At 73.5% G+C, this 56913-nt stretch carries 49 protein-coding genes (2 of these 49 only partly in view); 23 read left to right on the top strand and 26 right to left on the bottom strand.

The annotated features are described in order from the left end of the window. The 4 genes in view from HNR61_RS38265 to HNR61_RS38250 are tightly spaced (at most 1 nt apart) and all read left to right on the top strand, a layout consistent with a single transcriptional unit that may run on beyond the window. Window positions 1-167, top strand: the 3' end of a protein-coding gene (locus tag HNR61_RS38265; protein WP_182848038.1) for an ABC transporter substrate-binding protein. The gene continues 1369 nt to the left of window position 1, outside the view; only the last 167 of its 1536 coding nucleotides appear in the window; its start codon lies beyond the left edge, outside the window; the stop codon is at window positions 165-167. A 1-nt stretch (window position 168) separates the two neighbouring features. Further along, window positions 169-1110, top strand: a complete 942-nt coding sequence (locus HNR61_RS38260; RefSeq protein ID WP_182848037.1) for an ABC transporter permease — start codon at window positions 169-171, stop codon at window positions 1108-1110. Beyond that, window positions 1107-2831 carry a dipeptide/oligopeptide/nickel ABC transporter permease/ATP-binding protein gene (locus HNR61_RS38255; protein ID WP_312898302.1) on the top strand — a complete coding sequence of 575 codons (1725 nt, stop codon included), beginning with the start codon at window positions 1107-1109 and terminating at the stop codon, window positions 2829-2831. The genes HNR61_RS38260 and HNR61_RS38255 overlap by 4 nt, the downstream gene beginning before the upstream one ends. Next, window positions 2828-3697: an ATP-binding cassette domain-containing protein gene (locus HNR61_RS38250; RefSeq protein ID WP_182848036.1), complete on the top strand. Its 870-nt coding sequence runs from the start codon at window positions 2828-2830 to the stop codon at window positions 3695-3697. Before HNR61_RS38255 ends, HNR61_RS38250 begins: the two co-directional genes overlap by 4 nt. On the opposite strand, the gene HNR61_RS38245 is transcribed toward HNR61_RS38250, so the two are convergent. The 3 genes from HNR61_RS38245 to HNR61_RS38235 form a co-directional block, all read right to left on the bottom strand. Further along, a complete protein-coding gene (locus HNR61_RS38245) occupies window positions 3664-5280 on the bottom strand; it encodes a family 20 glycosylhydrolase (protein WP_182848035.1) in 1617 nt (538 codons plus the stop codon). The two genes, HNR61_RS38250 and HNR61_RS38245, sit on opposite strands and share 34 nt — an antisense overlap. Before the next feature lie 91 nt (window positions 5281-5371). Beyond that, the gene (locus HNR61_RS38240; RefSeq protein ID WP_182848034.1) at window positions 5372-6226 is read right to left on the bottom strand and encodes a maleylpyruvate isomerase N-terminal domain-containing protein; all 855 of its coding nucleotides are present in this window, start codon (window positions 6224-6226) and stop codon (window positions 5372-5374) included. A gap of 176 nt (window positions 6227-6402) precedes the next feature. After that, window positions 6403-7359: an NAD-dependent epimerase/dehydratase family protein gene (locus tag HNR61_RS38235; protein ID WP_182848033.1), complete on the bottom strand. Its 957-nt coding sequence runs from the start codon at window positions 7357-7359 to the stop codon at window positions 6403-6405. A gap of 44 nt (window positions 7360-7403) precedes the next feature. Here HNR61_RS38235 and HNR61_RS38230 point away from each other — a divergent pair, with 44 nt between their 5' ends. The 4 genes from HNR61_RS38230 (at window position 7404) to HNR61_RS38215 (ending at window position 11785) form a co-directional block, all read left to right on the top strand. Further along, the gene (locus tag HNR61_RS38230) at window positions 7404-8006 is read left to right on the top strand and encodes a TetR/AcrR family transcriptional regulator (protein WP_182848032.1); all 603 of its coding nucleotides are present in this window, start codon (window positions 7404-7406) and stop codon (window positions 8004-8006) included. Window positions 8007-8440: 434 nt separating this feature from the next. Further along, window positions 8441-9889 carry an argininosuccinate synthase gene (argG, locus tag HNR61_RS38225; RefSeq protein WP_182848031.1) on the top strand — a complete coding sequence of 483 codons (1449 nt, stop codon included), beginning with the start codon at window positions 8441-8443 and terminating at the stop codon, window positions 9887-9889. A 104-nt stretch (window positions 9890-9993) separates the two neighbouring features. Further along, window positions 9994-10551 carry a helix-turn-helix domain-containing protein gene (locus HNR61_RS38220; protein ID WP_182848030.1) on the top strand — a complete coding sequence of 186 codons (558 nt, stop codon included), beginning with the start codon at window positions 9994-9996 and terminating at the stop codon, window positions 10549-10551. A 73-nt stretch (window positions 10552-10624) separates the two neighbouring features. Then, on the top strand, window positions 10625-11785 hold the full coding sequence (locus HNR61_RS38215; protein ID WP_182848029.1) for a pyridoxal phosphate-dependent aminotransferase: 1161 nt from the start codon (window positions 10625-10627) through the stop codon (window positions 11783-11785). A gap of 2 nt (window positions 11786-11787) precedes the next feature. Here HNR61_RS38215 and HNR61_RS38210 read toward each other — a convergent pair whose 3' ends face one another. Then, window positions 11788-12375: a helix-turn-helix domain-containing protein gene (locus tag HNR61_RS38210; RefSeq protein WP_182848028.1), complete on the bottom strand. Its 588-nt coding sequence runs from the start codon at window positions 12373-12375 to the stop codon at window positions 11788-11790. Window positions 12376-12472: 97 nt separating this feature from the next. Between HNR61_RS38210 and HNR61_RS38205 the strand changes: the two genes are divergently transcribed. Further along, window positions 12473-13087, top strand: a complete 615-nt coding sequence (locus HNR61_RS38205) for a class I SAM-dependent methyltransferase (protein WP_182848027.1) — start codon at window positions 12473-12475, stop codon at window positions 13085-13087. Here HNR61_RS38205 and HNR61_RS38200 read toward each other — a convergent pair. After that, the gene (locus HNR61_RS38200; protein ID WP_220510305.1) at window positions 13074-14681 is read right to left on the bottom strand and encodes an IucA/IucC family protein; all 1608 of its coding nucleotides are present in this window, start codon (window positions 14679-14681) and stop codon (window positions 13074-13076) included. The genes HNR61_RS38205 and HNR61_RS38200 overlap by 14 nt on opposite strands. A 72-nt stretch (window positions 14682-14753) precedes the next feature. Between HNR61_RS38200 and HNR61_RS38195 the strand changes: the two genes are divergently transcribed. Further along, entirely contained in the window at window positions 14754-16349 is a 1596-nt protein-coding gene (locus HNR61_RS38195) for an IucA/IucC family protein (protein ID WP_220510304.1), read from the top strand. Beyond that, window positions 16346-17068 (top strand): phytanoyl-CoA dioxygenase family protein, encoded by a 723-nt coding sequence (locus HNR61_RS38190; protein ID WP_182848024.1) that lies wholly within the window; start codon window positions 16346-16348, stop codon window positions 17066-17068. Before HNR61_RS38195 ends, HNR61_RS38190 begins: the two co-directional genes overlap by 4 nt. 77 nt (window positions 17069-17145) lie before the next feature. Here the strand turns inward: HNR61_RS38190 and HNR61_RS38185 are convergent, their stop codons facing one another. Continuing rightward, a complete protein-coding gene (locus HNR61_RS38185; RefSeq protein WP_182848023.1) occupies window positions 17146-22611 on the bottom strand; it encodes an ATP-binding protein in 5466 nt (1821 codons plus the stop codon). Window positions 22612-23784: 1173 nt separating this feature from the next. Between HNR61_RS38185 and HNR61_RS38180 the strand changes: the two genes are divergently transcribed. The 3 genes from HNR61_RS38180 to HNR61_RS38170 all read left to right on the top strand — a co-directional run bounded on the left by HNR61_RS38180 (window position 23785) and on the right by HNR61_RS38170 (window position 26345). Next, on the top strand, window positions 23785-24024 hold the full coding sequence (locus tag HNR61_RS38180; protein WP_182848022.1) for a hypothetical protein: 240 nt from the start codon (window positions 23785-23787) through the stop codon (window positions 24022-24024). A 975-nt stretch (window positions 24025-24999) separates the two neighbouring features. Then, window positions 25000-25629, top strand: coding sequence for a winged helix-turn-helix domain-containing protein (locus HNR61_RS38175; RefSeq protein ID WP_220510302.1), 630 nt, complete (start codon window positions 25000-25002; stop codon window positions 25627-25629). Next, window positions 25626-26345 carry an SRPBCC family protein gene (locus HNR61_RS38170; RefSeq protein WP_182848021.1) on the top strand — a complete coding sequence of 240 codons (720 nt, stop codon included), beginning with the start codon at window positions 25626-25628 and terminating at the stop codon, window positions 26343-26345. Before HNR61_RS38175 ends, HNR61_RS38170 begins: the two co-directional genes overlap by 4 nt. Window positions 26346-26453: 108 nt before the next feature. Here the strand turns inward: HNR61_RS38170 and HNR61_RS38165 are convergent, their stop codons facing one another. The 3 genes from HNR61_RS38165 to HNR61_RS38155 all read right to left on the bottom strand — a co-directional run bounded on the left by HNR61_RS38165 (window position 26454) and on the right by HNR61_RS38155 (window position 29610). Beyond that, window positions 26454-27584 carry a sensor histidine kinase gene (locus HNR61_RS38165; RefSeq protein ID WP_182848020.1) on the bottom strand — a complete coding sequence of 377 codons (1131 nt, stop codon included), beginning with the start codon at window positions 27582-27584 and terminating at the stop codon, window positions 26454-26456. Next, the gene (locus tag HNR61_RS38160) at window positions 27577-28272 is read right to left on the bottom strand and encodes a response regulator transcription factor (RefSeq protein ID WP_182848019.1); all 696 of its coding nucleotides are present in this window, start codon (window positions 28270-28272) and stop codon (window positions 27577-27579) included. Before HNR61_RS38160 ends, HNR61_RS38165 begins: the two co-directional genes overlap by 8 nt. Before the next feature lie 1044 nt (window positions 28273-29316). Beyond that, window positions 29317-29610 (bottom strand): hypothetical protein, encoded by a 294-nt coding sequence (locus HNR61_RS38155; RefSeq protein ID WP_182848018.1) that lies wholly within the window; start codon window positions 29608-29610, stop codon window positions 29317-29319. 223 nt (window positions 29611-29833) lie between these two features. Here HNR61_RS38155 and HNR61_RS38150 point away from each other — a divergent pair, with 223 nt between their 5' ends. Further along, complete coding sequence (locus tag HNR61_RS38150; RefSeq protein WP_246444717.1) at window positions 29834-30448, top strand: winged helix-turn-helix transcriptional regulator; 615 nt, start codon at window positions 29834-29836, stop codon at window positions 30446-30448. Between the two features lie 267 nt (window positions 30449-30715). Here HNR61_RS38150 and HNR61_RS38145 read toward each other — a convergent pair whose 3' ends face one another. Beyond that, entirely contained in the window at window positions 30716-31123 is a 408-nt protein-coding gene (locus HNR61_RS38145) for a DUF4440 domain-containing protein (RefSeq protein WP_182848016.1), read from the bottom strand. A 49-nt stretch (window positions 31124-31172) separates the two neighbouring features. Between HNR61_RS38145 and HNR61_RS38140 the strand changes: the two genes are divergently transcribed. Continuing rightward, window positions 31173-31766 (top strand): TetR/AcrR family transcriptional regulator, encoded by a 594-nt coding sequence (locus HNR61_RS38140; RefSeq protein WP_182848015.1) that lies wholly within the window; start codon window positions 31173-31175, stop codon window positions 31764-31766. A 224-nt stretch (window positions 31767-31990) separates the two neighbouring features. On the opposite strand, the gene HNR61_RS38135 is transcribed toward HNR61_RS38140, so the two are convergent. The 3 genes from HNR61_RS38135 to HNR61_RS38125 form a co-directional block, all read right to left on the bottom strand. Further along, window positions 31991-32425, bottom strand: coding sequence for a hypothetical protein (locus HNR61_RS38135; RefSeq protein WP_182848014.1), 435 nt, complete (start codon window positions 32423-32425; stop codon window positions 31991-31993). Between the two features lie 313 nt (window positions 32426-32738). Further along, on the bottom strand, window positions 32739-34370 hold the full coding sequence (locus tag HNR61_RS38130) for an amidohydrolase (protein ID WP_182848013.1): 1632 nt from the start codon (window positions 34368-34370) through the stop codon (window positions 32739-32741). A gap of 30 nt (window positions 34371-34400) precedes the next feature. Next, window positions 34401-35045: a TetR family transcriptional regulator C-terminal domain-containing protein gene (locus HNR61_RS38125; protein WP_220510301.1), complete on the bottom strand. Its 645-nt coding sequence runs from the start codon at window positions 35043-35045 to the stop codon at window positions 34401-34403. A gap of 52 nt (window positions 35046-35097) precedes the next feature. On the opposite strand from HNR61_RS38125, the gene HNR61_RS38120 reads away from it, so the two are divergent. Together HNR61_RS38120 and speB are read left to right on the top strand one after the other, a co-directional pair. Next, a complete protein-coding gene (locus HNR61_RS38120) occupies window positions 35098-36555 on the top strand; it encodes a purine-cytosine permease family protein (RefSeq protein ID WP_182848012.1) in 1458 nt (485 codons plus the stop codon). Window positions 36556-36587: 32 nt separating this feature from the next. Then, window positions 36588-37613, top strand: coding sequence for an agmatinase (speB, locus tag HNR61_RS38115; protein WP_182848011.1), 1026 nt, complete (start codon window positions 36588-36590; stop codon window positions 37611-37613). 65 nt (window positions 37614-37678) lie between these two features. Here the strand turns inward: speB and HNR61_RS38110 are convergent, their stop codons facing one another. The 9 genes from HNR61_RS38110 to HNR61_RS38070 all read right to left on the bottom strand — a co-directional run bounded on the left by HNR61_RS38110 (window position 37679) and on the right by HNR61_RS38070 (window position 47834). Beyond that, entirely contained in the window at window positions 37679-38929 is a 1251-nt protein-coding gene (locus tag HNR61_RS38110; RefSeq protein ID WP_246444750.1) for an MFS transporter, read from the bottom strand. A 300-nt stretch (window positions 38930-39229) separates the two neighbouring features. Next, window positions 39230-39655, bottom strand: coding sequence for a hypothetical protein (locus HNR61_RS38105; RefSeq protein WP_182848009.1), 426 nt, complete (start codon window positions 39653-39655; stop codon window positions 39230-39232). A gap of 185 nt (window positions 39656-39840) precedes the next feature. Continuing rightward, complete coding sequence (locus HNR61_RS38100; RefSeq protein ID WP_182848008.1) at window positions 39841-40881, bottom strand: 2-hydroxyacid dehydrogenase; 1041 nt, start codon at window positions 40879-40881, stop codon at window positions 39841-39843. Window positions 40882-40904: 23 nt separating this feature from the next. After that, window positions 40905-41564 (bottom strand): histidine phosphatase family protein, encoded by a 660-nt coding sequence (locus HNR61_RS38095; RefSeq protein ID WP_182848007.1) that lies wholly within the window; start codon window positions 41562-41564, stop codon window positions 40905-40907. Next, on the bottom strand, window positions 41561-43012 hold the full coding sequence (locus HNR61_RS38090) for an FGGY family carbohydrate kinase (protein WP_312898301.1): 1452 nt from the start codon (window positions 43010-43012) through the stop codon (window positions 41561-41563). Before HNR61_RS38090 ends, HNR61_RS38095 begins: the two co-directional genes overlap by 4 nt. A gap of 38 nt (window positions 43013-43050) precedes the next feature. Beyond that, complete coding sequence (locus HNR61_RS38085; protein WP_182848005.1) at window positions 43051-44571, bottom strand: FGGY-family carbohydrate kinase; 1521 nt, start codon at window positions 44569-44571, stop codon at window positions 43051-43053. A gap of 18 nt (window positions 44572-44589) precedes the next feature. Further along, a complete protein-coding gene (locus HNR61_RS38080; protein ID WP_182848004.1) occupies window positions 44590-45831 on the bottom strand; it encodes a sugar ABC transporter permease in 1242 nt (413 codons plus the stop codon). Continuing rightward, window positions 45824-46690 (bottom strand): ATP-binding cassette domain-containing protein, encoded by an 867-nt coding sequence (locus HNR61_RS38075; RefSeq protein ID WP_182848003.1) that lies wholly within the window; start codon window positions 46688-46690, stop codon window positions 45824-45826. The genes HNR61_RS38080 and HNR61_RS38075 overlap by 8 nt, the downstream gene beginning before the upstream one ends. Window positions 46691-46760: 70 nt before the next feature. Then, a complete protein-coding gene (locus HNR61_RS38070; RefSeq protein ID WP_182848002.1) occupies window positions 46761-47834 on the bottom strand; it encodes a substrate-binding domain-containing protein in 1074 nt (357 codons plus the stop codon). Window positions 47835-48181: 347 nt separating this feature from the next. Here HNR61_RS38070 and HNR61_RS38065 point away from each other — a divergent pair, with 347 nt between their 5' ends. The 3 genes from HNR61_RS38065 to HNR61_RS38055 all read left to right on the top strand — a co-directional run bounded on the left by HNR61_RS38065 (window position 48182) and on the right by HNR61_RS38055 (window position 51515). Then, complete coding sequence (locus tag HNR61_RS38065; protein ID WP_312898300.1) at window positions 48182-49030, top strand: DeoR/GlpR family DNA-binding transcription regulator; 849 nt, start codon at window positions 48182-48184, stop codon at window positions 49028-49030. A gap of 156 nt (window positions 49031-49186) precedes the next feature. After that, on the top strand, window positions 49187-50335 hold the full coding sequence (locus HNR61_RS38060) for a glycerophosphodiester phosphodiesterase (RefSeq protein WP_182848000.1): 1149 nt from the start codon (window positions 49187-49189) through the stop codon (window positions 50333-50335). A 31-nt stretch (window positions 50336-50366) separates the two neighbouring features. Next, entirely contained in the window at window positions 50367-51515 is a 1149-nt protein-coding gene (locus tag HNR61_RS38055; RefSeq protein ID WP_182847999.1) for a hypothetical protein, read from the top strand. Window positions 51516-51560: 45 nt separating this feature from the next. On the opposite strand, the gene HNR61_RS38050 is transcribed toward HNR61_RS38055, so the two are convergent. Both HNR61_RS38050 and HNR61_RS38045 read right to left on the bottom strand, forming a co-directional pair. Further along, a complete protein-coding gene (locus HNR61_RS38050; protein ID WP_182847998.1) occupies window positions 51561-52076 on the bottom strand; it encodes an SgcJ/EcaC family oxidoreductase in 516 nt (171 codons plus the stop codon). A 141-nt stretch (window positions 52077-52217) separates the two neighbouring features. Further along, window positions 52218-52787 carry a TetR/AcrR family transcriptional regulator gene (locus tag HNR61_RS38045; RefSeq protein WP_182847997.1) on the bottom strand — a complete coding sequence of 190 codons (570 nt, stop codon included), beginning with the start codon at window positions 52785-52787 and terminating at the stop codon, window positions 52218-52220. Window positions 52788-52853: 66 nt separating this feature from the next. Here HNR61_RS38045 and HNR61_RS38040 point away from each other — a divergent pair, with 66 nt between their 5' ends. Beyond that, the gene (locus tag HNR61_RS38040; RefSeq protein ID WP_182847996.1) at window positions 52854-53351 is read left to right on the top strand and encodes an FBP domain-containing protein; all 498 of its coding nucleotides are present in this window, start codon (window positions 52854-52856) and stop codon (window positions 53349-53351) included. A 14-nt stretch (window positions 53352-53365) separates the two neighbouring features. Here HNR61_RS38040 and HNR61_RS38035 read toward each other — a convergent pair whose 3' ends face one another. Then, on the bottom strand, window positions 53366-54085 hold the full coding sequence (locus HNR61_RS38035) for a DJ-1/PfpI family protein (RefSeq protein WP_182847995.1): 720 nt from the start codon (window positions 54083-54085) through the stop codon (window positions 53366-53368). Between the two features lie 118 nt (window positions 54086-54203). After that, a complete protein-coding gene (locus tag HNR61_RS38030) occupies window positions 54204-54650 on the bottom strand; it encodes a MarR family winged helix-turn-helix transcriptional regulator (RefSeq protein ID WP_182847994.1) in 447 nt (148 codons plus the stop codon). Window positions 54651-55019: 369 nt separating this feature from the next. On the opposite strand from HNR61_RS38030, the gene HNR61_RS38025 reads away from it, so the two are divergent. After that, window positions 55020-56913 carry the 5' portion of an alpha-amylase family glycosyl hydrolase gene (locus HNR61_RS38025; RefSeq protein WP_182847993.1) on the top strand. 227 nt of this gene lie beyond the right edge of the window, so only the first 1894 of its 2121 coding nucleotides appear in the window; it begins with the start codon at window positions 55020-55022; the stop codon falls past the right edge of the window.

Here is a 56913-nt window from a genome sequence, read left to right as displayed (position 1 = left end):
AGGCGAGGGAGGACCTGCGGAAGCTCAACCGGCACCTGGTGGAGCAGGCGTGGTTCGTGCCCTTCTACCGCATGGGCTACCTGCACGTCAGCGACGGCACCGTCCGCGTCACCCCGCAGTCCGGGATGGCCGTCCCGTCCATCTACAACTACGCCCCCGCCAAGTGACATGGTGAGCTTCGTCGTACGCAGGGTCGCGGCGGGGGCGGTGCTCCTGTTCGTGGTCTCCGCGCTGTCCTACCTCCTGCTGTCGGTGCCCGACACGGACGTGGGCCGCCAGATCCTCGGCTCCGGCGCGCCCGCCGAGACCGTCGCCGCCAAGAACCGCGAACTCGGCCTGGACCGCCCGGCGCCCGTCCAGTACGCCGACTGGCTCGCGCACGCCGTGCGCGGCGACTTCGGCACCTCCTGGTTCACCGGCGAGAACGTGGTGCGGGCCATCGCCACCCGGCTGCCGGTCACCGTCAGCCTCATGGTCGGTGTCACCCTCGTCACCGCCGTGCTGTCGCTGGTGCTCGGGGTGTGGGCGGGGGTCCGGCGCGGCGCGGCCGACCGCCTGGTGCAGGTGCTCGGCGTGCTCGGGTACGCCCTGCCCGGCTTCCTGGTCACGCTGGTCATCGTCGTGGTGTTCGCGGTGCGGCTCGGCTGGTTCCCGGCCATCGGCTACATCGGGTTGACCGAGTCGGTGCCCGGCTGGCTGTCCACGATCACGCTGCCGGTGGCGTCGCTGTCGGTCGCCGCCATCGCGGGCGTGTCCCAGCAGGTGCGCGGCGCGGTGATCGACGTGCTGCGGCAGGACTACGTGCGCACGCTGCGCGCCCGCGGGCTGCCGCCGTCGCGGATCCTGTTCCGGCACGTGCTGCGCAACGCCTCCGCCCCCGCGCTGACGGTGCTGGGCATGCAGTTCGTCGGGCTGCTGGGCGGCGCGGTCATCGTGGAGCAGATCTTCGGGCTGCCGGGGATCGGCGCGATGACCGTCACCTACACCACGCGCGGCGACATCCCGGTGATCATGGCGTTGGTGATGGTCGCCGTCGTCGGGGTCGTCGCCGTCAACCTCGCGGTGGACCTGCTGGTCGGCTGGCTCAACCCGAAGGCGAGGACGGCGTGAGCGCGCGGAGGGTCGCCCGCCGGGTGCTGCGCAACCCGCTCGGGCTGGTCCCGGCGGTGGTGCTCGCCCTGATCGTGCTGGCGGTGCTGTGCGCGCCGCTGCTCAGCCCGCAGGGCCCGGCCGTGGCCAGCCTGCGCGACTCGTTCGGCGGCCCGACCGGCGGGCATCCGCTGGGCTTCGACTCGGCGGGCCGGGACGTGCTGGCGCGGCTGCTGCACGGCGGCCGCAACACCCTGGGCGGAGCGCTGCTGGCGCTGGCGGTCGCGCTGGTGGTCGGCGTCCCGTCCGGGCTGGTGGCCGGGTACCGGGGCGGCCGGTTCGACGCCGCCGCGTCCTGGACCGCCAACCTGGTCATGGCGCTGCCCGCGATGGTGGTGCTGCTCGCCTCCCGCGCGATCCTCGGGCCCACCGTGTGGGTGCTGATGGTCGTGCTGGGCGTGCTGATCGCACCGAGCTTCTTCCGGCTGGTGCGCGGCACCGTCGCCGGGGTCCGGAACGAGCTGTACGTGGACGCCGCGCGGGTGTCGGGACTGCGGGACGCGCGGATCGTGGCCCGGCACGTGCTGGTGGTGGTGCGCGCCCCCGTCATCGTGCAGACCGCGCTGGTCGCCGGGATCGCGATCGGGTTGCAGGCGGGCCTGGAGTTCCTGGGGATCGGCAGCGGCGACACGCCCACCTGGGGCGCGATGCTGAACGAGGCGTTCGCCAACCTCCAGCGCGCCCCGGCGATGATGGTGTGGCCGGGACTGGCGCTCGGCCTGACCAGCGCCTCGCTGGTGCTGCTGGCCGCCGCGCTGCGCGACGCGCTGGAGGACCGGGGCGCCGACCCGGTCCGCCGCAGGCGCCCGGCCGCCGCGCCCGCCGCGTCCACCGCACCCGCCGGGGACGGCGACGACCGGGCGGGGCTGCTGTCGGTGCGCGACCTCGCCGTCTCCTACCTCCTGCCCGACGGCACCGTCCGGGAGGTCGTGCACGGCGTCGATCTCGACGTGCGCGAAGGGGAGATCGTCGGGCTGGTCGGCGAGTCCGGGTCGGGCAAGACCCAGACGGCGTTCTCGATCCTCGGCATCCTGCCCGAGGGCGGGCATGTCAGCCGGGGCAGCGTCACGGTCGACGGCCGGGAGGTCGTCGGGCTGCCCGAACGCGAGCACCGCGCGCTGCGCGGGACCGTGGTCGCCTACGTTCCGCAGGAGCCGATGAGCAACCTGGACCCCTCGTTCACCATCGGCGCGCAGCTCACCGAGCCGATGCGGTACAAGCTGGGGATCTCCCGGGCGGAGGCCCGGCGGCGCGCGCTGGACCTGCTGCGCCAGGTGGAGATCGCCGACCCCGAACGCGTGCTGGCCTCCTACCCGCACCAGATCTCCGGCGGCATGGCGCAGCGCGTGCTGATCGCGGGCGCGATGTCGTGCGGCCCCCGGCTGCTGGTCGCCGACGAGCCGACGACCGCGCTGGACGTCATGGTGCAGGCCGAGGTGCTGGGGCTGCTGCGGCGGCTGCAACGCGAACGCGGCCTCGGCGTCCTGCTGGTCACCCACAACCTCGGCGTCGTCGCCGACGTGTGCGACCGGGTCGCCGTGATGCACGAGGGCCGCGTCGTCGAGACCGGCACCGCCGAGCAGGTCCTGCACGACCCCCGCGAGCCCTACACGCGCACGCTGCTGGACGCCGTGCTGGACCGGGCCCCCGCCCGGCCGCCGTTGAAGGGAAGGACCCCGTGACCACCGACGACGTGACCGACGGCAACCTCCTGGAGGTCGCCGACCTGCGGGTGTCGTTCCCCGGGCGGGGATGGCGCGCCCCGGCGGCCGACGTGCTGAACGGCGTGTCGCTGGCGGTGCGGCCCGGCGAGACGCTGGGCCTGGTCGGCGGCTCGGGGTCGGGCAAGACCACCCTCGGCCGGGCGATCCTCGGCCTGGTCCCGGTGCGCTCGGGCACGGTCACGTTCGCGGGCGAGCGGATCGAACGCGCCACCGCCCGCCGTCGCCGCGAGCTCAGCCGGGACCTCCAGGTGGTGTTCCAGGACCCCTACACCTCGCTGAACCCGTCGCTGACCATCGGCGACACCCTGGCCGAGCCGCTGCTGGCGCAGGGCGTGCCCGCCGCCGAGGCGCGCCGCCGGGTCGGCGGGCTGCTGGACCGGGTGCGGCTGCCGCCGGACGCCGCCGAACGGCTGCCCCGCGAGTTCTCCGGCGGCCAGCGCCAGCGCGTGGCGATCGCCCGCGCGCTCGCGCTGGACCCGAAGCTGATCGTGTGCGACGAGCCGGTGTCGGCGCTGGACCTGACGACCCAGCGGACGGTGCTGGACCTGTTCCTGGAGATCCAGGAACGCACCGGGGTCTCCTACCTGTTCGTCTCGCACGACCTGGCGGTGATCCGCTTCGTCAGCCACCGGGTGGCGGTCCTGCGGCGCGGCGCGATCGTGGAGACCGGGGACACCGCCGAGGTGACCGAGCGTCCCGCGCATTCCTACACGCGCAGCCTGATGCTGGCCGCCCCGGTGGCCGACGTCGCCCGGCAGCGGGACCGCCGGGAGGCGTTCGAGCGGTCCGCCTACCGGGAGAACAGCTCGGCGGAGCGGAAGTAGCCGCCCCAGCCCAGGCGCTCCCACCAGCCGCGGTGCCCGGCCACCCGGCCCCGGTAGTCGTCCCACGCGGTGCCGCCGGGGGTCCACGCCTTCTCGGCGACCCCCGGCAACCGGGGCAGCAGCAGGAACGCCAGGTCCTCGAACCCGGTGACCGTCTCGCACCAGACCGCGGCCTCCACCCCGGCGAGCCGCGCCTCCCCCGGGATCTCGACCAGGGTGTCGGGGGTCCAGCCGAACAGGCCGCGGCAGGTCCGCGGCTGGTAATCGCCGAAGCCGACGCGCGTGCGCCGGGCGTTCTGGTCGGCGTCCAGCGACTCCTCGGCGTGACGGCGGTCCAGGTACAGGAAGCTGCTGGCCGAGGCGAGCACCGGGACGCCCGCGGCGACGGCGGCCGGGACGTCGTGCGCCGACCGCGCGAAGGTCTCGGCGACGGTCTCCAGCAGCCCGTGGTACTCGGGCGGGGTGGTCTCGCGGGCGGCGTCGAGGTCGAACTCGTCGCCGGAGCCGATCCACGCCTGCACGACGTCGTCCGGCGTCAGCGCGCCGGAGCGGGCGGTCTCCTGCCAGCCGACGACCTTCCTGCCGGTGCCGCGGACGATCTCCAGGGCGCGGGCGACGAACGCCGCGTACAGCTCGTCGGGCATCCCGAACGCCTCGTCGCCGCCCAGGTGCAGGTACCGTCCGGGGGTGAGCTCGGCGAGCCGGGCGAGCGCGTCCGCCGCGAACCGGGCGGCCTTCTCCGAGCGCGGGTCGAGGTAGGCCAGCAGCTCGTGCGCCGGCTCCGCCTCGCCCTGCAACTCCGGGTAGGCGCGGACGGCCGCGAGCACGTGACCGGGCATGTCGAGTTCGGGCACGACGGTGACGAACCGGTCGGCCGCGTAGGCGACGATCTCCCGGAAGTCCTCCTCGGTGTAGTACGGGCGCACCCCGTCCTCGGCCAGCGGCCCGCCGGGCCAGCGCGCCGGGTCGGTCAGGCGGGGCCATCCGGGAAGCTCCAGCCGCCACGCCTGGCTGTCGCTCAGGTGCAGGTGCAGCACGTTGAACTTGTAGAGCGCCAGCAGGTCGACGACCCGCTTGACCTCGGCGACGGTGAAGAACCGGCGCACCACGTCCAGCGACAGGCCGCGCCAGGCGAGCGCGGGACCGTCGGCGACCCGCATCGCGGGCGCGGCCGGTCCGCCGTCTCCCGGCCGCAGCGCCTGGGCGAAGGTGGTGGCCCCCCGGAAGAGCCCTTCGGCGGCGCGGGCGGTCACCGTGGCCCCGTCCCCGGTCACGACCAGCTCGTAGCGCTCCCGGACACCGGCCTCGCCCGGTTCCCCGTCCAGCGGATCGACGCCCCGGACGTCCGCGATCCCGCTCACCGGGACCCGGTCGGCCAGCACCAGCCGCAGGTCGGCGTCCCCGCCGGTCAGGACGGGCTCCACGTCGTGCAGCCGCGCCAGCAGTTCGACGACGGTCTCCCCCAGCCCGCGCGGCGCGTCGCCGGAGACCGCGACGCGTGGCCGCGTCCCGAGCCGGAGCCCGTCTCCGTCGAACGTCTCCACGCTCTGCGGGAGCGGGACCAGGGGCGTCGATTCCTTCACGGTGCCTCCGAACGGCGGGGCCATACTTCACCGGATCCACTTTTCTTACCACATGGTAAGTAACGGGGTGCGATGCGCGGGGCCCCGCCGTTCAGGACGGCAGGCGCACGATGCGGAGGAAGCCGGGCAGCTTCCACGGGCGCGGGCCCCGTATGACGACCTTCCCGGTCAGGACGGCGCGGGCCTTGCTCACGCGGCCGAACAGCATCAGGTTGAGGACGGTCGGGTCGAAGGACAGGCGGACGTCCGGCTCGCCGCCGGGACGTTCGACCGTGGCGAACCCGTCGGTCAGCGCCATGGTGACGGGCGTGGTGTGCTCCGAGCGGAACTCGACGGCCACCCGGCCCCTGGGCGGCGGGCCGTGGCCGTCGAGCAGCCTCCCGTAGCCGTAGTCGGTCACGCCGACCAGGAACTGCTCGAAGAACGGCGCGGCCTCGCGGGGCGGGACCCGCCAAGGGAGGCGGGCGGCGTTCGCGATGTCGCGGCCGTGCACCTGGAACTCGTTGAGCAGGTGCGCCAGCACCCCCGCGAGCGGCACCCGGGATCCGCCTAGCCAGGACACCGGCGCCGTGGGGTCGGCGCCCTCGGTGACGCGCAGGATGTGGTCCACGTCGTGCCGTGTCGCGCGGGCCAGCTCGCGGGGGGCCCGGTCGGGGAGGCGTTCGAGAAGGACCTCGTTGAACTCGTCCACGGTGTCGACGACGGTCCGCTCCAGCAGGTCGTCGAAGCCGGTGAACGGACCGGGGGCGTGGCCGGGGTCGACCAGGCCGGAGCACGTCCGCGCCAGGGTCGCGACATGGGCGGCGGTGTCGGTCACCGACCAGTCGGCCGTGGCCCGGCGGCGCGTCGCGGCGGCCTGGACCGCCAGGGCGGTGAACCGCGCCGAGCGTGTCCGCAGGTACTCACGTGTCTCCGCCCAGTTGTCGGCGGTGATGTGCACGACCATCGGCTCTTCCCCGGAATCTCGGTCACCCTGCCGTGGGCGAGCCGCGTTCCAGGACGCGTTCGCCATGAACGGAAGATAACGGCAGCACGCCTCGGCGAAGAGGCGGCCGTCCCGATCGGGCAATCTCGAAGAAGCGCCGCCCGCCGCCCGGGGCGGCGGGCGGCGGGCCGTCCGGCTCAGCGCGCGGTGCCGAGGGTCTTCAGACCGTCGGCGAAGGTGACCGCCGGGACGTAACCGAGCTCGGTCCGGGCCCGGGTGATGTCGTAGCGGCGCGGCAGCGCCAGGAACTCCACCTCGAACCGGGTGACCGGGGGGCGGCCGGGCAGCGGCAGCGTCCGCCACAGCCGCTCCCCCGCGCCCGCCGCCGCGTAGGCCAGGCGGCCGGGGAGCGAACGGGTGGGGAGCGCGGTGTCGAAGGCGCCGAGGATGCCGCCGAGCAGGTCCCGGACCGGCATGGGCTCGCCGTTGGTGATGAAGTAGGTCCCGCCGGGGGCGCCCTCGGTGAGGGCCGCGACGGTCGCGGCGGCGACGTTGTCGACGTGGACGTGCTCCACGACCGCCCGGCCCTTGTCGACCAGCGGCAGCCTCCCGGCCCGGGCGCGGGCGACGAACCCGGCGACGTGCGCCGATCCCGGGCCCCAGATGAAGGCCGGGCGCAGCGTGATGGTCTCGATCCCGCCCGCGTGGGCGCGCACGGCGCGTTCGGCCAGCAGCTTGGCCGCGCCGTAGCGGGAGCTCGGCCGGTCCGCCGCCGGGTGGCCCTCGTCGATGTCCAGCAGCGGCCGCCCCTCCTGGAGCACCGACTCGCTGCTCATGTGGACGAAACGCCGCACCCCGTGCCGCTTCGCGGCCTCGATCAGGTCGCGGGTGCCCCCGACGTTGACGCGCGAGAGCCCGTCCCCGCGTTCCCAGGTGGAGACGACCGCCGCCAGGTGGACGACCACGTCGCAACCGGCCAGGTCCGCCTCCCACGCCGCCACGTCCGCCAGCCCGCCACGGGTCACCTCGACACCCCGCGGAGCGCGGGAGGGGTCCCGCACCAGCGCCCGTACCCGGTGCCCCTCGGCCAGCAGCCCGTCGACGACACGCCCGCCCAGGAACCCGGTGGCCCCGGTGACGAAGACCTTCATCATTCTCCCCCCATTAAGTGGAACGGTCATCATAGTATTGTGGGGCCATGGCCCGACCGCGTTCCGACTCCCGCCAGCGCCTGATCAGGGCCGCCCGGGAGCTGCTGCAACGCCAGGGCTACCAGGCCACCGGCATGAGCGAGATCGTGGCCGCCAGCGGCGCCCCGCGCGGCTCGATCTACTTCCTGTTCCCCGGTGGCAAGGAGGAGCTGGCGGTCGCCGCGATCACCGAGGCCGCCGCCGAGTACACCGGGCTCATCGCCGCCTCCGTCGAGGAGTCGCCCGACGTCGAGACGTTCTGCGGCCTGATGGTCGAGCACCTGGCGGGCGGGCTGGTCGAGACGGGCTACCTGAACGGCTGCCCGGTCAGCACCGTCACCCTGGACTCGGTACCGGCCTCGGCGGCGCTGACCGAGGCGTGCCGGGCGGCCTACCGTTCCTGGCAGGAGGCGGCGGCCGAGGCGCTGGTCCACTACGGAACGCCTCCGGCCCGCGCGCCCCGGCTGGCCACCGTGATGCTGGCGGCCGTGGAGGGCGCGATGATCCTGGCCCGCGCCGAGAGCTCGGCCCGCCCGCTCCAGGACGTCCACGAGGAACTGATCTCCCTGGTCGTCGCCGCCACCCGCCCCGAGGCGGACACCGCCCGCTGATCCGCCCCAGAGCCGCATGCCACGGCGGTGATGCCCCATCGAGCGAACGGCGTGATCGTCACCGGTGACGGCCAGGAAACGTCCAGCGAGGACGACGGCGACGGCGCGGGCAGGCGACACCTTCCAGCCTTGATCTTGCGATCGCCGCAGGTGGCGGCCGACGTTCCCCACGTTCGCCCGCCGAGGCCGGACGACGCCGCTCATCCGGCCGGGGTAACGGCCGTCCGGGCGGGCGCGGCGCCGCTTGGCGATCCGCCCGATCAGCCCGTCTCCGACCTCGTCCCGTCGGCCGGGTGGAGCGGCCCGAACCCCTTTGCCATGGGCCCTGAGCGCATGTCACGCCGCCTGCCGGAGCCGTGTGCCCCCGCATGCGGAACACACCGTCTTCAAGAACGGCGTTGCATGTTCATTCATTAGTGTGCATACTCTTACTCATGTCCAAGGTGCTCTCCTCCCTCCCTGTCGGCGAACGCGTCGGCATTGCCTTCTCCGGCGGTCTCGACACCTCGGTCGCGGTCGCGTGGATGCGCGAGAAGGGCGCCGTGCCGTGCGCCTACACCGCCGACCTCGGCCAGTACGACGAGCCCGACATCGCCTCCGTGCCCGGGCGCGCCACCGAGTACGGCGCCGAGGTCGCCCGCCTGGTCGACTGCCGGGCGGCCCTGGTGGAGGAGGGTCTCGCGGCCCTGGCCTGCGGGGCGTTCCACATCCGGTCCGGCGGCCGGGCCTACTTCAACACCACCCCGCTCGGGCGGGCGGTGACCGGCACCCTGCTGGTGCGGGCGATGCTGGAGGACGACGTCCAGATCTGGGGCGACGGGTCCACCTTCAAGGGCAACGACATCGAGCGGTTCTACCGGTACGGCCTGCTCGCCAACCCCTCGCTGCGCATCTACAAGCCGTGGCTGGACGCCGAGTTCGTCAACGAGCTCGGCGGCCGTACGGAGATGTCGGAGTGGCTGCTGGCCCGCGACCTCCCCTACCGGGCCAGCACCGAGAAGGCCTACTCCACCGACGCGAACATCTGGGGCGCGACCCACGAGGCCAAGTCCCTGGAGCACCTCGACACCGGCATCGAGATCGTCGAGCCGATCATGGGGGTGCGGTTCTGGGACCAGAACGTCGAAATCCCCACCGAGGACGTCACGATCGGCTTCGAGCGGGGCCGGCCGGTGACGATCAACGGCAAGGAGTTCCCCACCGCCGTCGACCTGGTGCTGGAGGCCAACGCCATCGGCGGCCGCCACGGGCTCGGCATGTCCGACCAGATCGAGAACCGGATCATCGAGGCCAAGAGCCGGGGGATCTACGAGGCGCCGGGCATGGCGCTGCTGCACGCGGCCTACGAGCGGCTGGTCAACGCCGTCCACAACGAGGACACCCTCGCCACCTACCACGCCGAGGGGCGGCGGCTCGGCCGGCTCATGTACGAGGGCCGCTGGCTGGACCCGCAGGCGCTGATGCTGCGCGAGTCGCTCCAGCGCTGGGTCGGGGCCGCGATCACCGGCGAGGTGACCCTGCGGCTGCGGCGCGGCGAGGACTACTCCCTCCTGGACACCTCCGGGCCCGCGCTCAGCTACCACCCGGACAAGCTGTCGATGGAGCGGACCGAGGACTCGGCGTTCGGCCCGGTCGACCGGATCGGCCAGCTCACCATGCGCAACCTCGACATCGCCGACTCCCGCGCCAAGCTGGAGCAGTACGTCGGGCTCGGCATGGTCGGCGGGGCCGACGCGTCGCCGGTCGGCGCCGCGCAGGCCGCCGCGACCGGGCTGATCGGCGCGATGCCCGAGGGCGGCGCCGAGGCGATCGCCTCGCGCGGGGTGGCCCCCTCCGAGGAGGAGCTGCTCGACAGCGCCGCGATGGAGACCGGCACGGACTGACCTTCGACCGCGAGAGCGACCCATGGGCCGGCCGCCCGTGGGTCGCTCTCGCGTCGCGCGGGATACTGGCCGGCGACCCACCCGACCGGTATGTGGAGACCACTGTGCTGGCACAACAGGATCTGGCGCGGACCGTCGGCGACAACGTGCGCCGGCTGCGGACCGCCGCCAAGATCTCCCTGGCCGACCTCGCCGAGGCCGCGGGCATGAGCAAGACGACGCTGCACGGCATCGAGCAGGGCGCGGGCAATCCGACGCTGAGCACGCTGTGGGCGCTGGCGACGGCGCTGCGGGCCACGCTCGGGGACCTGCTGGATCCGCCCGCGTCGGCCACGCGGGTCGTGCGGGGCGACGACGAGGTGCCGCGCGTGGAGGGGGACGCGGTCACCGCGCGCCTGCTGCACCGGGTCAGGCTGCGCGGCACGGTCGAGGTCTACGACATCGAGGTGGCCGAGCGCCGCCAGCGCTCGGACCCCCATCTGCCCGGCGTCATGGAATGCCTCGTGGTCACCGAGGGCGGCGTCACGGCCGGTCCCGCCGAGGAGCCGGTCGAGCTGGGCGAGGGCGACTCGCTGCTGATGCGGGCGGAGTTCCCGCACGTGTACGAGGGGGGCGGCCGCCGGAACCGCGCCGTCCTGCTCATGCTGCACCCGGAGTCCTGACGCCTTGTCCCGGCATCGACGTACCACTATGGTGTGACGCACGTTCCAGTAAAGCGAACACCTTGGAGGGCGGATGCCGGTCTCACGGTTGCGGGACATCCCGGGGATCGGCGTCGACGTCGTCGGCGAGGCGGCCGACGCCCTGGCCGATCCGGACGTGCTGCGCCTGGAGAACCTGGACACCGACCTGTCTCCCCCGGCCGTCGCCCTGGAGGCGACGCGGGCCGCCGTCGGCGACGACGCGGCCAACAGCTACCTGCCCTTCCACGGGCACCGTCCGCTGCGGGAGGCGGCGGCGGAGCACGTCGGCCGCGTCGCCGGGCGGCTCTACGACCCGGAGACCGAGTGCGTCGGCGTCGCCGGAGGGCTCAACGGCGTCCTCAACACCCTCCTCGCCACCGTCGAGCCGGGGCAGGAGGTCGTGTTGTGCGACCCCGTCTACGCGGGCCTGGTCAACCGCGTGCGGCTGGCGGGAGGCGTTCCCCGCTTCGTGCCCGCCCGCCCCACCGCGGAGGGCTGGACCGTCGACCCCGAACGCCTGGCCGCCGCCGTCGGGCCCGCCACCGCCGCCGTGCTGGTGATGGGCCCGGCCATGCCGACCGGGCTGGTGCTGGACGACGGCCACTGGGCGGCGCTGGCCGAGGCGTGCGACCGCCACGACGCCTGGCTGATCTACGACGCCGCCATGGAACGCCTCCGCTTCGACGGCCGCTCCCCCGCCCACCCGGCGCGGCACGACGCGCTGGCCGGGCGCGTCATCACCGTCGGGTCGGCGTCCAAGGAGCTGCGGATGATCGGCTGGCGGGTCGGCTGGGTCGTCGGCCCCGCCCCGATCCTGGCCGACGTCCGCCTGGTCGGCCTCACCAACGTCGTCTGCCAGGTCGGCCTGGCCCAGGACGCGGTGGCGGCGGCGCTGCGGGCCCCGGACGCCGACCGCGACGTCGCCACCGCGACCGCCGAGTGGCAGCGGCGCTGCGAGACGGTCCTGCGGCAGCTGCGGGACTACCCGGTCGTCCGCCCGCACGGCGGCTGGTCGCTGCTGGTGGACGCCGCCGCGCTCGGGCTCACCCCCGCCGCGCTGTCGGAACGGCTGCTGCGGCGCGGCAAGGTGGCCGCCACCCCCATGGACGGCTGGGGCCCGTCCGGGGAACGCTACCTGCGGCTGGTGTTCGCCAACGAGGGCACCGACCGGCTGGCCGACCTCGCCGGGCGTTTCCGCCTCGCGGTCGGGTGACGTCAGCGTGCGGGCCGGTAGCGGGCCCGCACGTGGAAGCGCTCGCCCTGCGGGCCGAGGATGCTCAGGTACTCGACCGGCTCCGGACCCGCGCTGCCGAACCAGTGGGGCAGATGGGTGTCGAACTCGACCACCTCGCCTGCCTTCAGAACGAGGTCCTGGTCGCCGAGGATCAGCCGCAGCCGCCCGTTGAGGACGTACAGCCAGTGGTAGCCCTCGTGTGAGCGCAGGTCCGGCTCGGCGGGCGCCTCCCGCGCGGGCAGGATGTGCTTGAACGCCTGCAACCCGCCCGGCTTGCGGGTCAGCGGGATCACGGTCATGCCCCACCGTTCGATCGGCCGCGGGTAGACGCGGGGGTCGCCGCTGGGCGGGGCGTTGACCAGCTCGTCGAGCGGCACCTGGTACGCCTTCGCCAGCGGCAGCAGCAGCTCCAGGTTGGGCCTGCGCAGGCCGGACTCCAGCCGCGACAGGGTGCTGACCGAGATCCCGGTGCCCTCCGACAGCTCGGACAGGGTCATCTCGCTGCGCCGGCGCAGCTCGCGCAGGCGCGGGCCGACCGCGTCGAGCACGGCGTCGAACTCCTCCGTCATCCGTCAATTGCAGGTTCGGCAAAGAACTTTGTCAAACTGGCACGCGGTGGGCGATCGTGGCCGTCGGCAACGCCTTTCCCCTGCGAGGAGGACGATGATGACGGACGCGACGTTCTGGGACGAGCGCTACGGCAGCCGCGAACAGCTGTTCAGCGGCCTGCCCAACGGGGTCCTCGTCGCCGAGGTGGCCGACCTGCCGCCGGGGCAGGCGCTCGACGTGGGGTGCGGCGAGGGCGGCGACGCGTTCTGGCTGGCCGGGCGCGGCTGGCGGGTCACCGCGATCGACATCTCCCGCGTGGCGCTCGAACGCGCCGTCGCCAAGGCCGGGAGCGACTTCCCCAACGTGGCGTGGGCCCGCGCCGACCTGACCGCGACTCCCCCGCCCGCCGGGTCGTTCGACCTGGTGTCGATCCAGTACTTCCCCCTGCCGCGCCGGGCCGGGCACGCCGCGCCGCGCGCCCTGCTGTCCGCCGTCGCGCCCGGCGGCACCCTCCTGGTCGTCGCCCACGACCGCACCGAGATACCGGACGGCGAGCACGGCTTCCACGCCGACGACTACTACGAGCCCGCCGACTACGCCGCGCTGCTCGACGACACCTGGACCGTTTTGGTCGACGAGACCCGTCCCCGGGCCGTTCCCCCGCCGCCGGGCACCCACCACACCCGCGACGTCGTCCTGCGGGCGCGGCGGGCCCCGGTCACCGCCCGCTGACCGCGGCGGGGAGACTCAGCGGGTTGGGGTGGTCGATGTAGGTGGCGGCCGAGCCGTGGGACCGGGTCCAGCGCAGCAGCATGTTCGTCTTCCCGGGGACGCACGGGCTGGTGAGCAGGTCGTGGAGCTCGCGCGCGGTGCCGTGGTCGTGGCCGTAGGCCAGGAACGCGGCCCGCGCCTCGGCCCACACGTCGGCGGCGAGCGCGGGGTGGCGTTCGACGACGGCGCCCGCGATCTCGTTCAGGTGGTTGACGACCAGGCAGTACTGCAGGCGCCGCCAGCCGGGGGCGGTCTCCACGCCCCGGTCCCCCGCGTGCGGCCCGTCGATCGCGCGCAGGAGCGCGGCGTGGCGGGAGGCCAGCAGCCGGACGCCCTCCTGGTCGCGGAAGAACGCCTGGACGGGCATGCCGCCGCCGTCGACACCGACCAGGACGTTCTGCATGTGGCACTCCAGCACCACCCCGTGCCGGAAGAACGCGTGCAGCGCGGGCGGGACGACGACCTCCAGGTAACGCCGCCACCACCGCAGCGCCGCGTCGGCGTCCAGCCCGTCCAGCGGGTTCCCCGGGAACCCCTCGCTGATCCCGGCCGCCAGCAGCGGCGTCACCCCCGGCCGCGCGTGGGCGCGCACCCCGTCGCGGAGCAGGACGGCCAGCCCCTCGTACACGTCGGTGTCCCCGACGTCGACCGTGCGGTACCCGCGGTCGACCAGGAACGCCGCGCCGGGGAACACCGCGCCCACCTCCGCGAACACCTCCCCCAGCAGCCCGGCGAGCGGGGAGGTCCAGCGCAGGTCGTACCGCCACATGCGCCGGATGTCGTTGGTGATCCGCACGTCGAGGCTGAACTTGAGGAACACGTCGGCCGCCGGGTCGTACACCGTGCGCACCGACGAGGTCGGCCACACCGGCCGGTGCCGGGCCGCGACCCAGCGCAGCACGCCGGCGCCGAACAGGCCGCGCAACCGCTCCTCCAGCAGGCCGAGCTGCCAGGGGTGCGCGACCAGCGGCCGGTATCCGTCGGGCACGGCGGCCGCCGCCCCGTCCAGGCCCGTGACCGTCCCCTCCTCCGCCACGGCGTCGGCGCGGACCGCCAGCAGCCGGAGCGGGAAGCACGTGTGCGCCTCGGGCGTGTACGGCAGCCACTGCTCCGCCGCGGCGCCGCCCCGCCCCTTGGGGGCCGGGTGGTACCGGTGCCCCGCGACGAGCGCCTGCTCCGAGCGCCGGTAGGGCTCCTCCGGCAGCGGCGCCTCCGCCCGCGCCCGCAGCATCGCGCCGAGCGCCGCCCGGCTCTGGGCGATCTCGGCGACGAACCCCTCCGGGGCCGCCCCCGTGTGCAGGGTCAGCTCCCGGCACACCAGGGTGACGAGCTCCCGCCAGTCGAGCGGCCGCCAGCGGTCGCCGACGCGCCGTTCGGGATCCGACATCCACCGTCCCCGGCGCGCGCGCAGCACCGTCCCGGTACGGGGAAGTCCGATCGTCACATGGGTGTCGCCGACCGTCACCCGCCCCTCCACGGCGGAGGCCTCGCGTCCGAGGCAGTTGAGGATGGCTGTGCCGGTGATGGTGTCGGCGTGCTGCTCCAGTGGGTTCACCGCTTCCGGGCTCCTTGACGGCAGGTCGTACGTTGTCGCAATCATGTCCTGTGACCCACCGGGAGCGCGTTGTTGAGGCCCTTTGAGACCGAGTTCGCCGCGGACCTGCGCCCGGACCTGGCCGACGCCTACCGGGCGGCCCTCCCGGGGGCGCGCGCGGGCGTGCTCGCCCGGCTGTGGCGCGGGCTGTGCGTCGATCCGCTGCCCAGGGTCGCCGGCCGCCGCCGGGTCGGGGCGGAGACCGTCCTGACGCTGACCGACGGCCGCCGCCTGGCCGGGCCGTCCGGGGACTGGCGCTTCCCCGAGCCGACCGCGGACCGGCCGGTCACCTTGGACGGCCGCCGTCACGAGCACCCCGCCGAGCTGCTGTCGGCGCTGGCGTGGCCCGAGGCCGAGCGCCTGCGGGCCGAGATCGACCACAGCGTGGCCGGGCTCGCCCTGGCCCGCGCCAACGCCGTCGGCCCCGCGGCGCCGTTCCCCCGTCGAACCCCGGTCGAACACGAACAGAGCGTGGTGGACGGCCATCCCCTCCACCCGTGCTGCCGAAACCGCACCGGCTTCCTCGCCACCGACCATCTGGCCCACGGCCCCGAGCACGGCCCGGTCGTCGGGCTCGACCTGCTCGCGGTGCCGCCGGACGCGTGCCTGGCGCGCGGCTCCTGGCCCGCCGAGCTGCGTGAGGGCGACGCCCTCCTGCTCCCGCTCCACCCCTGGCAGTCACGCCACGTCCTGCCCCGCCTCGGTCTGGCACCCCACCGGCCGGGGGCCCTGCCCGCGCATCCGCTGATGGCCCTGCGGACGTTCGCCCTGGACGGCCGGCCGTGGCAGGTCAAGACCGCGCTGAGCACCCGGCTCACCTCGTCGGTGCGGGACATCTCGGCGGGCTCGACGCGGTCCGGCGTCGCGGTGTCGGACTTCCTGCGGAACGCGGTGGACCGCCTCGACGGCCCGCTGCGGCTGCAGACCACCCGCGCCACCGCCGCCGTGCTGGTCGGCGGCGAGCCGAGCCCCGACCTGGCCGCCGTGATCCGCGACGTCCCGGAGGCGCGCCCGGGCGAGACCGTCCTGCCGGTCGCCGCCCTGACCGCGCGGCCCCGCGACGGCGGATGCCCGCCGCTGTGCGCGCTGGCGGGCGACGACCCGGCCGCGTGGCTGGCGGGTTTCGCCGCGCTGGCGGTTCCCCCGCTGGTCACCCTGCTGGCGTGGGGCGTCGCGCTGGAGGCGCACGAACAGAACCTCCTGCTGGTCCTCGACGGTGACCGTCCCGCGCGCCTGGTCTACCGCGACCTGGCCGACGTCCGCGTCCACCCCGAACGCCTGGACGCCGCCGGGCTCGCCGGACACGACCTCCCCGAACGCCTCCGTACCGACACCCGCGGCCTGCACGCCAAGCTGTTCGGGTCGTTCGTCGCCACGACACTGGCCGGGCTGGTCACGACCCTGGCCGCGCACGCACCGGCCGAACGGCTGTGGAACGCGATCGGATCCCGGATCCGCCACGCCTACGACGCCCTTCCCGGCACGCCCTTCGCGCGCGCCGACCGGCGGGCGCTGCTCACCGCCCCGATCCCCGCCAAGCCCCTCACCCTGATGCGGCTGGACCCGGCGACCCCCGCGCGGGCCCACCGGCCGAACCCCTTCACCCCCAGAGAGGAGTGGGGCGGATGACGAGACATCCGTTCGAGCTCACCGGACCGGATCCCGGCGCCGTGACGGAGGCACTGGCCGAACACGGCATCGCGCTCCTCCCGCGCTACCTCGACGACGCCGGGGAGCTGTCCGCCGCCGCGCACGAGGCCCGCGAGGCGCTCCGTGCGCACCCCGGCCACGCCCAGGCGCTGAGCGGCTATCCCGACGGGAACGGCATCCGGGTGGAACGCGCCCGCGCCGCCGCCGACCACCCCGCCCTGGCCTCCGTGTTCGAACGACCGTGGATGCGGCGGGTGGCCGAGCTGTTCTTCGGTGGCGAGCCGTACGTCTTCAACCACGACCTCATGATCGTCATGGACGTGGTGGGCACCGAGCACCTCGCCCACCGGGTCCACTACGACCGCATGCCGCAGCTGAAGTTCTTCCTCTACCTGACCGACACCACCACCGACAACGGCGCGTTCCACTGCCTGCCCGGCTCCCACCACCACGCCAAGGAGCTCCAGCGCGGCAACCGGCGGCGGCTCGTGCTGCCGGCCTCGGCCGAGACCCGCCTGGAGACCCCGGAGTTCACGACCGGCCAGGTCCCCGTCGAGGGCCCGGCGGGCACCCTGCTGGTCATCGACAGCGACCTCGCCCACCGGGGCTCCCCCATCCGCCGGGGGCACCGGCTGACCACCCGGAGCCGCAGCTACCACCCCGCGTACCTGAGCCGCTGGGCCACCGGGCCCACCTGACGCGCGACGCCGGAACCGCTCGCGGGAGCACCCGGACGGTGCTCCCGCGAGCGGCGGGCCCGGGTCCCGGCCCGGGCTCAGCCCAGCCGCGACGCGATGGCCTCGATGATCCGGGGACGCATCTCGGCGGCGCCGATCACCGCGTCGACCGAGCCGACCTCGACCGCGCGCCGGATGCTGTGCACGCGGTCGAACTCGGCGGCCACCTCGCTGAGCTTCTCCGCGCGCACCGAGGCGCGCACCTCGTCGAGCTCGGCGGTCAGCTCGGCGGTGAGCGCGGCGCGGTCGGCGTCGGTGGCGGCCGTGATCCGGGCCTCCAGGTCGCGCACGCGCGGATCGTCGGCGGTGCGGGCGTTGACCTCGCCGGAGAACACCACCGCCGCGGCGGGCGCGCCGCCCAGCACCGAGGCGAACGACCCCTCCAGCGCCAGCACGGTCATGTTCGGGTTCAGCGCCTTGGAGAACACCACGAAAGCGCCGCCGTGGTACCGCGAGATCACGCAGAACACGATGGGGCCGCGGAAGTTCACGATCGCGCGCCCGATCTCCGCGCCGTACTCCAGCTGCAGCTTGCGCATCGACTCCGGCGAGCCGTCGAAGCCCGACAGGTTCGCCAGCACCACCAGCGGACGGTTCCCGCTCGCCGCGTTGATCGCCCGCGCGACCTTCTTCGACGACTGCGGGAACAGCGTGCCCGCCGTGTAGGCGTCGGGCCCGTCGGTGGGCGGGAAGCCGCGCCGGGGAACCGACCGCGACTCGATGCCGACCAGGCACACCGGGATGCCGCCGAGGTGGACGTCCTGCACCACCGCGGTCTCGGCGTCGGCCATGCCCGCCCAGCGCTCCAGCACCGGGTGGTCCTGGTCGGACAGCGCCCGCATCACGGTGCGGATGTCGAACGGCTTCTTGCGGTCCGGGTTGGCCCCGGCGGAGAAGATCTCGCCGACGGTGGCGAAGTCGCTGCCCTCCACCGCGTGCGGGAAGTCGCGGACGTCGCGGTCGACGGGGTCGGTGGTCTCCGCGCGCCGCGGAGCGTCCTCGCCGGGGGCGACGTAGGTGTGGTCGTAGTGCGCCATCAGCACGTCGCGGGCGGCGGTCAGGTCCGGGGCCCAGTACTGGGCCTGCCCGTTGGGGCCCATGACCCGGTCGTAGCCGCCGATGCCGAAGTTGTCCTCGGCCGACACGCCGCCGGAGAAGTCCAGGGACTGCTTGCCGGTCAGCACCATCGCCGACTCGGGGACCATCACCAGGACGCCCTTGGTGTGCATGAGCATCGTCGCCTCGGCGTTCCAGTACGGCTGCGCGCCGACGTTGATGCCCGCGACCACGATGTTGATCTCACCGCCGGCCTGGGTGAACTCCACGATCCGCTTGAGCGCCGCGGCCACCCAGTCCATGTTCTCGGTGCCCGACTCCATGGAGATCCGGGCCCCGGCCGACAGCGCGTACCACTCCAGCGGCACGCCCATCCGCTCGGCCAGGTCCAGCGCGGCGATCACGCGGCGGCACTCGGGCTCCGACAGCGCGCCCAGCGCCTTGGTCGGGTCGCCGAGCAGCACGACCCGGGTCACGCCCTCCCGGTGGCGCCGGGTGCGGGTGGTGACCACGCCCGCGACGATCGCCGCGGTGTTGCGCCCCCTCGGCCGGTCGACCGGCACCAGCGCGTGGTCCCCGTCGAGGTCGTGCTCGACGAAGTCGCCGAGCAGGCCGGTCAGCTCGTACGGGTACACCGTGTTGCGGGCGGCGGCGCGCAGCACCTTCAGCCGGTAGTCGTCGAGCGGCCGGACCGGCTCGTCGGCGGGCTCGCCGACGGTCAGCGCGGCCCCGCCGGTGGCGTCGAACGACACCCGCGCGGTGACCTTGTGCAGCTCGCCGGTGCGCGGGTCGCGCCGCCGCGCGACGAACAGGATCTCCTCCAGCCCGGCGCCCTGGGCCGTCGGCAGCACGCGGTCGGCGATCGTCTGCAGCTCCGCGCGGGTCATCTCGCTCGGCGGCCACACGTAGACCACGATCCGGTTGGTGTTGAACCGCTTCTTCGACGGCCGCCGCGACTGCGCCCGGCGGATCGAGTCCAGGCAGGCCGCCACGGTGTACTCGGCGGTCGGCAGCGTCACCAGCCGCCCGTCGTGGTCGCGCAGCGCGGTCAGGTCGCGTACCTGGGTGAACGCGACGAGGCGCTCGTCGGACGGGTTCTCCCGCGCGACGCACCGGTACAGGTACACCTCCTCGTCCGACGAGGGCAGCCGGGTGAGGTCGAAGGCGTTCAGCCGCTCCAGCTGCATCCGCTGCGCGATGTAGGGGTGCAGGCCACGGATCAGCCGTTCCTCGGCCATCCCGGCGCTCGACGGCCGGAACGTGAAGTGGTGGTGCATCACCGCGCGGCGGCTGCCGGCGACGGTGGCGGTGATCCGCCGCACCTGGGGCGGCAGCGGGCGCGCGCCGACGACCTCCTGGAGCGCGACCGCCATCCCGTCGGAGTCCTCCGGCTGGTTCTCCCAGGACACGTAGATGTCGGCGTCGACGGGGTGGCCGCCGTCGGCCAGCTCCGCCAGGCCGTCCAGCGCCCCGCCCAGCGCGTCGAAGCCGACGGCGCAGGAGACCAGCCGGGAGCCCTCGCGCTCGGCGACCACGAACCGGCAGCCGGAGTGCTCGACGGCGCGGACGCCGGTGAGGCCCTTGTTGCCGTAGTAGCGGCGGGTCAGCACCTCCAGCATGACCGAGTTGTCGCGGTCACCGCGCAGCAGCCGCTGGCCCAGCAGCCGCACCAGCGGCTCGGTGCTGCGCACCATCTCGGCGATGCGCTCGGCGCGGTCCGGCGAGTCCGGGTGCGCGTCCAGGTGGCGCAGGTGCTCGCGGACCCGGGCGTAGACGCGGGCGCGGTTGCGCCGCAGCAGCGGCTGCGCGAACCAGGTGAACGCCACGCCGCGCGCCAGGTCGGCGACCACGGGGAAGCGGCCCTGCGTGGCGGCCACCAGCCGTTCCAGGGCCAGGCCCGCCGACTCGTACACGAACGCGTCCGGCGGCGGCTCGCGCAGCCACGAGCGCAGCAGCGCCGCGACGACCGCGGAGTCGGCGGCGGCGCGCTGCCGGGCCAGGAAGATCCGGAACACCGCCGCCTCCAGCTCGGGAGAGCGGTCCAGCCCGGTGACGCCGTAGTGCCCGAGGGCCCTGGCGAGCCTGCCCTGGAACGCCTCGGGCAGCCCGGCCCGCTCCACGTCGAGGCTCTGCAGGTAGGTGTGGAAGTACTCGTGGTCGCTGTGCAGGTGGCCCTCGCCGGCGTCCTCGCCGTTCGGCCGGTTGCGGCCGAGCTCGGCCAGGTCGGCGAACGCCTCGATGAGGCCGAGTTCCTCGGCCAGCGGCCGGCGGCCCTCACCGGTGGCCGCCCGGCGCGCGGCGAGGTAGTCGTCGAGCATCCGGCGCTCGTCGTGCGGGTCGACGTCGAAGCCCAGCAGCAGGGAGCGCAGGTCCTCCAGGCCGCGCGCGAGGCGGTCGCGCGCCGGGACGTCCGCGGGCGCGGCGGGCAGGTCCAGCTCGACGGCGGCGACGGGGGCCTCGGCGACCTCGTCGTCGCCGACCGGCTCCAACCGGAGCAGCGGCGCGCCCGTCTCGACCTGGCTGCCGACGGAGACGACGCACTCCTTCACCCGCGCCCGGAACGGCGCCCGCAGCACCGTCTCCATCTTCATGCTCTCCAGCACCAGCACCGGCGCGTTCGCCTCGACCTCGTCGCCGACCTCCAGCGGCGTGGCGATGACCAGCGCGGGCGCGGGCGAGCGGACGACGCCGCCCTCGTCGCGGCTGACGCGGTGGGTGACGCCGTTCACCTCGATCAGGTGGACCGGCCCGTGGGTGTCGGTGAGCAGCCGGTAGCGCACGCCGTTGACGACGATCTGCCCCGAGTGCCGGTCGAAACGGGCGAGCTCGACGTCGGCGGTGCGCGGGTCGCCGCCCGCCTCGATGCCGACGCGGAACCGGTGCGGCCCCACCCGCGCCACGCGCACGCGGTAGCCGACGCCGCGCAGCTTGAGGTCCAGCGGCCGGCCGCTCTCGTGCTGCACCTGCGGGCGCCCGCCGGACGCCGTCGACAGCAGCCGCTGCTGCTCGGCGCGTTCCTGCTCCTCGTAGGCGTCGATGGCCGCGGCCGCCAGCGCGACGGCGGAGTGCCGGTGCGACACGAGCCCGCCCGCGGCGCGGACGCGGTCGATCCAGCCGGTGTCGGCGCTGGCGTCGATCACCTCGGGCCGGTCGAGCAGGTCCAGCACGAAGCTCTTGTTGGTGGTGCCGCCCTCGATGACCACCTTGGTCTGGGTCATCGCCCGGCGCAGCCGTCCCAGCGCCTCGGCGCGGTCGCGGCCGTAGGCGATGATCTTCGCGATCATGGAGTCGAACTCGGCGGGGATGGTGTCGCCCTCGCTGACCCCGGTGTCCACGCGGATGCCGGGCCCGGCCGGCAGCTCCAGCCGCGCGATGCGGCCCGGGGACGGCGCGAAGTCGCGGTCGGGGTCCTCGGCGTTGAGCCGGGCCTCGACGGCGTGGCCGCGCTCGACCGGCCGCTCCCCCTCCAGGCGGCCGCCCGCCGCCACGTGGAGCTGGGCCTTCACCAGGTCGAACCCGGTGGTGGCCTCGGTGATCGGGTGCTCGACCTGAAGCCGGGTGTTGACCTCCAGGAACGCGAACTGCCGGTCACCGGGGTGGTAGAGGAACTCCACGGTCGCCGCGCCCCGGTAGCCGACCGCGATCGCCAGCCGTTCGGCGGAGCCCTTGAGCTCGGCCACCTGCTCGGGATCGAGCACCGGCGAGGCCGACTCCTCGATGATCTTCTGGTTGCGGCGCTGCACCGAGCAGTCGCGCACGCCCAGCGCCCACGCGGTGCCCTGGCCGTCGGCGATCACCTGGACCTCGACGTGCCGGGCCCCGGTGACCAGGCGTTCCAGGAACACCACGCCGCTGCCGAACGCCCGCGCGGCCTCCTGGCTGGTGCGCTCGTAGGCGTCGGCCAGCTCGGACCCGTCCCTGATCACGCGGATGCCCCGGCCGCCGCCGCCCGCGGTCGCCTTGAGCATCAGCGGGTAGCCGATCCGGCCGGCCGCCGCCAGCGCGGCGTCCAGGCTCTCGACCGCGCCCCGGCTCCACGGCGCGACCGGCACCCCGACCTCCTCGGCGATCAGCTTCGCGCCGATCTTGTCGCCGAGCCGGCGCATGGCCTCGGGGCTCGGGCCGACGAAGGCGACCCCGATCCGCTCGCACAGCTCCGCGAACGCCGGGTCCTCGGCGACGAAGCCCCAGCCGACCCACGCGGCGTCGGCCCCGGTCTCCACCAGGGCGCGTTCCAGGACCTTCAGGTCCAGGTAGGGACGCGCGGCGGCGGGCCCGAGGTCGTAGGCGAGGTCGGCCTCGCGCACGAACGTCGCGTCGCGGTCGACGTCGGTGTGCAGCGCGACGGTCTCGATCGGCGTCCCGGTCTCGGAGACCAGATCCCGAACGCCTTGGATGAGGCGCATCGCTGCCTCACCACGGTTGACGATGGCGACACGACGGAACACGCGGCCGAACCCTCCCTGATCTCGCTGCTGGTCGTCTGGATCCCGCCGGAGTCGGCTGACCGCGCTTCCCACCACGAGACCTCCCTCGGCTCCGTCGACAGCGCGGTGCCCCTCACTCGGTCGCGGACAGGAGGAACGTGCTCGAGGGCGGCGGCCGGCACCGGAGACATGTTTGATCAGACCCTATGTACCAGCGGACGCCGGTGGGCAGTGGACGCCCACCAACCTCTGCCGCCCAAATCTGTGCGATGGATCAGTTGACGCTGGCCCGGGGCCCCGCCGTCACATCGGTACGATCATGGATTCCGACGGCCGAATCCGATTCGGTGGGGTCGTCGGGACACGGACACCGCGCCGGGCGGAGATGCCTCGGGAACCTGGAACGCGGGCGCCGTCCGCCGGATACCGGTCCCGGCGATTCGCCCGCCCCGGCCGCAGTCTACGACCGCCGCCAGAACGGTCATGCCCCGCCCGCGCAGGCGCCGACCACCTGCGGATCATCGTCGGTGAGCGGCGACGGCATGCAGGAGACCGGCAGGTTCCGGTGCCCGGCGGCGGATGGACGGGACGGGGCGGGCCGCGAGGGCCGCCCGAACGCGCTCGTCCCCGGAAGCGGCGAGAGCCTCCACCCGCTGTGGCGTCAGCGTCACGGAAGGGAGGACCCCGGCGCGGTTGGCCGGGTCCGCCAGCAGCGATTCGTGCAGGTCCTGCGGCGGCCGGGGATGCCGCAGCGCGGACCGCCGGCTGCGCGTCGGTGCGCAGAACGTGGTGGGCTTTGGGGGCGCATCGGTCCACCAGCAGGTCGGCCGGGACCTCGGTGTCCGGTGTGACCAGATGCCCGGCGACACGGCGCGGCACCGTCACCCGCACCTGGGGGTCGGGGTGAGCGGCCAGCCGCCAACAGGCGGACGTCGGAAGGGCGTTGTTGTGGCCCAGGTGACAGGCGACCTCGGGATCTCCCGACCCCAGCAGCTCCTCGGCCAACGCCTGCGACATGCGCGGACGAATGCGCCGCTCGTCCGGAGGGGGAAGCTGCATGGAGCAGGAGCCTGCGAGAGGAACGCGACGCGGCTCCGGCCGGTGCCGATGACGGCGACGCGGGGATGCCGCCCGTTCCCTGCGGGGCACGCGCTCGGGCGGGTTTCCCTCCATGCCGTCGGGTAAGGGCGGATCATGTCGCACCGCAACGATCCAGAGCCGAACGGCGACGAGAACCTCATCGAGCCGCAGGGCGTGAACGCCGGAGGCGCGATCGACCGTCCCGCGGACCGGGAGCCGGACGACGACCCGACCGCCCCCGCCTCCGGCCCGCCCGACCCCGCCACCGTGGCCACGCGCGACGAGGAGATGGTCGGCGTTCCCGAGCAGAAGCCCGGCTACCCCGGCCAGCAACGCTCCATCGACACCAGCTGACCGCCACGCCCGGACCGGCCCCCGCGCTGGGCGTTGACGACCTCCACCAGGCCGCGCCGCTCACCGGACAGCACGGCGGCGGGGGCTCTGGCGGAGGTTCGCTCGCCAGGCCGGCCCAAAGCCGAGAATGGTCAGGCGCAGGCGGCGGCTCGGCGTCCCGACACCGGGGTCGATCGAGGTCGACCTGACGAAGCCGTGGCCGTTGCGCGCCACCAGCGGCGCGACGCCGGCGGTGTTGAGCAGCCCGCCGCGAGCGCCAGGATCTGCGGCACCGACGCCGGTGCAGCGAACCGCGGCGGTGCCAGGCTCAGCCGACCGTCGACGGCGCCGTCCCGTAGACGATGCCGACTTTGGCCGGCGACATCCGCCACGTCGGTGAACGTGCCGACCCGGTCATGCCACTCCCTGGGCACGCCACCCCCACTCCGTCCGGCCGCGGGCCACGACGATCTCTTTGATGCCCTACAGACGTGCCGGTCGCCCGTCTGGACCCCGCTCCGCGTTGGCCGCAGTGGAGTTACCGGCGCGGTGGCCGTGCGCCAGCGCCGGCCGGTGATGGCCCGCGCCTTCCATTCGATGATCTCTCAGGACGACAGGTCGTCGTGCGGCCGAGGATGAGACCGGCGCGCTCGACCACCCGCTGTCCGTTGACGCTGTGGACCGGCGGCGCTGGTGGTGACCGGTGGCGGTGCGGATGACCGCACCGTGTTCACCGCGGCGCCGGACCGGGACGGCCTCGAACGCGACCGGACCACATGGTGGCCGGCCAGGGTCACGGCAGCCGGACCCGTCGCGGCTCAAACGCCGGCGCCGCATCGCCACGCGCCTCCGACACCCTGGCCGCCCTGCTGATGTGGCCATGAACTTTGGCGGCGGAACCTAGCGCGGATCTTCGTTCCGGTGCTCGCCGACCCCCGTCTCCACCCGCGGCGTGTTCATGCGAACGATTTGACAAATTTATCTGTCAAATGGACGATGGGTTTCGTGGAAAGCGGCATCAACTACCTCGACGAGCCGGACACGGTGGCGGCCGTGCTGGCCCCGTTGCGCAGGAAACTGCTGGCCAAGCTGCGCGAACCCGCCTCCGCGACGCAGCTCGCGGCGGCGCTCGGCCTGCCGAGGCAGAAGGTGAACTACCACCTGCGGGCGCTGGAGTCCGCGGGCCTGATCGAGCTGGTCGAGGAGCGGCGGCGCCGCGGGTGCCTGGAGCGCATCATGCGCGCCCGGCCCGGCGCGGTCGTGGTGGATCCGACGGTGATGAGCCACGACCAGGACTCCTCGGCGGAGCAGCTCAGCCTGATCCAGGACCAGTACGCCGCCGAGCACCTGGTCGACGTCGCCGCGGCGACCGTCCGCGACGTCGCACGGATGCAGGTCAAGGCGGACGAAGCCGGCAAGCGCCTGCTCACCTTCACCGCCGAGACCGATGTGCGGTTCGCCAGCCCGGCGGACGTCCACCGGTTCACCGACGAGCTGACCGAAGCGCTGCGGGAGATCGCGGCCCGGTTCGACACGCGCGACGGTCGCCCGTACCGGGTGGTGGTCGGCGGCCACCCCACCCCCAGACCCACCGGCGAGAAGATCGACCAGGGAGAGAATCCATGAACCATGTCCAGCCCACCGGCACGCCGCGACTGGAGATCCGGGTGGCGGCCACGGTCGACGCCGCCTGGCGGGCACTGCGGGACAAGGACCTGATCAGGCAGTGGCACGGTTGGCAGTCCGGTGAGCTCGAAGCCGAGATCGACTCGATCTACTTCACCGACGTCACCGAGGACACCGGGACGCACACGTTCCTCGCCAACGGCGGCGACCGGTTCGAGGTGCGCGGCGACGGCGAGGGTTTCGTCCGCGTCACGCTCGTCCGCGCACCGCTGAGCGGCGATCCCGAATGGGACGCCTACTACGACGACGTCACCGAGGGCTGGATCTCCTTCCTGCACCAACTGCGCTTCGCGCTCGAGCGCAAGCCCGGCGAGCGGCGGCGCACGCTGTTCCTCGGCGATCGGGACACGTACTCGGGCACCGTGATCGAACGCCTGGGGCTGGCCGCGGCGAGCGAGCCGGGCAGCCGCTACACCGCGACCCTCGCCGGCGAGCCGATCGAGGGCGAGGTGTGGTTCCGCTCGGAGCACCAGCTCGGGGTCACGGTGGACTCCTGGGGAGAAGGCCTGCTGATCATCGCGGGCACCGGCCCCTCCACGACCGCACCGGCGGGCACGTCGATGGCCCTGTTGAGCACCTACCACCAGGACGAGGACGCGTACACCCTGCTCAACGAGCGGTGGTCCCGATGGTGGGGCGACAACACCGGCAGGTGACTCGTCAAGCAGCGCAGGGATGTGCCGACCAGGCGCGCAACCGGGCCCGCCGGGCTCTGCCGGTGGCCGCCAGCCGGTCTTCGATGTCGAGGTCTACGAGCACGGAACCTAGTGGGCCTCGTCCGGGGACGCCGCCCGCGGCGTGGCGGGAAGCCGGGCCGTGACGATGAGGCCGCCGGTGGGGCGGGGGGTGAGGTCGAGGGTCCCGTCGTGGGCCCGGACGATGCTGTGCACGATGGCCAGCCCGAGGCCGACGCCGACGTGCCCGTCGGTGCGGATGCGTGTCGTTCCGCGCTGGAAGGGCTCGATGAGGGTCGGCACCAGTTCCGGCGGGAGCCGATGGCCGGTGTTCTCGACCCGCAGCACGCTCGCGTCGCGCTGGGATTCGGTGTGGACCGTCACGGTGCCTCCCGTGGGGAGGTTGTGGACGATGGCGTTCTGGACGAGGTTGGTCGCCATCCGCAGCAGGAGCGGCGCGGAGCCGACGGCCCTCGTGGGCTCGCCGGTGACATCGAGCGTGATCTGACGCCGTTCGGCGAGGGGAAGCAGCGTTTCGGTGGCTTCTTCGGCGACCAGGGACAGGTCGACGGGCTCGCGGGTGAAGGTTCCGCGGCCACTGCGGCTGAGCAGCAGCAGGGCCTCGGTGAGTTCGATCGCCCGCGTGTTGACGGTGTGGAGGCGCTCGATGAGCTCTCCCTGATCCCGTGCGGGGTCGTTGCGGGCGACGTCGAGGAGTGACTGCGAGATCGCCAGCGGGGTGCGCAGTTCGTGGGAGGCGTTGGCGGCGAAACGTTGCTGCTCGGCGACATGGGATTCGAGTTGTTCGAGCATGGTGTCGAACACGTCGGAGAGTTCGCGGAACTCGTCCCTGGGGCCTTCCAGGCGGATCCGGTGGGACAGCGATCCGTGGGAGGCCAGCCGTGCCGCGTCCGCGATCTGTGTGAGCGGCGCCAGCATCCGGCCGGCGAGGACCCATCCTCCCAGCAGGCCGAACACCAGCAGGAACGCCAGTGCCGCGACCGAGGCGGGGGCGAAGCCGCGCAGGAGGTCGGAGCGGTTGTACCCGATGATGATCACGCTGCCGACCGCCCGGCGGATGGCCCCGGGGTCGTCGGTGGGGAGCCAGCGCAGCACGAACACCCAGAACACGGCGAGCAGGACAGCACCGGCCAGCAGGAGGAACCCGGCGTAGCTGATGGTGAGTTTCAGCCGGACGCTGAGCCCTGGGCGCCTATTCATGAGCGTCGCCAGGGCGGGCGGGGGCGACGCCGGTGTCGATGCGGTAGCCGACGCCGAGCACCGTGGAGATGAGCGCCGGCTCGCCGAGTCGTTTGCGCAGCGCCGAGACGGTGATGCGGACGGCGTTGGTGAAGGGGTCGGCGTTCTCGTCCCAGGCCCGCTCCAGTAGCTCCTCGGCGCTGACGACACCGCCTTCGGCGGCGACCAGGACCTCCAGCACGGCGAACTGCTTGCGGGTGAGCGCGATGTAGCGTCCGTCGCGGAAGACCTCGCGGCGGAAGGGATCCAGCCGCAGCCCCGCGAGCTGGCGGACCGGGGGTCGGGCGTGCGCGCGCCTGCGGTCCAGCGCCCGCAACCGCATGACCAGCTCCCGCAGCTCGAACGGTTTGGTGAGGTAGTCGTCGGCGCCGAGCTCGAAACCCGAGGCCTTGTCGTCGATCCGGTCGGCGGCGGTGAGCATCAGGATCGGGATGCCGCTGCCGGAGGCGACGATCCGGCGGGCGACCTCGTCGCCGGAGGGGCCGGGGATGTCGCGGTCGAGGACCGCGAGGTCGTAGGAGTTGACGCTGAGCAGTTCCAGGGCGGTGTCACCGTCGCCGGCGATGTCGGCGGCGATCGCCTCCAGCCGCAGACCGTCACGCACGGCTTCGGCCAGGAAAGGCTCGTCCTCCACGATCAGTACGCGCATATCTGGAGGTTAGACAGCAGGGTGTATCGCCGACGTATGCAACATGCCTCAACGGCCCGCGAGCCCCTCACCGGCCAGAACGCTGGACAGTCCCGGATGACCGTCGTGGCGGCGGCACCTCTCGAACCGGCGCGCCCCTTGTCGGTCACGAGGTGATCGGGGTGTGTCCGGAACCCGCACACACCCCGATCTGATCCAGCACCCGGCGGCCCGACCGCGGCCACTGTGAAGCCATCTACGACCGCTCGGCGGCACTGCCGGGCGGTGCGATGCTGAACGGCTGGTGCCAGCCTTCTGCGGCGGTCCAGAAATTGGTCTCGATGCGACCGTCCGCGCCGTCACCACCAGAGGCAGGATCTCAACCGGCATCGTGCGCCAAACCCCGCCCTGGACCTACGCAGAAGCCCAGTAGCAACAGCCGTGGCCGCCACGGTCGGCGAGGGCGCCCCGTTGGGACCGGCCGAGGACGACCGCTCCGCGATGGCTCTGTTGCGCTTCGCGGTGATGTCGGGGACGGGGCGGATCGGGCGCGATATGACATCGCTCCCGACGACCGTCAGGAGCCCCTTCCGCATCGACCGGCCCCGCCCCTCGGTGAGGATGGTGCGGGCGCCGCTCGACATCGACACCGACCCACGGGCGACCGGCAGCCTCTGCTGGTGGCAATCGGCGCGTCGGAGTTCGCCGCGGCGCACCGCGCGCAATGTCCACCTTGCACGCCGCCGCGGGCGGCGGCTGTGCGGAGACGCTGTGGTTGATGCTCGTTCGCGTCGGTGATCCCGGCCCGCCCGGGTTCAGGATCACCAGCGATGCGCCGCCCGGTATTGCCCGGAAGCAGGGCCGCGACGCGAGCCCTTCGGCCAAACGGGCGCCCTTCACCGGCCTCAAGGCGGTGGAGCGTGACGGCCGCCCCGTCATCATGCCCCGTGACTCGCGACGGCCGGTCACCACTTCGAGTCGGCGGTGGCGTTGCGGCGGCGTCGTCCGCGCCACCGTCTACAGCACAGTACGAACAGGGTCAGTCCCGAGGTCCGCGCAGGGTCCTCACTCTCCGGCGTTTGCCGACTTGACCTCGACAAGGACCACGTTCACCTCTCCCGCCAGCAACTCCCAGGCATGGTCGAAGGCGTCCTCCTGCCAGACGACCGCGCCGGGGTTCAGATCCACGATCTGGGTCGTCCCGTCCGCCCAGGTCACCTTCTGTCGCCCGGAGCCGAGGTTGACCACGAGCATCGGCGGGTGCGAGTGCATCGCGCTCTCCCAACCGTGAGAGGCGCGCGCGTGCACCACCCGAACGTGTTCGTTCTCGAACAGGATCTGGTGCGCGTCGGGATCCACGACCGTTGCGTGCTGGGGCTTCTGGGTCGAGGTCTGGGTCTGTCTCGAAAGCGAACTACTCACCGCGGGCTCCTGTCCGCCGGGCTTCACCCGGCTGTTTCGCTAAACCATAACCACTGTTAGTTGTTAAAAACAACCTCCATGGGCGACAAGTTAGGATCAGGCGGGATACAGGAGGGAAGTGGTCATGCCGACCAGCCGTAGTTATCGGGATTCGTGCGGGATGGCTCGGGCTCTCGACGTCGTCGGGGAGCGGTGGGCGCTGCTGGTCGTCCGGGAGTTGCTCCTGGTGCCCCAACGCTTCTCCGAGCTGCGGCACGCCCTGCCCAACGCCAGCTCGAACCTGCTCGCCGACCGGCTTCGGGAGCTCGAGCACCACGGGGTGATCCGTCGCCGCAAACTGGCGTCGGCGGGGCCGCACGTCTACGAGCTGACAGAGTGGGGCCGGAAGCTGGAACCGATCGTCCTGGCTCTGAGCGAGTGGGGAATCGACGCCCCGAGCCCTCCGGAGCCCACCTCGCTCAGCGCCACCTCGGTGCTGATCTTCCTGCGGATCGGTCTTCGTCCCGACCCGGCGGCGGCGCCGATCGTCTGCCGCCTCGATCTCGACGGCTCGGTCTGGACGGTCCGCGCCTCCTCCGGAGAGGTTCAGGTGCGGAGCGGCGAACCCGCCACGGCCGACATCTCGCTTCGCACGGACCCCAGGACGCTCGGCGGCCTGCTGGACGACCCGGCGTCGCTCGACTCCGCGCTCGCCGAGGGGAGCGTGGCCCTCGTGGGCGACCCGCTGACCCTCAAACAGCTGCTGTACGGTGCCGCCGATCCGCAACGGTCGTGATCGCCGACCCCTATGGCGAGTGTGAGGTCATGGCGGTGAGAGCGGCGGCTTGACGGGTGTCATGCATGCGGCCCCCTCCCTGTTCGGGACGGGGGCCGTTCGCGTGTGCGGGCGGTCGGGGCGGTGGGTGCCACCGCCCGGCGAACCGCGCCGGTCATCGCGGGGCTCGCCGGGCCCGTTCGAGAGGTCACCGGGCCCGGTCGCGGCAGGCCGGTCAGCGGCGTCTGCGCGCCGGAAGGTCACGGGACTTCACCGGCCGGGCACTTCTCACACGTCGTCCCAGGCCGCGGCGCACATCTTCCAGCCGGTCGCGGTCCGGATGAACTGGGTGGTCTGGCGGCCCGCCCCCTCGAACCACTCGCCGTCGAGGTAGCCGGACTTGCCGTACTCGCTGAACCGGTGCGCGATCGACCCGAAGATCTCGGTGCGTTCGGAGACCTCCCACTCGGAGAACTCGGTGAGCGTCCCGTCGGTGAGCATCTTCTCCCGGGGCGCGATGAACGTGTCGAGATCGTAGATCTCGGTCTTTCCCCCGACGTTCTTGATGATCAGCCCCTCCGGGATGAACACCTCACGGATGACGTCGAGGTTCGGCCGGCTGCCGCCGGTGTTGCCGAACGCACCGAACAGGGTGCGCATCATCCGGTCGAGTTCGGCCTTGACGTCGGCGGACATGGAACCTCCGATTCACATAACAGATGTTGTGTGAACATATCCTGTCCGCATGCCACGCCACAAGGGAGACCATGACGCCCGACGCCGCGACGTGTCCGGGGCGGTGTGGCGGGTGCTGGCCGCGCACGGGTTCGGCGGCCTGACGCTGCGGGCGGTCGCCACCGAGATGGGCGCGACGACCGGCCTGCTCACGCACTACTTTCCGAACAAGAAGGCGCTGGTCGCGCATGCGCTGACGTTGCTGGACGAACGCCGGGCCGCGCGGCCCGGACACGCCGGGCCCGACGGGCTCGCCGCCCTGCGCGCGACACTGCTGGACATCCTGCCGCGCACGCCGCAGGCGGCCGCGGACAACCGGATCTGGGTCAGCTCGTGGGACGCGGCGCTGGCCGACCCGGATCTCGCCGCCGGACACGCGGCCCGCTACGCGCGTGCGCGCGAGCGGATCCGGCACCAGGTGCGGACGGCGCAACGCCTGGGAGAGCTGCCCCCCGCGGATCCGGACGGCGTCGCGGCGACGATCCAGTCCTTCGCGCTCGGCCTCATCGTGCAGGCCCTGTTCAGCCCGGAGGAGTTCCCGCCCGAGCGGCAGACCCGCCTCCTGGACGACTTCCTGGCCACCCTCGCGGTCGAAGGCCGGTGAACCGGCGGATCAGGGAGTCGCCATGACCGCGTGGACGGCGACCGTCGCGGGACCCTGCGGCTCGGATCGGCGGGTCGACGCTCACAACGCCGCCGGTCAGGACGGAGGTGGCGCGTGTCGGTCACGGCGGGCCGGTGGTCGTCGAGCGGTTCCCCTGCGCGCGTCATCGCCGGCGGGGCGGGCGGCGGAGCGTTGGCAGCCCGCATTCGCTTCGGCGACGGGAGTCACGGCATCACGCCCGCCATGTAGGCCCCGACGACCACCAGGAGGCCGAGGAGGCCGAGCGGACCCGCCGTCCAGGAGGCCGCGAGTGCCTGCCCGGCCGTGGCACCGGCGTCCTCCAGGTCCTCCCGCGCCTGCCTGACCGGCAGCATGCTCATGGCCACGGGCGTGTACAGCACGGCGGCGAGCACGATGGCGCAGGAGCCGACCCAGGCCAGGTCCATCTCGTGGCCGAGTTCCACCCCCGTCTTGCAGAGCCCGAGGAAGGCCGCCGCGCAGAGCAGCTGCGCGCCGGCGGCGCGCGCCAGGGCGCCCGGAACACCGCCCGCCCGGCGGGCGATCCAGCCGTGCAGCACGTCATCCACCACCACGGAGGAGACGGTCACTCCCCAGAAGAACAGCGCCACCAGCCCGAGCCAGCCCAGCGTTTCGAACATCGCCCGATCCCACCCCGTCCCCGTCGTACGGACGAGCCGCACCGCGTCCGGTCCCCGCCACGGTGCCGACCCCGCTGACAACGAGACGCACCGGCGGCCGGATCGGTGCCGCCGTTCCTGGCGACCGGCGTTCCGGCAGCGGCTTTCGAAGCGTGGGCGGATGTCACTGTCCGCGATGGTCTCCGCGCTCGCAGTGGCCATTCTTTGATCTTGACGGTAGGATGGGCGGTTCAGGCGGTGACCGTATGGCCGGGAGGCTGGGGAACGGTCACCGCCTGAGCCGTCCTCGCCCGGTCGGCCCAGGGCGCGGTCGTCAGAGGGACGGCGCCCGGTGGGTGGGGCGGGCGTTCACCACGGTGAGGAGGACGGGCAGCTCGGCGAGGTCCTCGTCCGGGACGGTGAGCGGGTTCTCGGCGAAGACCGTCAGGTCGGCCCGGTGGCCCGGGGCGAGGCGTCCCGCGCGGTCCTCCTCGGCGGCGGCCCAGGCCGGGCTGAGGGTGTAGCCCTGGAGGGCCTGGAGCGGGGTCAGCGCCTGCTCCGGTCCGTGCGGCGGCTGCGTCAGGTCGCGGCTCGGGCGGCGGTGCCGGGCCCCCGCCATGACGGCGAGGGGCTGGTAGGGGGCGATGGGCCAGTCCGAGCCGAGGACGACCGTCGCGCCGGCGTCCCACAGGTCGCGGCAGCGGAAGGCGCGGGCGGCGCGCTCCTCGCCGAGGCGGCGCGACCAGTTGTCGGTGTGGTCGGCGCGGGTGAACTCGCAGCAGTGGGTCGGCTGCATGGACGCGGCGACGCCGAGGCGGGCGAAGCGGCGCACGGTGTCGTCCGGGACGGTCTCGATGTGCTCGATGCGGTGCCGGGGCGAGCCCGCCCTCTCCCCCGTTCCGGCCTGCGCCTTCTCGATGGAGTCGAGCGCGTGCCGGACGGCGGCGTCGCCGATGGCGTGGGTGGCGGTGGGCACGCCCTCGCGGTGGAGCTCCGCGACGGCCCGGGTGTAGGCGTCCGGGTCGGGCCAGAAGGCGTGCGCGGACTCGCCGTGGCAGTCGGGCCGTTCGAGCCAGGCGGTGCCGTTGTCGATGGTGCCGTCCATGAACAGTTTCACGCCGGCGACCCGCCACAGGTCGCCGCCCGTCCCCTGGGTCCGGACGAGTCCGGCGATCGCGCCGGCGTCCGCGCCGGGCTGGCACCAGGGGGCGACGCGGACGCGCAGCGCGAGGTCGCCCGCCTCCTCCAGCGCGGCGTAGAGGGAGAGGCTGTCGCCGTTGGCGTCCATGGCGTGGCCCCCGGTCAGGCCCGCGGCGGCCATGCCGCGCAGGACGGCGGCGGCCCGCGCCCGGATCTCGGCGGCGGTGGGACGCGGCATGACGGCCTCGACGAGTTCGCACGCCGCGTCCTCCAGCAGCAGGCCGGTGGGCCGCCCCTCGTCGTCGCACACGATCTGGGACGACTGCGCGAAGTCGCGCGGGCCGTCGATGCCGGCGAGGTCCAGGGCGCGGGGGCTCGCCAGCATGGAGTGCGCGTCGAACAGGTCGATCGCGGCGGGGACGTCGGCGAGGACGGGGCCGAGGGCGGCGGCGGTGACGGGCCGGTCGCCGAAGACGTTCGGGTCGAGGCCCCAGCCGCGCAGCCACGCGCCGGGGGCGAGGGCGCGGGACTCGCGGGCCAGGGCCTCGCGGACGGCGGCGAGGTCGGCGCAGCCGGACAGGTCGACGCCCATCGTCCGCTCGGCGCCGGACAGCGGGTGCGTGTGACCGTCCACGAGGCCCGGGGTGACGACCGCCCCCCGCACGTCGATGACCGCCGTCGCCGGCCCGGCGAGCGCGCGGACCTCCCGGTCGTCGCCGAGGGCGGTGATCCGGCCGCCGCCCGCGGCGAGCGCGGTGTGCGGGAGCGGGCCGCCGGTCAGCGGGTCGAGCAGCCGGGCGGACAGCAGGACGAGATCGGGGTGCAAGGGGAGGGCTCCAAAGGGTGTCGGTGCGGATCAGTGTGGTGCGGCCGGACGCCCGGCCAGGCGTCCGTCCGCGAGTTCGAGGTCGCGTTCGGCGATGGTGACGGCCATGTTCGTGATGACCTCGGGGTGGTCGTCGCGGCCGGTGTTGGCGTGGGAGGCGAGCCCGTCCAGGACGACGAGGATCCGCATGGCGGTCAGCTCGGGGTCGGTGGCCCGGAACTCGCCGGCGGCCGCGCCGTCCCGGATCAGGCCCGCCAGGCGGTCGCGCCACAGCGCCTCCTGGTGGTGGACGCGTTCGCGCAGGGTGGCGCGGTAGCGGCTGAGGTGCCGGGCGTTCAGCCACAGCCGGCTCATCTCGTCGTACCGCTCCCCCGAGGTCAGCGCGAAGAAGCGCGCGAGGTGCCCGGTGGCGTCGCCGTCCGGCCGGACGGCCGGGATCAGCTCCTCCAGCTCCGCGGACGCGGCGGCGCCGAACGCCTCGGCGACCAGGTCCTCGGCGGCCGGGAAGTAGTGGCTGATCAGCCCGGGCCGGACGGCCAGCTCGTCGGCGACCCGCCGCAGCGTCACGCATTCCAGGCCTTCGGCCAGGGCGATCGCCGAGGCGGCCGCGACGATCTCGGCGCGGCGCGTCTCCGGCGTCTTGCGAACGCGTTTCGGCTGTGCTCTTGACAACACGCCTCCCAAGTTATTGGTTATGCGACCAATAGAACAAGTCCGGAGGACCTGCATGGCATCCACGATTCCAGACCCCCTGGACGGCCCCGCCCCCGTCAGCCCGTTCCCCGCCGGGACCGACCGCGCAGGAACCGACCGCGCGGGCCGCGTCGAGGCGCGCGGCATCGACTTCATCCCGGACGGCGAGCGGCACGGCCGGGCGCGGGAGCTGTTCGCCGTGTGGGCCGCGCCGAACGTCAGCTACCTGTCGCTCGTCGTCGGCGGCGCGCTGGTCCTGATGGGCCTGAACCTCTGGCAGTCGCTCACCCTGATCGTCGTGGGCAACCTGTTCTGGCTGCTGGTCGGCCTGATCGCCACCAGCGGCCCGGCCGCGGGCGCCCCCAGCGAAGTGATCATGCGGGCGATGTACGGGATCCGGGGCAACCGGGTGATCATCGCGATCACCGGCTGGTTCGTCTCCGTCAACTACCTCGCGCTGAACTGGGCGGCGGCCTCGCTGGCCGCGTTCGGGCTGCTGGGCGGCCTCGGCGTGCCCGTCGGCACCCCGGTCAAGATCGTGACCATCGTGGCGATCGCGGCCGCGACCCTCGCCATCAGCGTGTACGGGCACGCCACCATCGTGAAGCTGTACCCGCTGCTGACGTGGGCGCTCACCGCCGCGTTCGCCGTCCTCGCGGTGTACGTCCTCAGGCACGCGCACTGGGACCACCAGCCCGCCGAACCCCTGCGCGGCCCGGCGCTGTGGGCCGCGCTCACCGCCGCCCTCGCGCTCGTCGCCTCGGCGCCGCTGTCGTACAACAACAGCGCCGACTTCTCCCGGTACCTGCCGCGCGCCACCTCACCGAAGGCCGTCGCGGGCTGGACGGCGCTCGGCGCGTTCATCCCGTCCGTGCTGTTCACGGCGCTCGGAACGCTCGCCGGGACCGCCGTCGACATGACGGACCCGCAGACCGCGCTCGCCGCGATCCTGCCGGACTGGTTCGAACCGGTGTTCCTGCTGTCGGTCATCATCGGCACCATCGCCAACAACGCCATGACCGCCTACAGCTCGGGCCTCGCGCTCCAGGCGGTCGGCCTGCGTCTTCGCAGGTCGCGCAGCGTGGCGCTGGACGGCGCCCTCGGCCTCGCGCTGACCCTGTACGCGCTGCTCGTCTCCGACTTCCTCGACACCGTCAGCAACCTGCTCCAGGTCATGGTCGTGCTGCTCGGCCCCAGCATGGCGGTCTACGCGACCGACGTCCTGTGGCGCCGCAACCGGTACGACGGCCGCGCGCTGGGCGACGAGAGGCGCGGCGGCCCGTTCTGGTACACCGGCGGCGTCAACCCGGCCGGGGTGATCGCCCTGCTCACCGGCGCCGCCGTGGCCTCCCAGTGCGTGAACACGCCGATGTACACCGGCGCGATCGCGAAGGCGGCCGGCGGGGTGGATCTCTCCCTTCCCGCGGGCATGGTGATCTCCGCGGGCCTGTACGTCCTGCTGATGCGGTCCCGCCGCGCCGCCATCCGTTGATTTCGTCCTTTTCCGAACACCAGGAGACGTCCATGACCCCGCCAGAGCGTTACGGCCCGCAGTTCGGCCCCGACATCACCTTCCTCGGGGTGCCGCGCTGCACGTGGTCGGACCCGTCCACCTACGCCGACGCGGACGTGGTGATCCTGGGCGCGCCGTTCGACGGCGGCACGTCCCACCGGCCCGGCACCCGGTTCGGCCCCCAGTACATCCGGCAGACCTGCTACCTGCCGCACGACGGGTCGCGTCCGTCCCTGGCGTTGCGCGTGGACGGGTTGCAGGGCGACCTGACCGTGTACGACGCCGGAGATGTCGAGATGTACTCGGGCGACGCCGAGCGCTCCGTCCGGGACCTGCAGGAGGCCGTCCACACCGTCACCGCGAACGGGGCGATCCCGCTGGTCCTGGGCGGCGACCACACCATCGCCTGGCCGGACGCCGCGGGCGTGGCGCAGCACCTGGGCCAGGGCCGCGTCTCGATGATCCATTTCGACGCGCACGCCGACACCGGGGACATCGAGTTCGGCTCGCTGATCGGGCACGGCCAGCCGATGCGGCGGCTGATCGAGTCCGGCGCCCTGCGCGGCGACCGGTTCCTGCAGATGGGCCTGCGCGGCTACTGGCCCGGTCCCGAGACGCTCGCCTGGATGGCCGAGCAGGGCATGCGCTCGTACGAGATGACGGAGATCGTCGCCCGCGGGCTGGACGAGTGCCTCACCGAGGCGTTCGCGATCGCCACCGACGAGTGCGACGGCGTGTTCCTGTCGGTCGACATCGACGTGTGCGACCCCGGGCACGCCCCCGGCACCGGCACGCCGGAGCCCGGCGGCCTCACCGCCCGCCAGCTCCTGGACGCGGTCCGCCGCATCGCCTACGAGCTGCCCGTCGCCGGGATCGACGTCGTCGAGGTGTCGCCTCCCTACGACCACGCCGACATCACGTCCGCGCTGGCCAACCGCGTCGTCCTGGAGGCGCTGTCGGGCATCGCGCGCCGCCGCCGCGACACCCGCGACGGCACCGCGTGGGACCCCCGGCAGCCCCTCCTCGACGGCCGCTGACCCGACCCCCGGCCCGGCCGCCGACGTCCGACGACGGCCGGGCCCACCACCGGCGCGCGGCCGGATCAGCACGGCCGCGATAAGACCGCATCCGGGTCTCCGACCAGGCGGACGCACCGCACCGACCTCAGCAGCAAGGGCGCCAGCCCCGCCACCGCGATGACGCACGCGCACACCAGCAGGGTCCCCGTCGCCCCCGCCGCCGCCAGCAAGGGGCCGGTCAGCAGGTAGACCCCTGGAGCGGCGGCTACCTGCACCGTGTCGGTGTAGTTGGTCACCCGGCCTTGCAGGTCGGCCGGGACCTGCTGCTGGACGGCGCTGCGCCAGGCGACCATCGCCATGGCCAGCCCGCCGGCCCCCGCCGCGGCCGCCGCCATCGCACCGCCCAGCGGCGCCCGCACCGCGAACGCCACCGGCGGCAACGCCAGCAGGCTGCTCCCGGCGCACGCGACCCACATCGCCCGCCGGGGCTCCGCCAGCAAACTCACCGCCGCGCCCGCGGCCATCCCGGCGGCGAACGCCGCGGTGATCCAGCCCCACGCGGCCGCGCCCCCGTGATGGGCGGCGGCGTGCGCCGGGCCCAGGATGAAGAACGCCAGGTGCCAGAAGGGCACCAGCACGGCCCCGGCGAGGGTGTGGGACCACAGCCAGGTCCTGGTGGTGATCGCCTGCCAGCCCTGCCGCGTCTCGGCGGCGAACCCCGCGCGCGCCCGCCGCACGGGCGGGACCCGGACTCCCCGCAGCACCAGCACGGAGATCCCGGTGAGCACCGCGTTCGCGCCCAATCCCGCCGCCGGGCCCGCTCCGGCGACCACCGCACCGCCGACCGGCGGCCCCACCATCCTGATCGCGTACATCGTCAGCTTCGTCAGCGCGTTGGCGGCGGGCAGCTGCCGGACGGGGACCAGGTCGCGGGAGACACCCGCGCCCGCGCCGCCCGACAGCGCTCCGGCCCCGGCGGCCACCGCCGCGGTGACCGCCAGGTTCCACACGGCCGCGCGGCCGGACGCGGCCAGCACCGCCTCGACGGCCAGCGTGACGGTCACGACGCCACCGGCGCAGGCCATGGCCGTGACCCTCGGCAGGCGGTCGGCGACCGTCCCGAGGATCGGGGTCAGCACGATCGTGGCGACCATCTGGGCCAGCATCACCGTGGCGATTCCCGGCGCGCCCGCTCCGCAGGCCAGCACCGTGAACGCCACCGCGCCGGTCGCCATCGTCGAGCCGAACGTGTTGATGCGGCCCGCGACGAAGAACCGGAGATAGTGCGGGTTGCCGCGCAGCGGCGCCACCGCCCGGCGCAGCCGGGCCCGCATCAGCACGCCCGCCGCGCGTGACAGGCCCGGGTCCCCGGCGGGACCGGCGGCGCAGCGGGATGCCGGGTCATGGGTCCCTCCCGAACGACTGAGGCCGGTGACCAGGACGGCGGGTCCTCACAGTGTGGCCGTCGCCTCGCCCTCGGAGCGAGGCCGGACACGTCCCGGCGCGGTGAGGTCCTGGTGGCGTCGAGGTGCGTTCGATGGTCCGGCGGGACGGACCCGGCAGGGGGAGGCGCGGGAGGCCGGGCGGGGCCCCGGGTCGGGGTGTGCCCGGCCTCCCGGTTCGGTCCGTGGCGGCTACCTGACCGAGAAACTTCCCTGCACGCGCACGTCGACCTCGCGGCTGGGTCCGGCGATGAGCTGGACGTTCTGGGTGTATCCGGTGGTGTTGTGCCAGATCTCGCCGCCCTGGCCCGGCGACAGGGGCTTCGTGCAGCCGTAGTCCCTGCCGCCGCCCGCGGGCTCGACGCAGAACGCGATCTGCTTCCCGCCCGAGGCGGCGAGATGGGCGTGCACCCTCTTGCCGTGCTCGACCAGGAAGGGGCGGCTGCACACGGCGAAGGCGAGCGCGAAGCCGGGGACGACGCAGTCCACGGCCGTGGCCACCTTCGCCGCCGGGGCGCCATGGGCCTGTTCCGCGTTCGCCGCGCCCGCTCCGGTCCCCGCCATCACGGTCGCGGCCGCGAGAGCGAACGTCGTCCGGACGGTGTTTCGTCGTGCCATGTCGTGCTTCCCTCCGTTGCCGTGTGAAGGGCGGCCGCCGTGGCGGCGGACCGCCCTTCCTTGTGACAACAGAATGGCCTGAATTGACTACTGAAAGTAACATTCGGTGGGATGAGCTGCTGTTCCTTCCGTCGGCGTAGTTTCGTTCCGCCCTGCGGAGGAGCCCGCGCCGACGGGCCGGGCGGTCAGCGGCGGTCCTGCTTCAGGACCTCGGGGTTGGCGCAGTGGGCCAGGGGCTCGCCGCGCAGGTGGCGGGCGACGTCCCCGGCGAGGATGTGGGCGGCGTTCATGGCCGTCTGCTTGCTGGCCCCGGCCAGGTGCGGAGTGACGGTGAGGTTGGGGGTGGTCAGCAGCCTCGACCCGGCGGGGATCGGCTCCTCGGGGAAGACGTCGCAGGCGGCCGCGTAGAGGTGGCCGCTGTCCAGGGCGTCGCAGAGGGCGTCGTGGTCCAGCAGCGCCCCGCGGGCGCAGTTGACGACGACCGCCCCGGCGGGGAGCGCGGCGAGCTCGGCCTTGCCGATCATGCCGGTGGTCTCGGGTGTGACGCGGGCGTGCAGGGAGAGGATCTGCGCGCGGGACAGCAGGTCGGCGAACGGCACCTGCTCGGCGACGCCGTCGAGGTCGGCGGCGTAGGGGTCGTGGACGAGCACGCGGGCGCCGAGCGCGTTCAGCATGCGGGCGACCCGGCGGCCGACCGCGCCGTAGCCGACCAGGCCGACGGTGCTGCCCTCGATCTCGGGGCCGACCTGCTCGTAGCGGTAGTAGTCGCCGCGCCACACGCCCGTGTGCAGGTCGGAATGGGTCTGCGGGATGCGCCGCACCGCCGCCATGATCATCCCGAGGGTGTGCTCGGCGGTGGCGGCGGCGTTGCGGCCCGGGGCGAAGGCGACCGCGACGCCGTGCTCGGTGGCGGCCTCCAGGTTCGCGTTGACCGGGCCGCCCCGGCTGACGCCGAAGAAGGCCAGGTCGGGGCAGGCCTCCAGGACGCGGCGGGTCAGCGGGGCCATCTGGGTCAGGCAGATCCGGACGCCGCGCAGCGCCTCGATCATCTGCTCCTCGGTGCCCGACGCCTCGTCGACCTCGCCGACCCGGCCGAACGGCTCCACGGGCCAGGGCAGGGTGAGCTCGGTGAACTCCAGGTCGGCGGAGGTCTCGGCGCGGACGGCCTCGACGAGGAGCCGGTTGAGGACGAAGTGGTCGCCGGCGGCGAGGACACGGGTGGGCATGGGGACTCCTGGTTCGTGGCGGTCTAGTGCGCGTGGGTGGTCCGGGAGCGGTGGCCGCCGCCCGGCGCGCCGATCGCCCCGACCAGCGGGGTGTTGAACTCCAGCAGCGCGACGCTCCCGTCGGTCAGCTCGATCTCGGTGAGGGCGCAGTTGCGCACCGAGGGGAACACCCGCCGGTAGTCGCGCAGGGGCAGGGACAGGTAGCGGCACAGCACCAGGCGGATCGCCGTGGTGTGGGCGACGACCATGACGCGGCCGTCGGGATGCCGGGTGACGATGTCGTCGAGGCAGGCGGTGAAGCGGTCCGCCGCCGCCTGCGGGTCCTCCCCGCCGGGGAGGTGGCCGCTGACCGGGTCGTCGTGGAACGCCGCGAGCGCGTCGGGGAAGCGTTCGCGCATCTCGGCGCGGGTGAGCCCCTCGGCGCGGCCGAAGTCCAGCTCGCGCAGGCGCGGGTCGACCCGGAGCGGCAGCCCGGTGGCCTCGGCGCTGAACGCCGCGGTCAGCCGGGCCCGGGTCAGGTCCGACGACCAGAGCGCGGACAGGCCCGCCTGCTGCGCCCAGCCGGCCAGCAGTCCGGCCTGCTCCAGCCCGCGCGGGGTCAGCGCGACGTCGGTGACCCCGGCGTACCGGTTCTCGGCGTGCCATTCGGTCTCGCCGTGGCGGACCAGGACCAGGCGGGTCATGAGGACGTCCTTTCCCGTGCGTGGGCGGCGACCGGCGTGGGCAGCCAGCCGCGCCGTTCCAGCTCGTCGACCAGGCCGAGGTAGCCGTCGTCGAACCGGGCGAGGTGTGAGGGGCGGGGATCCAGGGTCGCGCGGACGGTGACCATCCCGGCGGCGACCTCGGGCATCGGCCGGTCGGCCGAGGCCGCCAGCACCGCGGCGCCCAGGGCGGGCTCGGCGTGCTCGGGCAGGATCACCGGGCGGCCGAGGATGTCGGCGCGCAGCCGGCACCAGTAGGCGCTCCGGGTGGCCCCGCCGGTCAGCGTGAGGTCGCCGTCGACGGGCGCGCCGAGCAGGTCGAGGTAGTCGAAGCACAACCGTTCGACGTAGCCGACGCCCTGCAGGATCGAGGCGAACCGGTCGGCCTCGTCGCGGGGGTCCCCGAGGACGAAGCCGTGCGCGCCGGGCGCGACGAAGGGGAACCGCTCCCCCGCCGAGACCAGCGGGTAGGTCACCGCGCCGGAGGGCTCGTACGCCCCGGCGGCGCGGTCGAGCTCGGCCAGGTCACGGCCGGGGAAGTCGCGGGAGAGGATGCCCGCGCCGGTGCTGGAGGCGCCGCCGGGCAGCCACCGGCCGTCGGGGGCGCGGTGGGAGTAGACGACGCCGTAGGGGTCCTGGACCAGGTCGTCGGTGACGCCCTTGAGCACGAGCGTGGTGCCGAGGACCGCGTTCCAGGAGCCGACGGTGAGGCGGCCGGTGCCGAGCTGGGCGGCGCAGCCGTCGGTGCATCCGGCGATCACCGGGATGCCGGCGGGCAGGCCGGTGGCGTCGGCGGCGGCCGCGCAGACGGTGCCGAGCGGCGTTCCGGAACGTTCCAGCGGCGGGAGCAGGCCGGCGGGGACGCCGAGTTCGTCCAGGACGTGCCGCGGCCAGTCCTCGGCGACCAGGTCGGCGCCGGTCTTCAGCGCGCTGCTCAGGTCGCTGGCGACCGGGTGTCCGGTGAGGCGGGCGTTGACGAAGTCGGTCTGGTGGGCCAGGCGGACCCCGCCGGCGGGCAGGTCGCGGTGGTGCTCCAGCAGCCACAGCAGCTTGGGCAGCGCCCAGGCGGGCTGCATGCGCTGGTAGCCGAGCCGCCGCCACACCTCGCCGCCCGCCCGGTCGACGCGTTCGACCTGGTCGGCGGCGCGCATGTCGTCGTACATCAGGCCGGGCGTCAGCGGGCGGCCCGCGCCGTCGGTCAGCAGGACGGTGCCGGAGGTGCCGTCCACCGCGACCGCCTGCACGGCCTCGGCGGGGACGTCGCGCAGCGCCTGGCGGCAGGCCGCGCCCACCGCCGTCCACCACCGCTCCGGGTCCTGTTCGTGCCGGGGGCCGTCGCGGCGGCCGGTCAGCGGGTGGCCGCCGGTGCCGCGCACCTCCCCTCCGGCCGTGACGGCGAGGGCCCGGACGCCCTGGGTGCCCAGGTCCACCCCGATCCATACCGCTTCTTCCCGGGCGCTTGGCCGGGTCACAGAGTCCCCCTGTCGCTTCGGTCGCGGTCCCGTGCGGACGCCAGGATCGGCCAGGTCGCCGCGGCGGCGTTCCGCACGTCGAGAAAGGTCCGGTGCATCCGCGCGTAGAACCCGGCGCGGTGCGGGTCGGGCTCGTGGGCGTCGCCGACGCGCACGTGGGCGGCGGCGGCCCGGCCGATGCCGTCCGCCCGGCCGGTGGCGACCGTCCCGACCAGGAACGCGCCGCGCGCCCCGGCCTCGGCGTCGGCGGTGCGGACGACCGGCACGCCGGTGACGTCGGCCATCATCCGCAGCCACGCCGCGCTGGCCGACCCGCCGCCGCTGACGCGCAGCTCGGTGGGCGGGGTCCCGGCGGCCTCCAGGCAGTCGCGGACGACCAGGGTCAGCCCTTCGAGCACGGCGCGGGCCATGTGCCGCCGCTCGTGGTCGACGGTCAGGCCGTGGAACGCGCCGCGCGCCTTCGGGTCCAGGAACGGCGCGCGCTCGCCCGCCGGGGACAGGTAGGGCAGGAACACCAGCCCCCCGGCCCCGGCGGGGGCGTCCCCGGCCAGGTCCAGCAGGGCCTTGGGGTCGCCGTCCAGCCCGAGCAGGCGGCAGGCCCAGTCGATGACCTGGCCCCCGGCCAGCGTCGGGAACGCCCGCAGGTAGCGGCCGCCCGCCAGGCCCAGCGCCACCGTCAGCCCGGACGGCTCGCCGTCCGGCCGCGGCTCGTCGATGATCGTCTCGGTGCACAGGGTGGTGCCGAGGATGACGCACGACTGGCCGGTGTCGGTGGCCCCCGCGCCGAACGCGGTCGCGGCGATGTCGTAGGGCGCGAGGACGACCGGGGTGTCGGCGGGCAGGCCCAGCTCGCCGGCGGCCGCGGCCGTCAGGCCCGCCACGCGCCGGTCGTCGGTCAGCACCTCGGGCAGCAGCGGCCGCGCCCACTCCATGTCGTACAGGCGCAGCAGCTCGTCCGAGTAGCGGCGCGCGGCGATGTCCAGGAACGGGACCGAGGCGTCGGACTCGTCCACCGCAATCACCCCGGTGAGCCGGGAGAAGATCCAGCCGCCGCAGGTCAGGGCCGTGGCCGACCGGGCCAGGCGCTCCGGGTCGTGGGCGCGCAGCCAGGTGAGGATCGCGGTGGGCACGCCGGCGAACGACAGCGACCCGTTGGTCCGGAACGCCTCGGCCAGCACGCCCGCCCCGATCCACCGCTCGACGGTCGCGGCGGCGCGGCCGTCGTTCCACAGGATCGCCGGGCCGGTCGGGCGGCCCGCCGCGTCCACCAGCCAGCAGCCGTCGCCCTGCGCGGTGATCGCCAGGTAGGACACCGGCGCGCCGCCGAGCCGCTCGCGCACCTCGCGCACGCCGTCCGCGACCGCCGCCCAGACCGCGTCCATGTCCTGCTCGGCGTGGCCGGGCGCGGGCCGCCGCACCTCGGTGGGACGGCGGACGACGATCTGCTCGCCGCCGTCGTCGCCGTAGCCGACCACCTTGATCATCGTGGTGCCCGCGTCGACGCACACGACCGCCATCGCAGCTCTCCCTTCCGTTCAGGCCCGGCCGCGGGAGGCGCGCGAGCGGCGGGCGACCGAGTCCAGCGCCACCGCCAGCAGCAGCACCACGCCGGTGACCATGAACCGGTAGGAGGAGTCCAGGTTCAGCAGCGTCAGCCCGTTGGAGATGGACTGGATGACGAGCATGCCGAGCAGCGCCGCGAACGCGCCGCCGCGCCCGCCGAACAGGCTCGTCCCCCCGATGACGGCGGCGGCGATGGCGTTGAGGTTGACGTCACCCGCCCCGGTGCTCTGGTTGGCCGCCGCCAGCCGGGCCGCGGCGAGCACGCCGCCGATCGCCGCCAGCGTGGTGCAGGCGACGAAGGCGGAGGTGTAGACCGCGCGCACGTTGATGCCCGCGCGGCGGGCCGCCTCGACGTTGCCGCCGACGGCGTACACGGCCTTGCCGTACCGGGTGCGCGTCAGCACGTAGTGCGCGGCCAGCACCAGGGCCAGGAAGAACACGAACATCCAGCCGACGCCCCGGTCCTGGTTGAGGTACCAGACCGCCAGGCCGAGCCCGGCCAGCACCGCGACGCTGCGCAGGATCAGGAAGCGTTCGCCGGTGGCCGACAGGCCCGCCTTACGGCGGGCCGAGGCGCGGGCGTGCCCGGCGGCGTACAGCGCGACGGCGGCGACGACGACCAGCGCGTACGCCAGCCACGCCGGGACGAAGTCCAGCTGCGCGAAGGTGACCAGCCGCGAGTCGAACGGCAGGTTGATCGCGCCCTTGGGGCCCAGGATGTGCAGTTGCAGGCCGAGGAAGCCCAGCAGCCCGGCCAGCGTGATGACGAAGCTGGGCACGCCGAAGCGGTTGAAGACCACCGCGTACACCCCGCCGATCGCGCAGCCCAGCGCGACGGCGGCCAGCACCGACAGCCACGGGTTGAGGCCCTGGTCGACGAAGAGCACGGCGGTCACCGCCGCGGCGACGCCGCTGAGCGAGCCGACCGACAGGTCGATCTGCCCGACCAGCAGCATGAACACCACGCCGAGCGCGATCACCCCGATCGGCACCATCTCCATGAGGAGGTTGGACAGGTTGGTGCTGGACAGGAAGACCGGGTTGAGGATCTGCATGACCGTCCAGATGACGATCAGCCCGGCGACCACGGGCGCCACGCCCAGGTCGCCGCCGCGCATCCGGTCGGTGAGGGCGGCGAGCGCGCCGCGCGGCCCGGTCGGTCCGCCGGGGTCGGCCGGGGCGGCCTGCGGGGGCCGGACGTCCAGGTCACTCATCGTCGGCACCTTCCTTCTCGGCCCGGTCGGCGGGCCTCGTCGCCGCGCGGCGCGCCCGGCGCGTCACCTCGTTGTCGGTGGCGCCGGTGATGGCCGCGACGATCTCCTCGGCGGAGGTGGACGCCGCGTCGAACACCCCGTTGTTGCGGCCGAGGCGCAGCACCGCGACGGTGTCGGCGACCGCCTTCACGTCGGCCATGTTGTGGCTGATCATGATGACCCCGTGGCCGCGCTCGCGGAGCCGCTCGATCAGGTTGAGCACCTCGGCGGTCTGCGCCACGCCGAGCGCGGCGGTGGGCTCGTCCAGAATGATGATCTTCGGGTCGCCCAGCAGGGACCGGGCGATCGCCACCGTCTGGCGCTGCCCGCCCGACAGCCCGGCGACCGGCACCCGCACCGACGGGATCTTGGCCGAGAGCTGCTGGAGCAGCTCGCGCGAGCGCACCTCCATCGTCACCTCGTCCAGCCGGAGCCCGCGCAGCTCGCGGCCCAGGAACAGGTTCTCGATGACGTTGAGGTTCTCGCACAGCGCGAGGTCCTGGAACACCGTCGCGATGCCGAGCTGCTGGGCCGCGGCCGGGGTGGGGACGTCCACCGTCCGCGACTCGAAGGTGATGGTCCCCGAGTCCGGCGGGTGCACGCCCGACAACGTCTTGACCAGGGTGGACTTGCCGGCGCCGTTGTCGCCCACCAGGGCGACGACCTCGCCCGCGGACACGTCGAGGTCGACGTCGGTGAGCGCGGCGACCGCGCCGAAGGACTTGCTGATGCCGCGCAGCGACAGCAGCGGGGCGGGCTTGCCGCCGGTCCCGGCGTCCGCCGGGGCGGGCCGGGGTGGCGAGGAAGGCGATGAGGACATGACCGAACCTTCGTGGGGCGGATGGCGCCTCCCCGCCCGGACCGGGCGGGGAGGTCGCCACCGGGGATCGCTACTTGATGCCGAGCTTGGCGCAGGCCGCGGCGTACACGCCGGTGCAGACCTGGGACGGTTCCAGCGCGCCGCCGGGCTTGACCAGGTCCTTGACGTTCTGCCGGGTCACCACGGTGGGGGTGAACAGCTCCGACGGGGTGCCGAACAGGGTGGTGTTGCCCTGGGGCCTCTTGCCCTGGATGAAGCCGTGGGCGGCGACGGCCGCGGCCTCGGCCACGATCTTGATGGGCTTGGAGATGGTGTTGTACTGGTCGCCGGCCACGACCCGCTGGACCGCGGCCAGCTCGGCGTCGTTGCCGGTCACCGGCGGCACCTTCTTGCCGGCCGCCTTGAACGCCGCGACCGACGCCCCGCCGGTGCCGTCGTTGGCGGCGACCACGCCGGCGATCTGGCCGTCGAACTTGCTGATCTGACTGCTCACCCAGCCCTGCGCCTTGGCCGGCTCCCAGCCCGGGGTGTCGAACTCGGCCAGCAGCTTGAAGCCGCTGGGGTCGACCGCGCTGTGGATGCCCTTCTTGATCAGGCCCGCGGCCGCGTCGGTGGGCGAGCCGTTCACCTGGAGCAGCCCGCCCTCGGCCTTGGTCTCCTTCAGGTGGTCGACCAGCGACTTGCCGATCATGGCGCCGAGCTTCTCGTTGTCGAAGGACACGTAGTAGTCGGCCTTGGCCGCCGGGATCGGCCGGTCGTAGGCGATGACCGGGATCTTGCGCGACTGCGCCATCCGCACGGTCGAGGCCGCGGCGGCCGAGTCGACCGGGTCGATGACGATCGCCTTGACACCCTGGGCGAGTGCCGAGGTGGCCTGCTGCTGCTGCTTGGCGGCGTCGGCGTTGGCGTTCTGGTAGAGGACCTCGCAGCCGCCGCACAGTTCCTTGATCTTGGCCTTGAACAGCGGCGCGTCGTACTGCTCGTAGCGGGTCGAGGCGATGTCGGGCATCAGGAACGCGATCTTGGCGTTCTCCGCGCCGCCCGATCCCGATCCCGAGCCCCCGGAGGAGCAGGCCGCGGCCGGGACGAGCACGGCCAGCGCCACGGCGGCCGAGGCGGCCGCCCGGAAGGAAAGCTTCTTCACTGCGTTCTCCTCGATGTCCCGCCCGTGAAGAGGGGCGGCGGCTGGGGTGGTGCAGCGGCCGCGCACCGCACCGCTGCGGTTGTGAACACAACACCCGTTCGCCCATGAGTGTCAACATCTCGCGTGAAATTCACATCGAACTCTGTGACTTGGCGAGCCCCTAACGTGAGATTCGTAACTTGCCTCCGGTCCAACGAGGGAACTTTCACCCGCCAGCACTGGACTCTTCAGCCCGCTCCCCGGCATTCCAGGCGCGGAAGCCCGTTGTGCGTAGTATGTTATTTCAAACATCAACGTCACAGCGACGCCCCGCCGCCCGCGGCGGAGGGCCCGAGAAGGGGAACCCGGTGACCCACGACACGCCCCCGAGCACGACCGATCCGGACGCCGACGGCGGGAACGCCCGCCGGCGCCGGGAGGCCATCCGCCAGCGGGTGATCGACGAGAGGTTCGTGCGCATCAAGGACCTGGCCGCGGCCCACGGCGTCAGCACCATGACCATCCACCGCGACCTGGACGACCTGCAGACCACCGGCTGGCTGCGCAAGGTGCGGGGCGGGGCGACCGCCGAGCCGTCGGCCAGCTACCACGGCGACGTCCGGCACCGCCGCCAGGCGATGGCCGACGAGAAGCGCGCGCTGGCCGAGGCCGCGGCGCACCTGGTCGGCGTGGGCGCCACCGTGATGATCGACGAGAGCACCACCGCGCTGGAACTGGCCCGGCTGCTGCCCGCCCGCGGCCCGGTCACGGTGATCACCAATTTCCTCGCCGCGGTGAACGCGCTGACCGGCGAGTCCGGCGTCGACCTCATCGCGCTCGGCGGCGCCTACTATCCCGCCTACGACGCCTTCCTCGGGCTGCGCACCACCGAGGCGATCCGGTCGCTGCGCGCCGACATGCTCTTCATGTCCACCACCGCGATCACCAACGGCCAGTGCTACCACCAGTCGCAGGAGACCGTCGCGGTCAAGCGCGCGCTGATGGAGTCGGCCGACCGGCGGGTGCTGCTGGCCGACCACAGCAAGTTCACCAAGAACGGCCTGTTCCAGCTCGCCCCGCTGACCGACTTCGACCTGGTCGTCGTGGATGCCGCCACCCCCGAGGCCGAGGTCGCCGCCCAGCGCTCCCGGGGCGTGCGGCTGCACGTCGCCGGAACGGACGGCATGCCGTCCTGGCCGCCGTCGGCAGAGCGCTGAGCTGGGCGTTCGTTAACCCGAACGACCGCGGACGTTACCCGGCGGGCCATCGCGGGCCCGTGGTCCGGGGCTTGACAACCGGGATACGGTTCCGGGCCAGGCGATGATCTTCCAACGAGGGAGCGCCTTCGGGATCATCGCGGACAAGGAGCCCCCATGGTCTCTGGCAGCGTGAGGCGGCGCACGAGGACCGCCGTCCTGGCGGCGTCCGCGGCGCTGTTGCCCCTGCTGGTCGCCGCGGGCCCGGCCGGGGCCGCCCCGCCGGCCGCCGACCGCCCCGGCCGCGCGGACCGGCCGGCCCCCGCACCGCTGGTCATCGGCCACCGCGGCGCGGCGGGCTACCGGCCCGAGCACACCGCGGCCTCCTACGAACTGGCCGCGCGGATGGGCGCGGACTACATCGAGCCGGACCTCGTCCCGACCAGGGACGGCCAGCTTGTGTCAAGGCACGAGAACGAGATCGGCGGCACCACCGACGTGGCGAGCCGCCCGGAGTTCGCGGGCCGCAGGACCACCAAGACCATCGACGGACGCCAGGTCACCGGCTGGTTCACCGAGGACTTCACCCTCGCCGAGCTGAAGACGCTGCGCGCCGTGGAACGGCTGCCCGCCGTCCGCCAGCGCAACACCGTTTACAACGGCCGGTACCAGATCCTGACCCTCCAGGAGATCATCGATCTGGCCGCGCGGCTCGGCCGCGAGCAGCACCGGCGGATCGGCGTCTTCCCCGAGACCAAGCACCCGACCTACTTCCGCTCGATCGGCCTGCCGCTGGAGCCCCGGCTCGTCGCGACCCTGCGGCGCAACGGTTTGGACCGTTCCGACGGCCGGGTCATCGTCCAGTCGTTCGAACCGTCCAGCCTCCGGCTGCTCGACCGGTCGCTGCGCGTCCCCGTCTGGCAGGCGATCGGCACCACCGGCGCGCCGTACGACACGGTCGCGTCGGGCCGGGGCCCGACGTACGCGCGGATGACCACCCCCGCCGGGCTCAAGGAGATCTCCACCTACGCCGACTGGATCGGCCCGGACAAGTCCCTGGTCATCCGGCCCGCGGCCGACGGCACCCTGGGCGCGCCGACGGCGCTGGTGAAGGACGCCCACGCCGCCGGGCTGAGGGTCGGCGCCTACACGTTCCGGAACGAGAACCAGTTCCTGCCGGCGGCCCTGCGCACCGGCGCCGCCCCGAACGACTACGGCCAGGCGCTCGCGGAGTACGACGCCTTCCTGAAGGCGGGCGTGGACGCCCTGGTCACCGACAACCCCGACACCGCCCTCGCCGCGCGGGCCGAGCGCCCCGCCCGCTGACCTCCCCTCCCCGACGACAGAAAGCCCCCTCATGCGCACTCTGCTCCTGAGCTCCGTCCTCGGCGCGGCCGTCGCCGCCGCCACCCCCGGCGTCGCCACCGCCGCCGTCACCGCTCCGGCCCGCCCCGCCCCTCCCCCGAAGGAGGTCTACGGCGGCGCCTGGAAGTCCGGGCACGTGCAGGGCATCGCGGTGGACCGGCGCGCGGGCCACATGTACTTCTCGTTCACCAACCTGCTGGTGAAGACCGACATGGCGGGCAGGCCGGTCGGCTCGGTCACCGGGTTCACCGGCCACCTGGGCGACCTGGCGTTCAACGCCGAGGACGGCCGGGTCTACGGCTCGCTGGAGTACAAGGCGGCCAAGTCGTTCTACATCGCCGTCTTCGACGTCAGGAAGATCGACCGGATGGACATGAGCGCCGAGGACTCCGGCGTGGTCTCGACGGTCTACCTCAAGGAGGTGGTGGACGACTACACCGCCGACATGAACGGCGACGGCGTCTTCGACGGCAACACCGGCGCCACCCCCGACCACCGGTACGGATGCAGCGGCATCGACGGCGTCGCGTTCGGTCCGGCGTTCGGCAAGCGCGGCGGGCAGCAGCGCCTGACGGTCGCCTACGGCGTGTACTCCAACACCAGCCGGGCGGACAACGACCACCAGGTGCTGTTGCAGTACGACGTGCGCCGCTGGAAGCGCTACGAGAAGCCGCTCACCCAGGAGGCCCCGCACACCAGCGGTCCCGCCGCCACCAACGGCAAGTACTTCGTCTACACCGGCAACACCACCTACGGCGTGCAGAACCTCGAGTACGACCCGAGCGCCCGCACCTGGCTGATGGCGGCCTACAAGGGCGTCAAGCCCGCGTTCCCCAACTACTCCCTGTTCGCCGTCGACGGCACGGCGCGGCCGAGGGTCCGGCCGTTGCGGGGGCAGCCCGGCGGCGAGACCGGCAAGGTCCTGCCGCTCGCGCCGCGCGGCGAGCGGCACGCCGCCACCGGCGTCCGCGGCTGGTCGGGCTCGCCCGGCCAGTACGGGCTGGTCGCCCTCGGGCGCGGCCTGTACTACGTCGTCCAGGACGGCAAGGTCACCGAGGACGGCGTGACCAAGCAGACCGCCCGCGCCCGGCTCCACCGCTGGACGGGCGCGCCCCCGAACCCGTTCACCCGGCTCGGCTGATCGGCCCCGCCGGGCACGGCGGTGTGCCGTGCCCGGCGGTCCCGGTCAGGGAAGCGGGTCGACCCGGGTGTTCTGGAACGACTCCTGCAACCACCGGCCGTCCCGCTGCCGCGTCATCACGTTGGTGTTGACCGACAGCGAACCCTCGCGGCAGTCGCTCTGCCCGGCGTCGACCAGGCAGGTCGTCCGCACGATGACCGCGAGCCCCGGCGCGGGGAACCGCACGCGCTCGCCCAGGTAGCGGATCGCGCTGTCGGGGATGTACCTGTCGAAGTAGTACTGCATGCCGACCGCGATCCCCCGCCGCGTGCGGAGGTGCTCACCGTTGAACGTGACCAGGTCGCCGTCGTGGGTGAAGGTGGCGGCGAACGCCGCTCCGTCCTGACGCGCCCAGGCGTCGGCCTGCCGCTGCCGCAGGCGTTCGAACTCCCCGCGCGGGCCGGGTGGCCCCTGGTCCGCGGTCCGGCTCATCGCGGGTGAGGCGACCGGGAGCACGACGACGCCGAGCGTCGCGAGCGTGGCGCCCGCGGCGACGGCGAGCTTCGTCCACTGGGATGGCATCCGCTTCCCCTTGTCGGGTTGGAAGGAACCGTCACCGGCGAAGCTACGTTCGGGGCAAGGGCGAATCATCGGCCGCGGGTTGTCGGCCGGTCCGGGCCGTACACCGGCGGGCGTACTCCCCGTGGAGGCGGGACCGCCGGTTCACCCGGCGGAGGGCCAGTTCCGGAGGAGGGCGTCCAGGGCGTCCAGGCCCCTGGCCCACGACTCCTCCAGCCCGCGGGCGTGGGCGAACCCGTCGGCCTCCAGGCTCACGAACCCGTAGATCGTGCTGTGCAGCAGCCGCAGCGCGTGCGTCTGCTCGGATTCGGGCAGGTCGTAGGCGCGCAGGATCGCCCGCGTCAGCTCCGGGTGCCGGGAGGCCGCCGCGGCGGCGGCCTCCGACTCGGGATCCAGCCTCGTCCGCGTGGCGGAGTACCGGCCGGGGTGCGCCCTGGCGTAGTCCCGGTAGGCGTTGGCGAACGCCACCAGCGCGTCCTTGCCCGCCCTGCCCAGCATCGCGGCCGCGACACCGTCGGCGAGCTCCGTGAGGGCGAGGGTCGCCACCCGCGTCCGCAGGTCCTGCACGTTCCTGATGTGCGAGTACAGGCTCGGTTCGCGGACGCCGAACCGGCGCGCGAGCGCCGACACGGTCACCTTCTCGAAGCCGATCTCGTCCGCCAGCTCCGCCGCCGCCCGGGTCAGGCGTTCGGCCGTCAGCCCCGCTCCCGCCATGCGCACCGCTCCCTTAAGGTATTTAACCGTTTGCCTAATACATTTAGGGAGTATACCTTCGCTGCCATGAGACCGCTCACCGAACGCGACATCCGCCTGTCGTTCGTCAACTGCTCCAAGGGCGAGGCCAGGCGCCTCCATCTGCCCAAGGACCATACCGACCTGCCCTGGGACGACCTGGACTTCCTCGGCTGGCGAGATCCGGGGGCGCCGGAACGCGCCTATCTGGTCGCCGAACGCGACGGCCTCCTCGTCGGCGTCTCGCTGCGCGTGGCCTCGTCCGGGGCGCGCGGGTTCACCTCGCGCAGCATGTGCTCGCTGTGCCTGACCACGCGCACCGGAGGCGGCGTGGCGCTGATGACCGCGCGCCGCACCGGCGAGGCGGGCCGCCAGGGCAACTCGGTCGGGCAGTACCTGTGCACCGACCTGGCCTGTTCCCTGTACGTGCGCGGGAAGAAGGAGAGCGTGGCCAACGGCTCCCTCGACGAGTCCCTGCCGCAGGAGGAGAGGATCGCCCGCGCCCGGGCCAACCTGGACGCCTTCCTGGACAAGGTGACCGCGTAGGCGGGACGGGAGGGTCAGGCGCCGCCGCGCGAGTCGGAGCGCCAGACGGTGCCGCGCCGTTCGTACTCCAGGACCTTCTCGGCGAACAGCGCCGTCTCGGCCCCGTAGAACCGTTCGACCAGCCACAGCGCCAGGTCGAGGCCGGAGGTGACGCCGCCGGAGGTGACCAGGTCACCGTCGTCGACCACGCGGCCGTCGACGACCCGGCCGCCCCTGGCCCGCAGGTCCTGCTTGGCGGCGTGGTGGGTGGTGCAGGGACGGCCGTCGGTGATGCCGGCGGCGGCCAGCAGCAGCGTTCCGCTGCACACCCCCGCCAGGACCAGGCCGGGCCGCCGCGCGGCGGCCAGCGCCCGGGGCAGGACGCCGCGGCCGATCTGCCTCTCCACCGCCGATCCCTCGCCGAGCCCGCCGCCGGGCACCACGATCACATCGGCCGAACGCGGGGACCACGGGGACCGCACCTTGATCTCCATGCCGGAGAAGGTGGTCACCGTGCGCGGGCCCTCGGCGGTGACGAAGCTCTGCCGCACCCCGTGCTGGTCGGCGATGATGCCCAGCACCTCGACGGGACCGGCGAAGTCCTGCTCCTCCACCCCGTCGTAGAGCACCGTGTGCACCCGCAGCGGCCGGCGGGGCGGCCGGGGCGCGGCGTTCGCCTGGGCCGCCGGGAGCGTGCCGAGGCCGAGGCCGGTCGTGGCGGCCGCGCCCGCGAACAGGAGGTCGCGTCGGTTCATGCCAGGTCTCCTTGGTGGTGTCGGCGAGTGACCTTCAGGATGACTGAAGCTTATGGCCTGCTTCAGGCACCCTGAAGGTGGGGTCCGGCCAAGGCCGCACGTCTCGCCCAGTACCAGGTCAGGAGGGGGAAGGGTCCGAGAAGGCCGCACGCACGGCCGCCCCGATCCGCCGCTGGATCGGATCGGCGTCGGCACCGAACAGCCGCTCGTCGACCTCCGCCACGACCCGCCGCGCCCTCCGCAGCAGGAGCGCCCCTTCCTCGGTGACCTCCAGCGTCGAGGCCGACCCGGCGCGGGCGTTGCGGTCACGCACCAGCCCGGCGGCGACCAGCGCCTTCACCGCCCCGTGCACGCTCTGGACGGTGATCCCCGACATGCGCGCCAGCTCGCTGAAGGACGCGCCCGGCACGCCCGCGATGTGACCGAGCAGTCCGAGCCGGGCGACGGTCAGCCCCAACGGCGCGAGCGCGGCGTTGAACTCGGTCTCGACCCGGCGTGCCAGCGACAGCACCACGATGGAGGTGCTCGTCACGGGCGGGACCGGGCGGCCGTCATCGGTGGTCACCGCCCCAGTGTCCCGCAGACGGCCCTCCGCCTCGACCGTTGACGAGATGGCGCGCTGACGCCTTGCAGAAATTTTCAGAACAGGCTTCTCCGGAGAACGGCCTGATCACAGGCGGCGGGCCTGGCGTCCGGCTCCGCTAGCAGCGTCGATGCGGGGCTGATCGGGTCTTGCAAGAGACTGAAAGTCTTTGTAACTTCCCGGCTGCCCGCTTCTTTTCGGGAGGCTCGCGTGGTGGACGGCCCGTCGCCCTTCGGTGGCCGTCCGCTGCCAAGGGCCTCCCCCGCGGGCGCGCTTTCGCCTACAAAGCGTTCATCAGCACCATCCGGCTCCACCCCCTGTCGAGCCCTCCCCTGCCCGGAAGGTCGTGCCATGGCCAGGAAAGCCGCCGGTGCCGCGCTCGCCGCCGCCGCGATCACGCTGCCCCTGCTGTCCCCCGCCCCGCCCGTCGCCGCCGCCGGGCGGGCCGCGCCCGGTCACGTCGTCCAGCCGGACGACCGGGCGCTGGCCCGCACCGCCGTGCGGCCCGGCCTCAGCCGTGAACGGTTCTACTTCCTCATGACCGACCGGTTCGCCAACGGCGACCGCCGCAACGACCGCGGCGGCCTGTCCGGCGACCGGCTCGCCACCGGGTACGACCCCACCGACACCGGCTTCTACCAGGGCGGCGACCTGGCCGGGCTCATCCGGCGGCTCGACTACGTCAAGGGGCTCGGGACCACCGCGGTGTGGCTGACCCCGACGTTCCAGAACCGCCCGGTCCAGGGCAGCCCGCCGCACGTCTCGGCGGGGTACCACGGCTACTGGATCACCGACTTCACGCGCATCGATCCGCACCTGGGCACCAACGCGCAGATGAAGCAGCTCGTCAAGGAGGCCCACAAGCGCGGGATGAAGGTCTTCTTCGACATCATCACCAACCACACCGCCGACGGGATCTCCTACGCCGAGAACCAGTACTCCTACCGGCCCAAGAGCACCCATCCCTACCGTGACGCCAGTGGACGCGTGTTCGACGACCGCGCGTACCCCCGGCCGTTCCCGAAGGTGAACGAGCGGTCGTTCCCCTACACGCCCGTGCGCACGCCCGGCGTGACCAAGAAGCCCGCCTGGCTGAACGACGTCACGATGTACCACAACCGGGGCGACTCGACCTGGGAGGGCGAGAGCGTCGAGTACGGCGACTTCGTCGGGCTGGACGACCTGTGGACCGAGCGGCCCGAGGTCGTCAAGGGCATGATCGACATCTACCGGACCTGGGTGCGGGAGGCGGGCGTCGACGGTTTCCGCATCGACACCGCCAAACACGTGGACATGGAGTTCTGGAAGAGGTTCGCGCCCGAGGTCAAGGGCTACGCCAGGCGGGTCGGCACCAAGGACTTCTTCGCCTTCGGCGAGGTCTACAGCGAGGATCCGGCGTTCGTCTCCCGGTACTCCACCGAGGGGCGCATCGACGCCGTCCTGGACTTCCCCTTCCAGTCCGCGGCCCGCCGCTTCGTCTCCCGGAACGGTGACGCCCGCGCGCTGGCCGACCTGTTCCGCGCCGACGACCACTACACCGACGCCGACTCCAACGCCTACTCGCTGCCCACGTTCCTCGGCAACCACGACATGGGCCGCGTCGGACACTTCCTCAAGCAGGACAACCCCGGCGCGTCCGACGCCGAGCTGCTCCGGCGCGACCTGCTGGCCCACGAGCTGATGTACCTGACGCGCGGCCAGCCGGTCGTCTACTACGGCGACGAGCAGGGCTTCACCGGCCAGGGGGGCGACCGGGCCGCCCGCGCGTCGATGTTCGCCTCCCGGACGCCGCAGTACCTGTCGGACGACCTGATCGGCACCGGCGCCACCCACGCGCGGGACAACTACGACACCCGCCACCCCCTCTACCGGGGCATCCGCAGGCTGGCCGGCCTCACCGACCGGCATCCGGCGCTGCGGGACGGGGCGCAGATCGAGCGGCTGGCCCAGGGCAACGTCTACGCGGTCTCCCGCGTCGACGCCCGCGACCGGGTCGAGTACGTGGTCGCGTTCAACAACGCCGCCGCGCCCCGGCGGGTCAAGGTCCCGACCTTCACCCCCGGCATGCGGTTCACGCGGGTCCACCCGGCGTCCGGCAGCGCGACCGCCGGCGCCGACGCGGGGCTGACGGTCACGGTGCCCGCGCGGTCGGCCGTCGTCTGGCGGGCCGCCTCCCGCCTGCCCCGGCCCGCGGACGGCCCCGCGGTCTCCCTCGCCCTCCCCGCCTCCGTCAAGGGCCGGGCCG

This window comes from Actinomadura kijaniata, from assembly GCF_014138665.1.
Taxonomy (GTDB): Bacteria; Actinomycetota; Actinomycetes; order Streptosporangiales; family Streptosporangiaceae; genus Spirillospora; species Spirillospora kijaniata.
Note: the sequence above shows the minus strand (reverse complement) of the source record. Positions and strands in the feature narration are given on the sequence as shown.

What these genes read in the sequence shown, in the direction of transcription:
- HNR61_RS38150 (WP_246444717.1), top strand. Translation starts at nt 29,834, where the DNA reads ATGGCTCGGGCTCTCGACGTCGTCGGGGAGCGGTGGGCGCTGCTGGTC.
- HNR61_RS38060 (WP_182848000.1), top strand. Translation starts at nt 49,187, where the DNA reads ATGGTCTCTGGCAGCGTGAGGCGGCGCACGAGGACCGCCGTCCTGGCG.
- HNR61_RS38190 (WP_182848024.1), top strand. Translation starts at nt 16,346, where the DNA reads ATGACGAGACATCCGTTCGAGCTCACCGGACCGGATCCCGGCGCCGTG.
- HNR61_RS38170 (WP_182848021.1), top strand. Translation starts at nt 25,626, where the DNA reads ATGAACCATGTCCAGCCCACCGGCACGCCGCGACTGGAGATCCGGGTG.
- HNR61_RS38095 (WP_182848007.1), bottom strand. Translation starts at nt 41,564, where the DNA reads ATGACCCGCCTGGTCCTGGTCCGCCACGGCGAGACCGAATGGCACGCC.
- HNR61_RS38040 (WP_182847996.1), top strand. Translation starts at nt 52,854, where the DNA reads ATGAGACCGCTCACCGAACGCGACATCCGCCTGTCGTTCGTCAACTGC.
- HNR61_RS38235 (WP_182848033.1), bottom strand. Translation starts at nt 7,359, where the DNA reads ATGATGAAGGTCTTCGTCACCGGGGCCACCGGGTTCCTGGGCGGGCGT.
- HNR61_RS38240 (WP_182848034.1), bottom strand. Translation starts at nt 6,226, where the DNA reads ATGGTCGTGCACATCACCGCCGACAACTGGGCGGAGACACGTGAGTAC.
- HNR61_RS38160 (WP_182848019.1), bottom strand. Translation starts at nt 28,272, where the DNA reads ATGCGCGTACTGATCGTGGAGGACGAGCCTTTCCTGGCCGAAGCCGTG.
- speB (WP_182848011.1), top strand. Translation starts at nt 36,588, where the DNA reads ATGACCCCGCCAGAGCGTTACGGCCCGCAGTTCGGCCCCGACATCACC.
- HNR61_RS38210 (WP_182848028.1), bottom strand. Translation starts at nt 12,375, where the DNA reads ATGACGGAGGAGTTCGACGCCGTGCTCGACGCGGTCGGCCCGCGCCTG.
- HNR61_RS38215 (WP_182848029.1), top strand. Translation starts at nt 10,625, where the DNA reads ATGCCGGTCTCACGGTTGCGGGACATCCCGGGGATCGGCGTCGACGTC.
- HNR61_RS38205 (WP_182848027.1), top strand. Translation starts at nt 12,473, where the DNA reads ATGACGGACGCGACGTTCTGGGACGAGCGCTACGGCAGCCGCGAACAG.
- HNR61_RS38100 (WP_182848008.1), bottom strand. Translation starts at nt 40,881, where the DNA reads ATGCCCACCCGTGTCCTCGCCGCCGGCGACCACTTCGTCCTCAACCGG.
- HNR61_RS38145 (WP_182848016.1), bottom strand. Translation starts at nt 31,123, where the DNA reads ATGTCCGCCGACGTCAAGGCCGAACTCGACCGGATGATGCGCACCCTG.
- HNR61_RS38080 (WP_182848004.1), bottom strand. Translation starts at nt 45,831, where the DNA reads ATGAGTGACCTGGACGTCCGGCCCCCGCAGGCCGCCCCGGCCGACCCC.
- HNR61_RS38055 (WP_182847999.1), top strand. Translation starts at nt 50,367, where the DNA reads ATGCGCACTCTGCTCCTGAGCTCCGTCCTCGGCGCGGCCGTCGCCGCC.
- HNR61_RS38175 (WP_220510302.1), top strand. Translation starts at nt 25,000, where the DNA reads ATGGGTTTCGTGGAAAGCGGCATCAACTACCTCGACGAGCCGGACACG.
- argG (WP_182848031.1), top strand. Translation starts at nt 8,441, where the DNA reads ATGTCCAAGGTGCTCTCCTCCCTCCCTGTCGGCGAACGCGTCGGCATT.
- HNR61_RS38180 (WP_182848022.1), top strand. Translation starts at nt 23,785, where the DNA reads ATGTCGCACCGCAACGATCCAGAGCCGAACGGCGACGAGAACCTCATC.
- HNR61_RS38050 (WP_182847998.1), bottom strand. Translation starts at nt 52,076, where the DNA reads ATGCCATCCCAGTGGACGAAGCTCGCCGTCGCCGCGGGCGCCACGCTC.
- HNR61_RS38230 (WP_182848032.1), top strand. Translation starts at nt 7,404, where the DNA reads ATGGCCCGACCGCGTTCCGACTCCCGCCAGCGCCTGATCAGGGCCGCC.
- HNR61_RS38140 (WP_182848015.1), top strand. Translation starts at nt 31,173, where the DNA reads ATGCCACGCCACAAGGGAGACCATGACGCCCGACGCCGCGACGTGTCC.
- HNR61_RS38035 (WP_182847995.1), bottom strand. Translation starts at nt 54,085, where the DNA reads ATGAACCGACGCGACCTCCTGTTCGCGGGCGCGGCCGCCACGACCGGC.
- HNR61_RS38165 (WP_182848020.1), bottom strand. Translation starts at nt 27,584, where the DNA reads ATGAATAGGCGCCCAGGGCTCAGCGTCCGGCTGAAACTCACCATCAGC.
- HNR61_RS38260 (WP_182848037.1), top strand. Translation starts at nt 169, where the DNA reads ATGGTGAGCTTCGTCGTACGCAGGGTCGCGGCGGGGGCGGTGCTCCTG.
- HNR61_RS38120 (WP_182848012.1), top strand. Translation starts at nt 35,098, where the DNA reads ATGGCATCCACGATTCCAGACCCCCTGGACGGCCCCGCCCCCGTCAGC.
- HNR61_RS38110 (WP_246444750.1), bottom strand. Translation starts at nt 38,929, where the DNA reads ATGCGGGCCCGGCTGCGCCGGGCGGTGGCGCCGCTGCGCGGCAACCCG.
- HNR61_RS38105 (WP_182848009.1), bottom strand. Translation starts at nt 39,655, where the DNA reads ATGGCACGACGAAACACCGTCCGGACGACGTTCGCTCTCGCGGCCGCG.
- HNR61_RS38085 (WP_182848005.1), bottom strand. Translation starts at nt 44,571, where the DNA reads ATGGCGGTCGTGTGCGTCGACGCGGGCACCACGATGATCAAGGTGGTC.
- HNR61_RS38045 (WP_182847997.1), bottom strand. Translation starts at nt 52,787, where the DNA reads ATGGCGGGAGCGGGGCTGACGGCCGAACGCCTGACCCGGGCGGCGGCG.
- HNR61_RS38075 (WP_182848003.1), bottom strand. Translation starts at nt 46,690, where the DNA reads ATGTCCTCATCGCCTTCCTCGCCACCCCGGCCCGCCCCGGCGGACGCC.
- HNR61_RS38135 (WP_182848014.1), bottom strand. Translation starts at nt 32,425, where the DNA reads ATGTTCGAAACGCTGGGCTGGCTCGGGCTGGTGGCGCTGTTCTTCTGG.